44 protein-coding genes (1 of these 44 running past the window's edge) are annotated in these 57671 nt (G+C 46.2%); 17 read left to right on the top strand and 27 right to left on the bottom strand.

Annotated features, from left to right (window positions below):
- On the bottom strand, nucleotides 1-317 hold the start of the coding sequence (locus tag ACVBIK_RS03235; RefSeq protein WP_447169090.1) for a magnesium transporter. It extends 1102 nt beyond the left edge of the window; the window shows 317 of its 1419 coding nt (coding positions 1-317); it begins with the start codon at nucleotides 315-317; the stop codon falls past the left edge of the window.
- 295 nt (nucleotides 318-612) lie between these two features.
- Between ACVBIK_RS03235 and ACVBIK_RS03230 the strand changes: the two genes are divergently transcribed.
- Nucleotides 613-1086 (top strand): redoxin family protein, encoded by a 474-nt coding sequence (locus ACVBIK_RS03230; RefSeq protein ID WP_447159008.1) that lies wholly within the window; start codon nucleotides 613-615, stop codon nucleotides 1084-1086.
- A 50-nt stretch (nucleotides 1087-1136) separates the two neighbouring features.
- On the opposite strand, the gene ACVBIK_RS03225 is transcribed toward ACVBIK_RS03230, so the two are convergent.
- From ACVBIK_RS03225 to ompR, 3 genes are all read right to left on the bottom strand, one after another.
- Nucleotides 1137-3077, bottom strand: coding sequence for a methyl-accepting chemotaxis protein (locus ACVBIK_RS03225; protein WP_447169089.1), 1941 nt, complete (start codon nucleotides 3075-3077; stop codon nucleotides 1137-1139).
- A gap of 82 nt (nucleotides 3078-3159) precedes the next feature.
- On the bottom strand, nucleotides 3160-4482 hold the full coding sequence (gene envZ / locus ACVBIK_RS03220) for a two-component system sensor histidine kinase EnvZ (protein ID WP_447163059.1): 1323 nt from the start codon (nucleotides 4480-4482) through the stop codon (nucleotides 3160-3162).
- Nucleotides 4483-4528: 46 nt separating this feature from the next.
- Complete coding sequence (ompR, locus tag ACVBIK_RS03215) at nucleotides 4529-5254, bottom strand: osmolarity response regulator transcription factor OmpR (protein ID WP_447159005.1); 726 nt, start codon at nucleotides 5252-5254, stop codon at nucleotides 4529-4531.
- Nucleotides 5255-5606: 352 nt separating this feature from the next.
- On the opposite strand from ompR, the gene greB reads away from it, so the two are divergent.
- Together greB and ACVBIK_RS03205 are read left to right on the top strand one after the other, a co-directional pair.
- Complete coding sequence (gene greB / locus ACVBIK_RS03210; protein WP_447159004.1) at nucleotides 5607-6089, top strand: transcription elongation factor GreB; 483 nt, start codon at nucleotides 5607-5609, stop codon at nucleotides 6087-6089.
- A 160-nt stretch (nucleotides 6090-6249) separates the two neighbouring features.
- Nucleotides 6250-8601, top strand: coding sequence for a Tex family protein (locus ACVBIK_RS03205; protein WP_447169088.1), 2352 nt, complete (start codon nucleotides 6250-6252; stop codon nucleotides 8599-8601).
- A gap of 63 nt (nucleotides 8602-8664) precedes the next feature.
- On the opposite strand, the gene ACVBIK_RS03200 is transcribed toward ACVBIK_RS03205, so the two are convergent.
- Together ACVBIK_RS03200 and bioH are read right to left on the bottom strand one after the other, a co-directional pair.
- A complete protein-coding gene (locus ACVBIK_RS03200) occupies nucleotides 8665-9159 on the bottom strand; it encodes a hypothetical protein (RefSeq protein WP_447159002.1) in 495 nt (164 codons plus the stop codon).
- A gap of 76 nt (nucleotides 9160-9235) precedes the next feature.
- On the bottom strand, nucleotides 9236-10009 hold the full coding sequence (bioH, locus tag ACVBIK_RS03195) for a pimeloyl-ACP methyl ester esterase BioH (RefSeq protein WP_447159001.1): 774 nt from the start codon (nucleotides 10007-10009) through the stop codon (nucleotides 9236-9238).
- A 50-nt stretch (nucleotides 10010-10059) separates the two neighbouring features.
- Between bioH and ACVBIK_RS03190 the strand changes: the two genes are divergently transcribed.
- A complete protein-coding gene (locus ACVBIK_RS03190; protein WP_447169087.1) occupies nucleotides 10060-10824 on the top strand; it encodes a ComF family protein in 765 nt (254 codons plus the stop codon).
- 28 nt (nucleotides 10825-10852) lie between these two features.
- Here the strand turns inward: ACVBIK_RS03190 and ACVBIK_RS03185 are convergent, their stop codons facing one another.
- Nucleotides 10853-13396, bottom strand: a complete 2544-nt coding sequence (locus ACVBIK_RS03185; protein ID WP_447169086.1) for a M14 family zinc carboxypeptidase — start codon at nucleotides 13394-13396, stop codon at nucleotides 10853-10855.
- 210 nt (nucleotides 13397-13606) lie between these two features.
- On the opposite strand from ACVBIK_RS03185, the gene nfuA reads away from it, so the two are divergent.
- Nucleotides 13607-14185, top strand: a complete 579-nt coding sequence (gene nfuA / locus ACVBIK_RS03180; protein WP_447158998.1) for a Fe-S biogenesis protein NfuA — start codon at nucleotides 13607-13609, stop codon at nucleotides 14183-14185.
- A 68-nt stretch (nucleotides 14186-14253) separates the two neighbouring features.
- Here nfuA and ACVBIK_RS03175 read toward each other — a convergent pair whose 3' ends face one another.
- Entirely contained in the window at nucleotides 14254-15585 is a 1332-nt protein-coding gene (locus ACVBIK_RS03175) for an MATE family efflux transporter (protein WP_447158997.1), read from the bottom strand.
- 18 nt (nucleotides 15586-15603) lie between these two features.
- On the opposite strand from ACVBIK_RS03175, the gene ACVBIK_RS03170 reads away from it, so the two are divergent.
- A complete protein-coding gene (locus ACVBIK_RS03170) occupies nucleotides 15604-16650 on the top strand; it encodes a polysaccharide deacetylase family protein (protein WP_447163054.1) in 1047 nt (348 codons plus the stop codon).
- A 244-nt stretch (nucleotides 16651-16894) separates the two neighbouring features.
- On the opposite strand, the gene ACVBIK_RS03165 is transcribed toward ACVBIK_RS03170, so the two are convergent.
- The 5 genes from ACVBIK_RS03165 to ACVBIK_RS03145 all read right to left on the bottom strand — a co-directional run bounded on the left by ACVBIK_RS03165 (nucleotide 16895) and on the right by ACVBIK_RS03145 (nucleotide 20979).
- Entirely contained in the window at nucleotides 16895-17524 is a 630-nt protein-coding gene (locus tag ACVBIK_RS03165) for an SCO family protein (protein WP_447158995.1), read from the bottom strand.
- Nucleotides 17525-17600: 76 nt separating this feature from the next.
- Nucleotides 17601-18506: a heme o synthase gene (gene cyoE, locus ACVBIK_RS03160; protein ID WP_447169085.1), complete on the bottom strand. Its 906-nt coding sequence runs from the start codon at nucleotides 18504-18506 to the stop codon at nucleotides 17601-17603.
- 65 nt (nucleotides 18507-18571) lie between these two features.
- Nucleotides 18572-19555: a COX15/CtaA family protein gene (locus ACVBIK_RS03155; protein WP_447158993.1), complete on the bottom strand. Its 984-nt coding sequence runs from the start codon at nucleotides 19553-19555 to the stop codon at nucleotides 18572-18574.
- A 13-nt stretch (nucleotides 19556-19568) separates the two neighbouring features.
- Nucleotides 19569-20114, bottom strand: coding sequence for a hypothetical protein (locus ACVBIK_RS03150; RefSeq protein ID WP_447158992.1), 546 nt, complete (start codon nucleotides 20112-20114; stop codon nucleotides 19569-19571).
- A gap of 127 nt (nucleotides 20115-20241) precedes the next feature.
- Nucleotides 20242-20979, bottom strand: coding sequence for an SURF1 family protein (locus ACVBIK_RS03145; protein WP_447169084.1), 738 nt, complete (start codon nucleotides 20977-20979; stop codon nucleotides 20242-20244).
- Here ACVBIK_RS03145 and ACVBIK_RS03140 point away from each other — a divergent pair.
- Nucleotides 20978-21196 carry a DUF2909 family protein gene (locus ACVBIK_RS03140; RefSeq protein ID WP_447158990.1) on the top strand — a complete coding sequence of 73 codons (219 nt, stop codon included), beginning with the start codon at nucleotides 20978-20980 and terminating at the stop codon, nucleotides 21194-21196. The genes ACVBIK_RS03145 and ACVBIK_RS03140 overlap by 2 nt on opposite strands.
- Before the next feature lie 47 nt (nucleotides 21197-21243).
- On the opposite strand, the gene ACVBIK_RS03135 is transcribed toward ACVBIK_RS03140, so the two are convergent.
- The 10 genes from ACVBIK_RS03135 to ACVBIK_RS03090 all read right to left on the bottom strand — a co-directional run bounded on the left by ACVBIK_RS03135 (nucleotide 21244) and on the right by ACVBIK_RS03090 (nucleotide 37100).
- The gene (locus ACVBIK_RS03135; RefSeq protein WP_447163050.1) at nucleotides 21244-22125 is read right to left on the bottom strand and encodes a cytochrome c oxidase subunit 3; all 882 of its coding nucleotides are present in this window, start codon (nucleotides 22123-22125) and stop codon (nucleotides 21244-21246) included.
- Nucleotides 22126-22231: 106 nt separating this feature from the next.
- Entirely contained in the window at nucleotides 22232-22816 is a 585-nt protein-coding gene (locus ACVBIK_RS03130; protein ID WP_447163049.1) for a cytochrome c oxidase assembly protein, read from the bottom strand.
- A gap of 2 nt (nucleotides 22817-22818) precedes the next feature.
- Nucleotides 22819-24423, bottom strand: coding sequence for a cytochrome c oxidase subunit I (gene ctaD, locus ACVBIK_RS03125; RefSeq protein ID WP_447163048.1), 1605 nt, complete (start codon nucleotides 24421-24423; stop codon nucleotides 22819-22821).
- 9 nt (nucleotides 24424-24432) lie between these two features.
- A complete protein-coding gene (gene coxB / locus ACVBIK_RS03120) occupies nucleotides 24433-26019 on the bottom strand; it encodes a cytochrome c oxidase subunit II (RefSeq protein ID WP_447158986.1) in 1587 nt (528 codons plus the stop codon).
- Between the two features lie 477 nt (nucleotides 26020-26496).
- The gene (locus tag ACVBIK_RS03115) at nucleotides 26497-27021 is read right to left on the bottom strand and encodes a cell division inhibitor SulA (protein ID WP_447158985.1); all 525 of its coding nucleotides are present in this window, start codon (nucleotides 27019-27021) and stop codon (nucleotides 26497-26499) included.
- Nucleotides 27018-27638 (bottom strand): transcriptional repressor LexA, encoded by a 621-nt coding sequence (lexA, locus tag ACVBIK_RS03110; RefSeq protein WP_447158984.1) that lies wholly within the window; start codon nucleotides 27636-27638, stop codon nucleotides 27018-27020. Before lexA ends, ACVBIK_RS03115 begins: the two co-directional genes overlap by 4 nt.
- 508 nt (nucleotides 27639-28146) lie before the next feature.
- Nucleotides 28147-29880 (bottom strand): bifunctional UDP-sugar hydrolase/5'-nucleotidase UshA, encoded by a 1734-nt coding sequence (ushA, locus tag ACVBIK_RS03105; RefSeq protein ID WP_447169083.1) that lies wholly within the window; start codon nucleotides 29878-29880, stop codon nucleotides 28147-28149.
- Between the two features lie 167 nt (nucleotides 29881-30047).
- Nucleotides 30048-32687: an endonuclease gene (locus ACVBIK_RS03100; RefSeq protein WP_447169082.1), complete on the bottom strand. Its 2640-nt coding sequence runs from the start codon at nucleotides 32685-32687 to the stop codon at nucleotides 30048-30050.
- Between the two features lie 75 nt (nucleotides 32688-32762).
- Nucleotides 32763-36020: an ExeM/NucH family extracellular endonuclease gene (locus ACVBIK_RS03095; RefSeq protein ID WP_447163043.1), complete on the bottom strand. Its 3258-nt coding sequence runs from the start codon at nucleotides 36018-36020 to the stop codon at nucleotides 32763-32765.
- A 27-nt stretch (nucleotides 36021-36047) separates the two neighbouring features.
- Nucleotides 36048-37100 (bottom strand): porin, encoded by a 1053-nt coding sequence (locus ACVBIK_RS03090; protein ID WP_447158978.1) that lies wholly within the window; start codon nucleotides 37098-37100, stop codon nucleotides 36048-36050.
- 1093 nt (nucleotides 37101-38193) lie between these two features.
- On the opposite strand from ACVBIK_RS03090, the gene ACVBIK_RS03085 reads away from it, so the two are divergent.
- The 7 genes from ACVBIK_RS03085 to mtr all read left to right on the top strand — a co-directional run bounded on the left by ACVBIK_RS03085 (nucleotide 38194) and on the right by mtr (nucleotide 47513).
- Nucleotides 38194-39084, top strand: a complete 891-nt coding sequence (locus ACVBIK_RS03085; RefSeq protein WP_447169081.1) for an outer membrane lipoprotein-sorting protein — start codon at nucleotides 38194-38196, stop codon at nucleotides 39082-39084.
- Nucleotides 39084-40325, top strand: coding sequence for an ABC transporter permease (locus ACVBIK_RS03080; RefSeq protein ID WP_447169080.1), 1242 nt, complete (start codon nucleotides 39084-39086; stop codon nucleotides 40323-40325). Before ACVBIK_RS03085 ends, ACVBIK_RS03080 begins: the two co-directional genes overlap by 1 nt.
- A gap of 1 nt (nucleotide 40326) precedes the next feature.
- The gene (locus ACVBIK_RS03075; RefSeq protein WP_447169079.1) at nucleotides 40327-41553 is read left to right on the top strand and encodes an ABC transporter permease; all 1227 of its coding nucleotides are present in this window, start codon (nucleotides 40327-40329) and stop codon (nucleotides 41551-41553) included.
- Between the two features lie 32 nt (nucleotides 41554-41585).
- Nucleotides 41586-42269 (top strand): ABC transporter ATP-binding protein, encoded by a 684-nt coding sequence (locus tag ACVBIK_RS03070; protein WP_447158974.1) that lies wholly within the window; start codon nucleotides 41586-41588, stop codon nucleotides 42267-42269.
- A gap of 9 nt (nucleotides 42270-42278) precedes the next feature.
- On the top strand, nucleotides 42279-43580 hold the full coding sequence (locus tag ACVBIK_RS03065; protein ID WP_447169078.1) for a hypothetical protein: 1302 nt from the start codon (nucleotides 42279-42281) through the stop codon (nucleotides 43578-43580).
- A gap of 253 nt (nucleotides 43581-43833) precedes the next feature.
- A complete protein-coding gene (gene plsB / locus ACVBIK_RS03060; RefSeq protein ID WP_447158972.1) occupies nucleotides 43834-46257 on the top strand; it encodes a glycerol-3-phosphate 1-O-acyltransferase PlsB in 2424 nt (807 codons plus the stop codon).
- Nucleotides 46257-47513 carry a tryptophan permease gene (gene mtr / locus ACVBIK_RS03055; RefSeq protein ID WP_447158971.1) on the top strand — a complete coding sequence of 419 codons (1257 nt, stop codon included), beginning with the start codon at nucleotides 46257-46259 and terminating at the stop codon, nucleotides 47511-47513. The genes plsB and mtr overlap by 1 nt, the downstream gene beginning before the upstream one ends.
- Nucleotides 47514-47572: 59 nt before the next feature.
- On the opposite strand, the gene ACVBIK_RS03050 is transcribed toward mtr, so the two are convergent.
- Nucleotides 47573-48634 (bottom strand): AraC family transcriptional regulator ligand-binding domain-containing protein, encoded by a 1062-nt coding sequence (locus tag ACVBIK_RS03050; protein WP_447169077.1) that lies wholly within the window; start codon nucleotides 48632-48634, stop codon nucleotides 47573-47575.
- A gap of 94 nt (nucleotides 48635-48728) precedes the next feature.
- On the opposite strand from ACVBIK_RS03050, the gene ACVBIK_RS03045 reads away from it, so the two are divergent.
- The gene (locus ACVBIK_RS03045) at nucleotides 48729-49076 is read left to right on the top strand and encodes an MFS transporter (RefSeq protein WP_447169076.1); all 348 of its coding nucleotides are present in this window, start codon (nucleotides 48729-48731) and stop codon (nucleotides 49074-49076) included.
- Complete coding sequence (locus tag ACVBIK_RS03040; RefSeq protein WP_447169075.1) at nucleotides 49069-50292, top strand: HlyD family secretion protein; 1224 nt, start codon at nucleotides 49069-49071, stop codon at nucleotides 50290-50292. Before ACVBIK_RS03045 ends, ACVBIK_RS03040 begins: the two co-directional genes overlap by 8 nt.
- Nucleotides 50293-50371: 79 nt before the next feature.
- Here ACVBIK_RS03040 and ACVBIK_RS03035 read toward each other — a convergent pair whose 3' ends face one another.
- Nucleotides 50372-51094 carry a GGDEF domain-containing protein gene (locus ACVBIK_RS03035; protein ID WP_447169074.1) on the bottom strand — a complete coding sequence of 241 codons (723 nt, stop codon included), beginning with the start codon at nucleotides 51092-51094 and terminating at the stop codon, nucleotides 50372-50374.
- 628 nt (nucleotides 51095-51722) lie between these two features.
- On the opposite strand from ACVBIK_RS03035, the gene ACVBIK_RS03030 reads away from it, so the two are divergent.
- Nucleotides 51723-52505 (top strand): VOC family protein, encoded by a 783-nt coding sequence (locus ACVBIK_RS03030; RefSeq protein WP_447169073.1) that lies wholly within the window; start codon nucleotides 51723-51725, stop codon nucleotides 52503-52505.
- A gap of 113 nt (nucleotides 52506-52618) precedes the next feature.
- Here ACVBIK_RS03030 and ACVBIK_RS03025 read toward each other — a convergent pair whose 3' ends face one another.
- Both ACVBIK_RS03025 and ACVBIK_RS03020 read right to left on the bottom strand, forming a co-directional pair.
- Nucleotides 52619-55768 carry an efflux RND transporter permease subunit gene (locus ACVBIK_RS03025; protein ID WP_447158966.1) on the bottom strand — a complete coding sequence of 1050 codons (3150 nt, stop codon included), beginning with the start codon at nucleotides 55766-55768 and terminating at the stop codon, nucleotides 52619-52621.
- Between the two features lie 13 nt (nucleotides 55769-55781).
- A partial coding sequence (locus tag ACVBIK_RS03020) for an efflux RND transporter periplasmic adaptor subunit (protein WP_447169072.1) occupies nucleotides 55782-57671 on the bottom strand: 1890 nt, incomplete at its 5' end.

Raw genomic sequence — 57671 nt, 5'->3', positions numbered from 1 at the left:
GGCATCTCATCCAAAATGCCATTACGTGGATCAGCACGCATCAAGTCTAATACGCCAATACGCTCACTCGTTTCAACTTGCAACCAGCGCTCGTAACGTTCATCTAGCGGTAATGACTCTAGCAACAAAGCCACAGTACCGGGCTCGGCTTCTTCTAGCATGTCATGGAATAGTTCAGCCTGCTGCTCGCCCTCTGCATTGGTCAGTTGCTCAACCGATTGGCTCACTTCGACCATGGCTAACTCAGGCGTTTCATAGTCTGTTTCGCTTTGATGTTGGCTGTTATCGATAGGGTGTTCATCTTTTGGCAATGACATGGTTAACCGACCTTAAAGTGAGGCTATAAAAAACTGCGCAACTATATTGATTAACGTGTTAACTCGCAATGGTTTTGTGAGTCGTTATTGTGTGTAATTCGTGGGAATAATAACATTTTGCAGCTTTGATGTGGTAGAGGTTGATAGTTCCGATTTGGCAGGAAGCGCTAACAATACATACATGCTGTTTGGGGGGGGGTCGTTATTGAGAGGATAAACCTTACACTTTATCGGTATTTGTGCTGCCAAAATTGGCATAGGATATCCTTTACTATAAACATTGAAGGGCTCTCCCATGATTGAACAAGGACAAACACTGCCAGCGGGTACATTGGCACAACTGACCAAAGATGGCATGGTTAACCATGACGTTGCAGCGCTATTTACCGGTAAAAAAGTGATACTGTTTGCCGTGCCTGGCGCGTTTACGCCAACGTGTTCAGAGGCTCACCTGCCGGGTTTTGTGGTATTTGCCGACCAATTAAAAGCCAAAGGCGTCGATTTGATTGCTTGCGTATCGGTTAATGATGCCTTTGTGATGAAGGCGTGGGGCGAAGCGCAAAATGCCTCAGAATTAATGATGCTGGCCGATGGCGATGCTAGCTTTACTAAGGCACTCGGGCTAGAAATGGACACTGCTGGTTTTGGTGGTGTGCGTTCACAACGTTATGCCATGGTTGTCGATAATGGTGTGGTGACAACGCTTAATGTTGAAGCGCCTAAGTCGTTTGAGGTCAGCACGGCTGAAGCGATTTTGGCTGCACTATAACGGCATTTTATATTTGCTAGATTAAGGGAGCCTTTGGCTCCCTTATGATGTTAAGCCACCCTAATCCCAAGATTGAGCTCGATATTTTCTACGCTCTGTTGCACCTCTTTGGCTATCTCGTCAGATTGCTTTGATGCCGCTTTTGCATGATTCCTTAAGCTAATAATGGCAGCGGTAAAGTCATCTAAATAGCACACCTGCTGGTGGCTATGTTTGGCGCCTTGCTGAGCCGTAATCGCCATTTCACTCGCTTGTGTTTGCACGCTTTGTGCGACTTGCCATAGGCTTTGAGCGCGAGCTCTTTGGCTCTCGCTGGCATCTTCGATACCTTTGACTCTTATACCTAATTCGCTATTGGCTTGAGTGAGTTGGTTAAGTATGTCCATGATCTCTTTTAGTGACACTTGAGTACGCTGAGATAAGTTGCGCACCTCTTCCGCTACAACGGCAAAGCCTCTACCTTGTTCGCCAGCTCTAGCGGCTTCTATGGCTGCGTTAAGCGCCAATAAGTTAGTTTGCTCTGCAATATTGCCGATAACATCGATGATCTGTGATACATCGGTGACGGAGGTTGATAACCCCGTTAGTGCGTGATGACAGTGTTTGACCGCTGCTTGGGTTTCGTCTGTTGCATCCAAAACAGCTTGGGCTTCCTGTTGGCTTTGCTGCATCTGTAGTTGGGTTTGCAGTGCACTTTGCTCAACTCTCTCTGACGTATCGCTGACATCTTTAGCTAAGATACGAATTTGTTCCGTTTGCTGCTGAGCGGTTAGTACGACTCGCTGGGTCTGCTCCGTGCTGGCAGATATATGGCCAATACGATTAACGAGCTGGGATAATGAATTAGAGACTTGGGTCATCTGCTGGCGTTGCTGTTCATCTTCTTTTTCAAAGCGCTCAAGCAATTGATTAAAGTAGTTGGCTATCTGACCTGTTTCACAGCGTCTTTGGATGGCAATTCGTTCACGGCTATTTGATTTGGTGAGTTTATGGAAGGCTCTACTGAGGTGCTTTAGCGGATTAACCACTCGTTGCTGCAACACGATGAGGTAACTGACCGCAAAGATTATCAGGATAGATACCATGGAATAGATAGCAAACATCAGTTCCTGTTTGAGCTGTTGAGTTTGCTCTTGCTGCTCGATACCTAAAGCTAACAATTGCTGCTCTATGGCATTAATATCTTGGCTTAATAAGTGTTGTGAACGCTGGTTTTCAATCAGTAGCTCGTGGGTATTATTAATTTCTTTGTTATAACGACTGCTGAGACTGAGAAGTTCGGCTCTGGCATCTTCACCGATCTCTATCATTTCAGGCTCATCTTCACCGAGGGCAAATTCATCTAACTGCTGCGCCTGGTAGATCCCGATTAAAGTGAGTAAGTCTAGCTGGGCGTGCCAGTCTGTTAACTCAGTAATATGACTTTCAAGAATCGATTTTAATTGTTTATCTTTACCGACAAGGTAGCTATCACTAATCTGCGAAAGGTTATAAACCAGAGGCGGTAATAGCCGGGTTAAGTTTAGGTATTGATCCGCAAGTGCAGGGTGCTCATCTAAGCCCATAATGGCGTAATCTGCTAAACGACTGTTGTAATCGAGCATTTCTGATTCAGCGTGGGCTAATAGTTGCCGAGGGTTACCAGCCAGCTTGCCTGCGGCGCGATAGTCGCTATCTAGGGCATGAATAAAAGCGGTGACAATCTGTTGGAGTGGCTCGGTATTGAGGTCGTGCAGTGTAGCAATTTGCGTCTGCATCTGTTCGAGTTCGCCCTTAGCATTTTTAAGTTTACTGCTATCGCCACTGGCAAGGTAAGTATCTATCTCTCGCCTTATGTCGACTAAAAATCCTTGCTGGATCAGTTGAACTTGTAGGGTTTGTTGCTCGATAAACTGACGTCTATCGTTGCTCCAAAGTATGACCGATGCCAATAGTGCCGCAATCAATAGTAAAGTTATAGAGGCTGCAAGGGAGAGGGTTGAGATTTTCATTTTTCACGCCAACTGCAAGAGGTGGCGCTAGAATATGGCATTTGGGTTACAAAAAAATTACACAGGAACGGTTAATTAAAAGCTATTCAATTGGCAACCAAACTTGGGCATGTAATCCGCCCTCGCTACGATTGGTGAGGATCACCTTGCCCTGATGCCTATCTACGATACGTTTGATAATCGCGAGTCCTAAACCTGAGCCGACACTACCTCTGGCTGTATCACCTTGAGTAAAAGGTTGGAACAGTTTGGGGATCTGCTCTTCATCGATACCGGGGCCGTTATCTTCGACACTAAAGCCGATGTATTTACCGTTAAATTGCGAGCTAATTTTGACCCAACCGTTGCCGTAGCGGTAGGCATTTTCGACTAGGTTGCTCAGTACGCGTTTGACGGCAATACCTTGCATCGGCACGTTAGGGCATTCAGTGAGCTCTGAATCAATATTGCCTTCACGGTTAGATTCAGCTTGAATCACATCTTGAATTAGGTCGTTGATCTGCTCAAGCTCTCGGGTACCTTCTTGGTCTTGACGAATATAAGAGATGAACTGATTGATGATGGCATCCATATCTTCTATATCGTTGACTATGCCATCTTTTAAGTATTGATCTTCTTCAACCATCATCTCGGATGCTAATCGAATACGGGTAAGGGGCGTGCGCAGATCATGGGAGATCCCGGCCATTAACAGGGCGCGGTCTTGCTCCAACTGCTTCATGCTATGAGACATCTGATTAAACGTGTTGGTCACCTCAACAATCTCAGTAGACCCGCTTAGTGGTAAAGGTGCGGGGTAATCACCTCGTGACACCGCAATCGCCGCTTTTTGCAATCTTCTCAGTGGACGGTTTTGTTGGCGGGCGAACCACCATCCTCCCGCCACACTTAAGGCGCCAATGACCATTAAATATAAGGTGAGTGGAGAAAGGTTTTTCTCATTGAGTCCGGTTAGTGGCACCCTGATCCAGATAGAGGGAGCTTGAGGCGGGCGGATCCAGATCTCAAACTCTTCCCCTTGAGCGATGCGCACTTCTGCTTCACCTCCAAGGTACTCAGACATCTGAGAAGATAAAAAACTGTAGTAAACAGCACGGTCAATGCCGGCTTCGCGGGCTTGTTTCTGGTTATAAAACTGCATGGTGTCGTCGCGCACTTTAGCATTGAGCGCATCGACTATAGTGAGGTGTTCGCGGCCGATATCAACGCCGTCAACAAACAGTAATTTAACTTGCCTCGCTATTAGTTGGTTTATCTGCTGATAGCTGGGTTTAATAAAGTAAACGGCAACAGAGATGTATGACACTAGCTGATTGGTTAGCAGTAAGCAGCCAATTAACATGACAGTTTGGCTGAAGGAGCTGCGTGGCAAAAAGCGTTGCCACCATCGTCTGTTTAAGGGCACTTAGATGTCGTCACTTAGATGTAGTCACTTAGATATCGTCGTCTAGCTATTTTCGTGATTGGCCGTCGGGCACAAACACATAGCCCAAGCCCCATACCGTTTGAATATAGCGTGGGTTAGCCGCGTCGTTTTCAATCAGTCGACGTAGGCGAGAAACCTGCACGTCAATCGAACGCTCTAGAGCGGAGTAATCACGACCACGGGCAAGGTTCATTAATTTGTCGCGCGATAGGGGCTCACGTGGATGGCTGACCAACACTTTAAGCACTGCAAACTCACCGCTTGTTAGGGCGATACTTTCTTCGCCGTGATGCATTTCGCGTGTGGCAAGATTTAGAGAGTATTCGCCAAAAGTGATCTCTTCTTCTTGCTGAGTGGGGGCACCTGGTACTTCTGGTGTTTGGCGGCGCATAACGGCTTTAATACGTGCCAGCAACTCTCTAGGGTTAAACGGCTTGGGTAGGTAGTCATCGGCGCCGAGTTCTAAGCCGATAATTCTATCTACTTCATCGCCTTTAGCTGTCAACATGACGATAGGGATCGGGTTACCCGTTTGGCGTAGTCGACGACATATAGACAGACCATCTTCGCCCGGAAGCATAAGATCCAGTACCAGTAGATGGAAGTTTTCGCGTTCTAATAAGCGGTCCATTTGCTCAGCATTGGCTGCGCTACGTACTTGATAACCTTGTTCCATCAAGTAGCGTTCTAATAAAGCGCGTAGTCTCATATCATCGTCGACGACGAGAATTTTTGAGGTTTCTTGTCCCATGCTTTCGGTCCTTTTTTCTCGGCTGCCAACCCTTCTTGGTAGGCAAATAGCTGATATTGAATGCGATTGTTCCTAATATAGCTGTTTTAATATGTTAATGACTAGCAGGCATTTTAACTTATAGGTTAATACTGCGAGTTAAATCCATTTCAGCTTAAATTAAGCTTTTGAATATTAATGAAAATATAATTTATCTGCGGTGTACCTGAAATTGTAAGCAAATTGATAGCAGCAACTTTTGTGGTTATATTTTCTATATGGCTATTTGATGCGGTATGGCTCAGCTTGACTGGATCTGTGCTATGATTTTTGTCCATCAATTTTGATTAATTCCTTTTAGAAAGTAGAACCTATGAGAACCGCTATCGTCACCCGTGAAGGTTTCGAGAAATTGCAAAAAGAGCTAAATTACCTTTGGCGTGAGCATCGACCTGAGATCACTAAAATTGTGAGCTGGGCTGCGAGCTTGGGCGATCGTAGTGAAAATGCTGATTATACCTTTAATAAAAGAAAACTGCGTGAAATTGACCGTAGGGTTCGATATTTACGTAAAACCTTAGAAAATGTACAGATTGTTGATTACTCTCCAGCACAAGAGGGTAAGGTATTCTTCGGTGCTTGGGTCGAAATTGAAAACGATGACGGCAATAAACTGCAGTTTAAGATCGTGGGCTATGATGAGATTTTTGGTCGTAAAGATTACATCTCAATCGACTCGCCTATGGCGCGTGGCTTATTAAAGAAAGAGGTCGATGACGAAGCTGTGATTAAGACGCCTAACGGTGAGCAGGTTTGGTATATCAATCGTATTTCTTATCAAGGCTTTGAGGCGTAACGTCTCTACCTTTCTGACAGATTAAGCGCAGTCAAACTCATTGGCTGCACTGTTTCATCATGCAAATAACATAATTGTCTTAGTATTAGCATTAACCAAATCCATGTGCTGTGGTATCTTTGGCTCAATACCCTTTATCAACTAGGCTCGACCTCTATTTATGCAAAATATTGCACAGCTCATCGCTGAGGAACTTAATGTTCGTCAGCAACAGGTTATCGATACCATTTCATTACTCGATGATGGCGCAACCGTGCCATTTATTGCCCGTTACCGTAAAGAAGCCACAGGTGGCTTAGATGACGCTCAACTGCGTACCCTATTTAGTCGTTTAGGCTATTTACGGGATCTTAATGATCGTCGTAACGTGATTTTGTCGAGTATTGAAGCGCAGAGTAAGTTAACACCTGAGCTGAAAGCCGCCATTATTGCTGCCGATAGTAAGACGCGCCTAGAAGATCTTTACCTTCCCTACAAGCCAAAGCGTCGCACTAAGGGGCTTATTGCTATTGAAGCGGGCATCGAACCGTTAGCCGACTTCTTATTAGCGAATCGCCAAGCCGATTGTGAAGCGGTTGCTAGCGAATATATCAACCCTGCTGCTGGTTTTAGCGACGCTAAGGCCGTACTTGATGGCGCACGTTTCATTTTGATGGAGCGTTTTGCTGAAGATGCTGAGCTGCTGCAAAAAATTCGTACTCAAGTTGAGCAAAATGCTGTTCTTGAAAGCAGCATGGTTAAAGGTAAAGAGAAAGAAGGCGCTAAGTTTAGAGATTATTTTGAACACTCTGAAAAGCTGACCAAGGTGCCATCACATCGTGCACTTGCGATGTTGCGTGGTCGCAATGAAGGCATGTTGAGCCTGAATGTGAATGCCGATCCGCATCAAGAGCCGAAGCGAGCGAGCTATTGTGAAGTGATCATTATTGAGCATTTCAAACTGGGACTCACAGATACTGCCGTTGATGCTTGGCTTAAAACCGTGGTTGCCGCGACGTGGAAAGTGAAGATTGCGCTACAGATGGAAACCGAGTTTCTTGGCCGTATGCGCGACAGCGCCGAACAAGAAGCCATTAAGGTATTTGCACGTAACTTAGGTGATCTACTGATGGCGGCACCAGCGGGTGCTAAAGCGACCCTAGGTTTAGACCCCGGTCTTCGCTCTGGCGTAAAAGTGGCGATTGTGAACGACACCGGCAAACTGGTGGCGCACACGACTATTTTCCCACACGCTCCTCAAAATCAGTGGGATAAGTCGGTAAGAACCTTAAGTAACCTCGTTAAAATGCACAAGGTTGAGTTAATTGCAGTGGGTAACGGCACTGCGTCGCGTGAAACCGATAAGCTGGCAGCAGACTTAATCAGTCAAGTTAAAGCTGACTTGCCGACATTGACCAAAATTATGGTCAGTGAAGCGGGCGCATCAGTGTATTCAGCCTCTGAACTAGCCTCTGAAGAGTTTCCAGATGTCGATGTGTCTATTCGCGGTGCAGTGTCTATTGCGCGGCGTTTACAAGATCCGTTGGCGGAACTGGTAAAGATTGAACCTAAAGCGATTGGTGTTGGTCAATATCAGCATGATGTGAGTCAGAGCCAGCTATCAAGCTCGCTAGAAGCGGTGGTTGAAGACTGTGTAAACGGTGTAGGTGTTGACGTTAATATGGCATCAGCAGCGCTACTTGCACAGGTTGCGGGGTTAAACAAAACCTTAGCGCGTAATATCGTGACTCATCGTGACGAGCAAGGCCGTTTTAACAACCGTAAAGCATTGCTTAAGGTGGCGCGTCTTGGGCCTAAAGCCTATGAGCAAGCTGCGGGTTTCCTACGTATTAGTGAAGGAGACAACCCACTTGATGGTTCATCTGTGCACCCTGAGGCCTACTCATTAGTTGAGTCAATTGCTGCCGCAAAAGCGGTCTCAGTTGCTGAATTAGTTGGTAACTCAGAGCTGCTCAAAGCACTGGAAGCAAAAGATTTTATCACTAGCGAATTTGGTCTACCTACAGTAACCGATATTCTCGCTGAGCTTGATAAGCCGGGTCGCGATCCTCGTGGTGAGTTTAAGACAGCGACCTTTAAAGAGGGCGTAGAAGAGATTAAAGATCTGAAGCTAGATATGATCTTAGAAGGTGTGGTGACAAACGTGACCAACTTTGGCGCCTTTGTTGATGTGGGTGTTCATCAAGATGGCCTAGTGCATATTTCTTCGATGACAGACACGTTTATTGATGATCCACATAAGGTGGTTAAAGCCGGTGATATCGTTAAAGTGAAGGTGATGGAAGTGGATGCTGAGCGTCGTCGTATTGCCTTGAGCATGCGTCTTGATGATAAGGCCGGCGATGCGCCTAAGAGTGCACCGCGACCAGCCCATAGTGCTGCAAATAAAGGCGCTAATAACAAAGGTGCTAATAAGCCCGGCGGCCAACAGAAGAGCCATAAACCTAAGCAGCAAGCCAATGCTGCCATGGGCAACGCGTTTGCCGATGCTTTCGCGAAGTTAAAAAAGTAAGCATTATAAACTTCTAATTAGTGAGAGACACAAAAAAACCGACAACTGAGTTTGTCGGTTTTTTTATGCCATTTCTAAAAAATTTGGCAGTATATCGGGCTCGGTTCGCTGATAGTAAAAAGCTTCAATACGTACACCAAAGGCCTGGTAAAACTGCAAGCTCTCGTTAGGCATAAGGTGGTTGGCTTCGCTGGTATGGGTTGGCGGCGGTTGTTGTCCCGGCAGTTTAATATCGCTGCGCTTGAGTGGAGCCCGCTGGCTAAGCAGTTGCTTTAAATTTAAGTTGGCTGCTTGTTTCTGTTTTTCTTGACCAGATTGCTCGTGTTGCTGGGATTGACCTTGCTGCTTTTGTTGCACCGACTCGCGAAGCCGGGCTTGGTTTTGTGCCTGATCTGCGGTGCGTTCATGCTGTGGATTAAAGGCGCGTTCTTCATGACCTTTAGTGGCTTGTTGCGGCGCTATAATCGGTGGGCGCTGTTGACCATCGGTGCGCGCAGCATCGGTTGCAGCATTAGATGTTGCAATCGGCACGTTGGGATAGTTGGTCACCACTAACATAATGTTTCCCACTGAAAGGTGTGGTTAAATCTTAATCGAATTCAGCGTAAAAATAAAGCGCTACGGCCAGAGTCGTTTATCTGTTAGTTAGTTTGTCTAGCCAAGGTTTGTAGCCATCGAGAAACTCGGCTTGATGGCTAATAAATGGTGCATGGGAAGCTTTGGCTAGTAGCATATCTTCGCTGGCTGAAACCTGTGGCATAGCCGTTATCATTCTGCGAGGTACTAGGCCGTCTAATCGTCCCCACACTCTTAGCCAAGGCTGCTCTATTTGGGATAGCTGCGAACGTAAGTCGACATTTTCAAGCATGTCTAAGCCTTGTGCTAATGCGCTCTGCTGAGCGGAAGGGCGAGCCTGTACTAACTCACGCAACTGCTTAATATCGCCCTTGGCTGTTTGACTGCCCATAGCTTGAATTGCTAAGAAACGCTCAACGGTTTTATCCAGATCTTGAGTCAGCTGGCTGGCAAACTGGCCTAATACCTCAGATGGGATCCCCGGCCAGTTTTCTCGGGCCATAAAACAAGGTGATGAGGCTATGGTGCACAGTGCTGATACACGTTGCGGCTGCTTAATTGCAGCCAGAGTGGCAACGAGCCCACCCAGTGACCAGCCGGTCCAAATGGCCTTCTCTGGTACTTGTTCCATAATGGCGTCAAGCCAATCTTCAATATCGCCCATAACGGCTTGGCTATGGCCAAATCCCGGCAGATCGACATAGTGGAATCTATAATTGTTTAATGCACTGTGAAGTGGAGTAAATACGGCGCTATTAACCCCCCAGCCATGGAGCATGACGACGTCAGGGCCTTGACCGATAGATTCAACATGTAGCTTTATTGGGCTCACTTAGGACCTCATAGTGTAACGATGCAACATTGAAAGGCTTTGCCTAATCCATGTTGTCTTTGGTTAACAGGGGAATATTGAAAAGGATTTCACCTATCAAGATAATATTCTGGAATAGAGTGCTTGCGGCTATTTTACCCAATCGCTGTTTGATGTGCCATCAACATATTGAGGCTGCTCAGCGCGGAATTTGTTCTGTGTGTTTACATGCTTGCCGCTATCAAGCGGATATCTGTTTGGGGTGTGGCAGTGAAATGCCACTGCAACCCCCTTTTTGTGGACGCTGTATGCTTGCTTCAAAATTAAAAGTGATTGCCCCCTGCAGCTACCATCAAGGGATGGGGCATTGGGTTGGGCAGATTAAGTATCAGGCTCAATTTGCAGTGATAGACGTGTTAGTCGACGCCTTAGTGCAGCGGATCTTATACCTAGAGTATTTAGGCTTTATTGAGCTACCACAAGTGTTGATTGCTGTGCCACTGCACCGAAAAAGGCTACAACAGCGTGGCTTTAATCAGGCATGGTTAATTGCGCGTGCACTGTCAAAGCGGCTTGATATTCCCCTTGTCGATAATATGCTGTTAAGGAGCAGAGACACACAGCCACAAGCTGGCCTAAGTGGCAAGTTACGCCGTAAGAACCTTAATAATGCTTTTGAGCTTTCAACTGAGTTTAATTGGCAGCGAGTCGCTTTGATTGATGATGTGGTGACAACCGGAACCACGGTTGATGAAATCGCGAGGTTATTGCAGCGTAAGCATACTCAGGTGCAAGTGTGGTGCCTCGCAAGAGCAGAAGCACCGGGCTTGAGTTAATCTTTATGAACACTTCTCTCTATACGCGCTAATGCAGCGCAGGAATAAAATAGAGCGCGTTAGCATAGACTTTTTGGCTGCCTAACCAGATATTTCTAAAGAGCAAATTATCAGCCATCCCCACAACAGCGCCTTGATTGCGAGACTCGATGATAATCGCGGGCGAGTTGCTAAAGCTGCTCTGATATTCTTGGGCTAAATAGCCGCTTAGCAGAGGAGCCGAGGTGTATTTTGCTGCCACGGTAAAGTCGTTAGTTGTTTGCGAAAAGCCTAGCACTTTGTTTTTCAGTACCGGAAGCCGATCGCCATTTAGGCCAAAGTTAATTGGATGGCTAGTATCAAGTTTTAACTCCAAGATAGCGCCGCCAATTTCTTGCTTCGCTTTGAATGTAGACTTTTTGTCGAAGGTTAAGCCGTCGGCATCGAATAGTTGTTTGTAAAAACGATCGCTACGTAAATTAGTTTTTAGCAGATTCGAATTACGAAGCCAATCTAGCGCACCTTTTTGTGCTATCACTACGCCCCCGTTTGAAGCAAATTGCCCCAGCTTACGAGCAAACCTTTCATTTAAGGTGAGGTAGTTACCATCGGCCATAATAATGTGGCTGTAGTCACTGAGTTTTACTGAGGCAAGGTTATTAATATCGACTAAGGTAGTGGCCACTCCTAAGGTATTATCTAGGTAATACCAAAGCTGACCCACTTCGGCAATTGAGGTGCCTTTGCCGCTGAGGATTAATGGCCGGATGGGCTTAATGACCTTAAAGTCAGGGCTACCAAGATCGATGCCTTTTTTTGCGGCGCTGGTGTTCACTGCCACAATGTTAACCTTAAGTTTTTGGGCGAATTTTCCCACCTTCTGGCTGATCTCGTTGGCTGATAAGTTGTCCTGCTTTAACGGAATTTGCAGTGTCCCTGCAGCAAAATCTATCTCTTGCTCGGCTACGACAAGGCTAAAGGGTTTGGCCGCAAATTTGACCATGACTCCCTGCTCTAGAAGTTGTTGAAGTAGCAAAGCCGCTTGGCTCTCGCGCCAATCAACTAGCAAAGCAACAGTAGTACTGTCGTCCCAACTATCGGGCTTAAACTCTGGTGCGTTTTGACTTAATACACTTAACTCGAGTTTGATATTACGGCGCAATGTTAGGTCGAAAGCATGCTGTAAGTTCCAAGTTGAAATGTCATAGAACGTCGGGTCGATAAACTCTGTTCTATCATCAAACATGGCTTGAAGTAGTGACGACTGCGCCTGATTTTGCGGGATAAAAATACTGCTGTTGACCTCGAACTCGATACCACCCTGGGTAAGCGGATTAGTGAGATAGTAATACTCTATCTGATGTTGAGTTAGCAGCTTAGCCAGTGCGTTAATTCGGCCTGGATCATGATTTGTGCTCAATAACAGTCCAGCCTGGCGAGGTTTTTTCTTCATCGCTTGTTGGTGTTTGTTTTTGAAAAAGTCAGCCTGGTATTGCTCAAGTTCAGACTTTAAGGCTAGCGCGCCTTTGAGGCTTGATATTGAAGTGGCATATTGATTTTCTATCGCCTCTTGCAAACTCACCAGACCATTTTTAGAGTCTTGCTGTTGCCCACGGGCACTGGCTTGTTCAAACAGCACCCCTATGGCGCCGTTAATGTCAGGGTAGGTTGAGCCTTTGCCATAGAAAAAATCATCGAATAATTGACGGCTGAAATAGCTCTGCTTTTTATCATCGAGAGCAGCTTGGTGATAAGCGGCCAATTTTGCGGTTAACTTTTGGTTTGCTGCTGGCGTTAATGGGTGGGTTCTATCTGGCACACCGGGCTGAAAAAAGTATGTGTTGTTATGGCCCATCTCATGAAAGTCGCCGACATAATGCGGCTGCCAACGATGGAACAAGGCAACACGTCCCTGTGATTCAGGATGACGTAGAAACAGCCAGTCACGGTTGAGATCGGCTAAATAGTGATTGCTGCGACCTGTCGGCCAACCTTGTTTGTGTTCTTTGTGGTTAGGGTCGCTCACCGCCACTTTGCCAGCATAACCGTTAGCCCAAGTTGAAAAACGGTCTAGGCCGTCGGGGTTTTGGCTTGGCGTAATTAGCACGACTGCCTTATCGAGTAGATCGGTAACCCACTTATCTTCGCTGGTGGCTAGCATATGACTCAGTTTAATCGCGCTATGAGCACCGCTAATTTCATCACCATGAATTGAATAGGCTAGCCATATAATCAGTGGCCCACTTTGCTTGCCTAGATATTTGATCTGCTGTCTTTGCGCTAAGATCTCATCGAGTTTGGCTTGGTTTTCTGGCGAGGTGATAACCGCGGTGAGCTGTTGTCTTGCTTCATGGCTTTGGCCAGTATGTTCGATGGAGACTCTGGGGTTTTGCTTAGCAATTTCTTTAAGGTAATAGTTAATTTGATCGTGGCGCAGTAAACGCTCTCCCAGTGGGTAACCTAAAAATGCTTCGGGACTGGTTGTGGTTACGCCATAAAGGGGGTTATCGGTTAAACGCGTCTTTTTTGCTTCAGCAAAAAAAGAGGGGAATATCAAAAAAGCGCATAAAAAAATGAAACCGATTCTAAGCATGGAGTTTTTCGTTATATTTATAATATTGTTGTTAAATTAACAGCTCCACGTCGACAAAACCACTCTATGGGAAGATAAAAAACTGTGATCTAATTAGTGTTTATTCTTAATCTGTGAGCCTTAGGGGCTACAAAGGATTGCAGAGTAAGAGTATTATAGGGCTAATTCTTACTAAAACACTCAGGTTTATCCCTGACGGAGCATGTTTTCATGATTACCATTTCCGAAGCAGCTCAGGCGCATTTTGTTAAATTGTTATCAGATCAGCCTGAAGGAACTCACATTCGAGTATTTGTTATCAGCCCAGGTACTGCGCAGGCTGAGTGTGGCGTATCATATTGTCCACCAGATGCTGTTGAAGCGGACGACACTGAACTAGAATTTAATGGCTTTAACGCCATGGTCGACGAGAAGAGCGCACCATTCCTAGAAGAAGCCACTATTGACTTCGTTACCGATCAGTTGGGCTCTCAGTTAACGCTGAAAGCACCAAACGCTAAGATGCGTAAAGTGTCAGATGACGCTTCATTATCAGAGCGTATCGAGTACGTGATCCACTCTGAAATCAACCCACAGCTAGCTAGCCACGGTGGTAACATCTCGCTAGTTGAAATCTCTGAAGAGGGCATTGCGGTGCTTCAGTTCGGTGGTGGTTGTAATGGTTGTTCTATGGTTGATGTAACGCTTAAAGATGGTATCGAGAAGCAATTGCTTGAAATGTTCCCTGGTGAGCTAACAGGCGTTAAAGACGTCACAGAGCATCAACATGGTGAGCACTCTTACCAGTAATACAGATGTCTTCTTAAAAAACGCGACTCTAGCGCTAAGCTAGGTCGCGTTTTTTTATGTCTGCTTACTTATACCAATGCCAATCTGAGCTTGAACCAGTAATGCAGCGACAGTGAGGCACTGCGAGCCAGCATAAAGCAGCTCATCGCAGCCCATAGTGCAAAGTTACCCTGCGGTTCTAGCAAATACCACACAGGGAAGAACACGCCAAAGGTCGATAGAATCATACTATTACGCATCACTTTACCCTTAGCCGCACCAATATACACACCATCAAACAAGTAGGAGCCGAAGGCGAGCAAAGGCAAGAATATCACCCAGATAAGATATTGCTCAGCGACCTCTTTGACCTCACTAATACTGGTCAGCAGCGCAATAATGTGCGAGCCGGCTAAGGCAAAAAACAGCGTAAAGCCTAATGCGGCGATAGCAGACCAAGCCCAGGCTAATGTCACCGACTCTTGCATTAAACGACTGTTTTTTTGACCATAGGCTCGGCCAACTTCAGCTTCAGCATAATAGGCAATACCATCGAGTGCATAAGAGATAAGCAGTAGCAGGTTGAGCAATACGGCGTTGGCAGCAACAGTATTATCACCTAAGCCTGCACCGTAAAATGTCATAAACGCAAATGATAGCTGTAGGCATAAACTACGCACAAATATGTCGGTGTTGAGGCCCATTAGTTTGCCGTAGCTTTGCAGTGACAATTGCTTGACCACGTGAAATAGCTTAAAGCCACCAAGCTTATTAAGCTGTCCGCGTACCATAGTCAGTGCGACGAGGAAACCTGAGATATCGGCAATGACAGATGCGAATGCTGCGCCTTTAACTCCCCAACCGAAAACGAGAACGAAGAGGATATCCAACACAATATTGGCTAGGTTGGCGATAATAAGCTGCCACATTGCAGCCTTAGGTTGTTGGCGTCCTAGCAGCCAGCCAAGCATGACTAAATTCATGAGGGCAAACGGGGTCGACCAGATCCGCACTTGAAAATATTCACGACAATAGCGTTCAACTTCAACGCTGGCGTCGGACATCGCCATGGCAAGGTTAAGGATGGGCCATTGCAGGGCAATGGCAGCAATACCAAATAGTAATGCTAAACTTGCGGCCTGAACCAGTAGCTTAAATTGTTGCTGGGTATCGTTTGCGCCGTAGGCTTGCGCCACTAATCCAGTGGTTGCCATGCGTAAAAAACCTAATAACCACAAAATTAAGGTTATAATCGTTGACCCAACTGCCACGCCGCCTAAATAATAGGCGTTACTAAGATGTCCAACAACGGCAGTATCGACGAGTCCAAGTAGCGGCACCGTGATATTCGAGAGGATCATGGGGAGCGCAAGGGCAAATAGCTGTCGGTTTTTTTGTGGGTTTAACAGTAAGGCAATCATTTTAGAGGTCTAATATTTATGGTTAAAAACGTGTTGCTAGCGCTACTTGCGCTGACAGGTTTTTCGGCTCACGCGGCGGTGATTCTACAATATCATCATGTATCAGATAGCACGCCTGCGATCACCAGTGTTACTCCTGCACAGTTCAAAGAGCAGATGCAGTACCTGGCGGAAAACAACTTTAATGTGGTACCACTTTCAACGGTGGTGGAGTCTATTAAGGCAAAAAAAACGCTGCCAGCAAAAACGATTGCGATCACCTTCGATGATGGTTATCGCAGCATTGCTAATACAGCGCACCCCATTTTAAAGCAATATAAATTCCCCTACACGCTTTTTGTCTCGGTTGAGCCGATCCTCAAAGAATATGGCGAAATGATGAGCTGGCAGCAGCTTATCACCTTGTCTAATGAGGGAGCTGAAATTGCCAACCACAGCTGGGGGCATGAGCACTTAATTCGTAAAGAAGCGGGTGAGAGTGATGCACAATGGTTGGCACGCATTGAAGCCAATATTCTGCGAACCGAAAAAGAAATCGCTAAAGCGACCGGACAAAATTTGAAAATGTTGGCTTACCCTTATGGTGAGTACAATCAACAGATTGAAGCGATGCTTGAGAAACATGGTTTTGTGGCATTTGGTCAGCAGTCGGGTGCAGCCGGTCCGTATTCACCGCTAACGGCACTACCGCGTTTTCCTGTTGCTGGCGTGTATGCCGACCTCAACAGTTTAAAGGTAAAACTACATAGCTTAAATATGCCGGTGATTTCGCAAACCAACAGCAATCCACAGTTGCAGCAAGGTCAGTGGCGACCTGAGATTAAAGTGACTTTGGACATGAGCGATATCAATGCATCACAGTTAATGTGCTTTATTCAGGGGCAGGGGGCTAAGAAGCCTAACTGGATCTCTGAAAATGAGTTCAGTATTCAGGCTGAGTTGGATCTGCCCGCAGGTCGTTCACGTTATAACTGTACGGCTCCGAGTAAGAGTAAAGGCAGTTATTACTGGTTCTCACAGCCTTGGATCCGACCTAAATCTAACGGTCAGTGGATAGCAGAATAGCTAATTAGATGATAACAAAGCCCCTGCAAAGGAAATGTCGCTAAGTTAAGCCAAAAGTTAAGCTTAAATTTGATGACTAAACACAAAGCAAAGAACCCAGCATAAGCTGGGTTCTTTGCTTTAAAAGCGATATACCACGAAGCGCTTACTTAGCTCACAACACTGACAACACCGAAGCCACGATGAAAAGAAAAGTGTGTGCAGGTTTGTATTGTGCGTTTTTTAACTCAAATCTTGAGCTGAGTTAACTGGAGTACTTATCAATAATTGCATTGACGTCATGAATTAAATCGCGATTTTTTATCTGAGGTAATTGTCCGGGGATCTCTGATTTTGGCTTGATAATCGCAACCTTCTCACCTTTAGGTGACACTAGGGCAAATGAGGCGCTATGGTCAACTTGGTAATTATCTCCTTCCCCTACCATGGCATAAACAAAACCTAGACTACGGGTGACTGGCAGCAGTTGCTTATGTTCGCCGGTGATAGCCACAAATTCTGGATTAAAGAAGCGCATGTAATTTTCCAATGTGCTACTCGAGTCCCTTTGTGGGTCAACAGATAGAAAGATAACCTGTAGATCTTTATCTTGCGCCAGGCTTGGGTACGCCGAGGTCAATTTACCCATGGTCGTCGGGCAAACGTCGGGGCAAGAGGTATATCCGATGAAAAACAGGCTCCATTTTCCATTTAAGTCAGCGTTGGTGAATGTATTACCACGCTGGTCTGTGAGTGAAAATGGGGCTAACGGTTGCGGCGATGGATACTCGAAGCTAGTTTGCAGCGCTAACGGTTTAGCCTGGTTTAGTTGAATTCCTGCGTAGGCACCTGCAGCGACCATTAAAATAGCTGTAATAATCCATGTGAGCTTCATCTTTTTTCTCCTAGCGCATTAATACCTAATAACAGCTGTAAATATTTCTTATCGTCAAATGGTTATGCAAACAGGCTTATACCCACAAGTAGTGATCAACCAGCAAGGCGATAAACAGTAGCATCAGATGATAGATTGAAAACTTAAATAGCTGCATCGCCATGCCGGGTGCTTCGTGAAACTTAAGTTGCCAAGCTTTATAGATAAAAGCAGCGCTCAGCAATGTTGAACTCACCAAATAAACCGGACCACACATGCCTACTAATACGGGTAATAAGCAGGCGATGGCTAACAAAATTGTATAGAGGAAAATACAGGTTTTTGTGAATTCGACACCATGAGTCACAGGTAACATAGGGATATCGACCTTGGCATATTCGGCTTTACGATGAATGGCTAGCGCCCAAAAATGCGGTGGAGTCCAAGCAAAAATGATGATGACAAGCAGCAGTGCATTACCGTGAAATTCGCCGGTAACCGCAGTCCAGCCAAGTAATGGTGGCATGGCTCCCGCTAAGCCGCCAACCACAATGTTTTGTGGCGTCGCACGCTTTAAGTAGGCGGTATAAACCACGGCATAACCTATCAAACTTGCAAAGGTGAGCCATGCTGTTAATGGGTTAACTAGGGCGTACAGTACGACAAAACCAAGGATCCCAAGGCCAAATGAAAACGTCAGTGCTTTTGCTATCGATACTCGGCCTTTAGGCAGCGGGCGGTTATAGGTACGAGCCATTAAGCCATCAATACGACGATCGATAAGATGATTAAAGGCTGCAGCGGAACCTGCCATCATGCCTATCCCTGCCATGCCCGCAATTAAGGGCACGATGGGCACAGCGCCTGGTACGGCTAAGCACATGCCGACGAGTACGGTGAGCAACATGAGCGCCACGACTTTAGGTTTGGTCATTTCGTAATAAGCGCGCCATTGAATAAGCGGCGTCGAGTGGTCTTGCTGAAGTGCGATTGGTTTTTGCATTAGTGAAACCTCTCGATATTGTGTTGCGAAATGAAAAGGGCATTATTGGTTGTCATAAAAGGCCCCTATGCTTTGCGCCATAAGGCGTAATTAATAAAAACTAACGTCAGTAGTAATAGTGCAGCGCCGCCATTATGAGAAACCGCGATGCCCAGTGGTAGGTGCAGAACGACGTTGCTGATCCCCAGTGCGACTTGCACAATGACCAAAGCGACTAATAGCCATGCGGTATTACGCATGATGTTTGAGTTAGCGGTGCGAATAAGCTTGAAGGCTAAATACAGCAGCATGACCGCGGTAATCACAGCGCCGATACGATGGGCAACATGAATGGTCATTCTGGCTGAATAGTCTAAAACACCATATTCATAACTGGCGTGTTCACCTTGAAATGGCGAGAAGGCTTGAGCAAAGCTCAGATTATCAACCCAGTTTCCCTCACAAAATGGCAAGGTGGTGCAGGCCAGCGCGGCATAATTTGATGAAGTCCAGCCACCTAAAATAATTTGCAGTAACAAAACTCCAATGCAGATGGCGGCAAAGCCTGCCATCTTTCGTGCAGGAGCATCACCACCAGGGATCCTAAGCGGTTTACTGCGTAGATAAAGTAATAACAGCAGCGAGAACAGTGCAAACCCGCCCAATAGATGTGCCATAACGATAATCGGCATCAGTTTCATCGTCACTGTCCACATGCCGAGCGCAGCTTGGAAGATGATAAGCGCTGCAATAAACATAGGCAGTTTCTTAGGCGCATCCTTAGTCTTAAGGCTGAGGATTAAGATGAGTAATACCAATAAACCCAAGGCACCGGCAATGTAACGGTGGATCATCTCAAGCCATGCTTTATCTGCTTCAACTGTATGTTCTGGAAAGGCTTGTTGCACCTGGTTTAGCTCATGAGTTTGGGTAGGGACTTTGAGCATGCCATAGCAGCCGGGCCAGTCTGGGCAGCCAAGACCAGCATCCGATAGTCGAGTATATGCTCCCATCAGAATCACGCATAAAGTAAACACTAATGTGACTTTCAATAGCGACTTAATCTGCATATCAAACGTCTCCTTAGCCAATCCGTGATAGTTTGAGTAACTTACGTAGGTCAGCCACTAAGGCTTTGCCTTGCATTATTTGTGCTTGATGATCTTCAGCTACTGGGTAGCTCATCACTAAGCTACCTAAGGGATCGACTATCACTAATTCTTGCTGATCAAGCAGCTGGCTAAGTGCTTTAGAGGGGGTTGCGGTTACAAAATCAAAGGCGTCGAGTACAGTCGTATCACTGTGCTCATTAACCAAAATAATGGTATGAACACGGTCTTGATGTCGACCCAGTGCGGTATGACTTTGCTGCAGAATATAGAGCCTATCTTCGCAGACGGCATTACAGTGGCTAGGAAGTAGGTAGAGCAACTGCCATTCATGGGGCAGTGGATTCACCATAGCTAGATTCTGATAGCTGGTATCGGTATCGAGCAATTGCCCCTTATTGGTGGCTCCGCCTTGGTACAGGTCAAAGCTGAGCACCAGTTTTGCCGCTATCACAGGCAGGACAAAAGCCAGTAATAACAGTATCAGTGTTTTTTTGCCGCTTTTTTGGGGGGAGTTCATTCCATCTCCTCTTTATCTTACTAAAATCCATCAAATTTGATGATTAAAATTAAGTCTTCCCATTACGGCTAGGAGCTTAATTTCTAACCTACATCGTCTAACCTTCGTTAGCAATAGAGCAATATGATTACTTGTTATATCGTTGTTTTAACATGCGAAAAAATAAATAGCCCATGATCAATATAAATACGCCTGCCATTGCAAACCACTGTACGGCATAACCTTGATGCTTCTGCGACGATAACGGGATTGGTTGCCACGGATGAGGGTATGGGTTGTCAAGATTACTCGGCTGTAATACGACGCCGGAGAGCGATTGATTAAGTTGTTCAGACAGCTGTGGGATATTGAGATTTTGGATGCGTTTGGGCCAACCAGCTTCAGCCATCAGATCAAAGCTCATCGGGTTAAACTGCTTTTGGTAAACCCGCCCCTCTAGCATTATAGGATTGGTAATCGCTGTTAAGTTTGGTAGCTTAGAGCGATCCATACTCGCTGAGATAAAGCCGAGTTCAACTAACAACCATGGCTCTGATGCACTGACCTGCAAAGCTTGTAAGGCAATGTAGCCTACTCTACCCTCATAGACTTGATTATCGAGCAAGAAAACATTGGTTGAGATGGGAGCCACCGCCGTTTTTAGCTTAAACCCTGTTAAAGGCTCATCTTTAGGGAGGCTGAGCAGTTGCGAATAGCTTAATACAGAAGCTGCTTGTCTATCTGTTAGTTGTTGCTGCCAGAGAGCCTTATATTGAGCTCTTTCAAGCTGCCAAAAACCTAACTTGACCAAAATAGAAAACACAATCACAGTAGAAAGCACAATAAATAACCAAGCAAGATTCACCTTAACGCGAGGAAGCGCCATGTCTGCTTTGTTTGTCTTTAAATTAGTTTTCGTACTGCTACTGCTATTCATACTGGTTAATTTAGGTCGAGCCCTATTTATTATGGTGAAAGGAGAAAAGAGTATCCCCATGAGTCAATTCTTAGGTCGCCGAGTCCTCTTTTCTGTACTCGTGGTGCTGTTACTGCTGGTGGCATTAGGGACGGGAGTCATAACACCTAACTCCAGACCCTACTGATGACATTATTGTTTATGTGATCGTATTAATATCGGCAATATGAGTGGTTAAAGCACATAAACAAAGAAAAACAAGCACAGCCAAACCACATCGACAAAGTGCCAATACCAAGCCCCTGCTTGAAAAGCAAAGTGCTTATCTGGGGTAAAGTGCCCTTTAAGCACTCGTAAAAACAACACCATAAGGAATACCGTTCCTAGGGTAACGTGCATGCCATGGAAGCCGGTTAGCAAGAAAAAGGTGTTACCGTAAATGCCTGAATTTAATGTCAGCCCCATTTCTTGATAGGCATGGACATACTCTTCCACTTGCAAGAATAAGAACGCTACCCCAAGTAAAATGGTTATTGCTAGCCAAACGGTTAACGCGGTACGCTTATTTTTTTCTAACCCTACGTGAGCAAAATGCAATGTTATCGAAGAGGTCAAAAGAATTAAGGTGTTGTAGAGCGGTAGTCCTGTCCAGTCCATCGCTTGGGTCAGGCTGCCATCTGGCGTTGTCAGTAAGGGCCAAGCAGCTTCAAACATTGGCCATAATACTTCATGGGTCATCTCATTATTTGAGGCGCCGCCAAGCCAAGGTATTGCGATAATTCGGGCATAAAATAAGGCGCCAAAAAAAGCAGCAAAGAACATGACTTCAGAAAAGATAAACCAGCTCATTCCTTGCCTAAAGGATCGATCCATCTGTTTGGAGTAGAGCCCTGCCATAGATTCGGCGATAACGGTTCTAAACCAGCCAAAAATCATGAAAATGATAACCGCAATACCAGCTAGCAAAATATAGCCACCACTGCCGCCTTCTGTTTTTAATTCAGATACATAGCTTCCAGCACCAAAGGCGATAAGAAATAAACCTATCGCGCCAATAATGGGCCACGCACTTTGCTCTGGTACGTAGTAGTTTTCGTGTTTATGTTCAGTTGTCATTTAGCCGCTCCTTGCCCTGTAACGGCTTTAGCCCCAGTTTTAGTGACTGTGTTAATCACAGCGACGTTTTTATTGCAGGAGTAGTTTTCATCTATATGTTCAGTTGTCATTGTGCAGCTCCTTGCTCCACGACATTACTTGTGGCACTTACTACATAGCCCTTGTCGGTGATGTTGTAGAGGGTATAAGAGAGGGTCAGGGTCGAGATTGAATCCGGCAATTGGGGATCCACAAAAAAGATGAGTGGTAGCTCGGCTGCAGCGTTAGCCTGCAATACCTGCTGATTGAAACAGAAGCATTCCGTCTTATTAAAGTATGCCGCCCCCTGTCCGGGAGAAACAGACGGAATAGCCTGCCCCACAATATGCTCTGCCGATAAATTCGTAGCGACAAAATGAGTACGAATAAGCTCACCGGGATGCACTTGCATGGTATTAACCTGAGGTTTAAATGTCCAAGGCATGTCGCTTTGCACTTGAGACACAAACTCAACCGTTATGGTTCTGTTTTTATCCACTGCGACAGGCTGATAAACACTGGCGGTACTTGCGGGTTTACCGTTAATACCCAATGCGTCGCACAGCACGTCATATAAAGGAACAAGCGCAAAACCAAACCCAAACATGCCCACAGCGCCAATAATTAGCATGGCGAGCAATTTGCGATTGGCGTTACGCTTCATCTCAGTCATCTTTATTTCACCTCTGGCGGGGTGGTAAATGAGTGATATGGCGCAGGGCTAGGAATGGTCCATTCTAATCCTTCGGCGCCTTCCCATGGTTTGGCTGGAGCCTTTTCACCACCACGAATACACTTAATCACTACGGCTAAAAAGATCAGCTGCGAAAGGCCAAATGCGAAGCCGCCGATCGATACAATCTGGTTCACATCAGCGAACTGGATAGCATAATCAGGAATACGCCTTGGCATTCCGGCTAAGCCTAAGAAGTGCATTGGAAAAAACAGCACGTTGACTGAAATTACCGAACACCAGAAGTGCCAGCGCCCTAAGGTTTCGCTGTACATATGGCCGGTCCATTTGGGTAGCCAATAATAGGCCGCTGCCATGATGGAGAATATTGCTCCAGTCACCAATACATAATGAAAATGCGCCACCACAAAGTAGGTATCATGGTATTGGAAGTCAGCAGGAGTGATCGCCAGCATTAGTCCCGAAAAGCCCCCTATGGTGAACAAGATAATAAAGGCCACCGCAAATAACATGGGAGTTTCAAAGGTAATAGAACCTCGCCACATGGTCGCAACCCAGTTAAATACTTTTACGCCTGTCGGCACTGCAATCAGCATGGTGCAATACATAAAGAACAATTCAGCAAATACCGGCATACCCGTAGTAAACATGTGATGCGCCCACACCAGGAACGACAAAACGGCGATACTCGCAGTGGCGTAAACCATCGATGAGTAACCAAATAAGCGCTTACGGCTAAAGGCTGGCACAATTGCCGAGATGATACCGAATGACGGCAAGATCATGATGTACACCTCAGGGTGGCCAAAGAACCAGAAAAGATGCTGGAACATGACAGGATCCCCGCCGCCGGCGGCATCAAAAAAGCTAGTGCCGAAGTATTTATCGGTGAGTACCATAGTCACTGTGCCAGCGAGCACAGGCATGACCGCAATAAGTAAAAAGGCGGTAATTAACCAGGTCCAAACAAATAACGGCAGCTTCATCCAAGTCATACCGGGGGCACGCATATTGACGATAGTGACGACCACATTAATCGCGCCCATGATTGAGCTAATCCCCATGATATGAACTGCAAATACAAATAGAGCGGTACTGTCAGGGCTATAGGTTGTCGATAGTGGTGCGTAGAATGTCCAGCCGAAATTGGGGCCGCCACCTTCCATAAAAAGTGAGCTTAACAAAATGGCAAATGCGAAAGGTAGGATCCAAAAGCTCCAGTTATTCATTCGCGGTAGCGCCATATCGGGAGCACCAATCATCATCGGAATTAGCCAGTTAGCTAGGCCTGTAAAGGCCGGCATCACAGCGCCAAATACCATCACTAAACCGTGAACAGTGGTCATCTGGTTAAAGAAGTTGGGTTCGACTAATTGCAATCCGGGCTGAAATAGCTCTGCGCGGATCACCATTGCCATCGCGCCACCGGTTAAAAACATAATAAAACTGAACCAAAGATAGAGGGTGCCAATATCTTTATGGTTAGTGGTTAACAGCCAGCGCATAATACCTTTTGGCGCGCCATGGTGGTGGTCATCATGGCTCACGTCGTTAGCGGCTGGTGAGTCTTGTGTAATTGTGCTCATGTTAATCCCTTACTTTCCGTGACCATCAACATCAGAAGCCTGAACGGCATCACCAGAGTTATTACCCCAGGCATTGCGCTCATAAGTCACCACTGCAGCAAGCTGTTGTGGTGTAAGTAGCGCGCTAAATGACTGCATTGCCGTACCAGGTTTACCATTGATAACAATATCAAGGTGAGCGGCTACAGGGCCTTTGATGATTGGGCTACCCACTAATGATGGGAACGCTGGAGGTAGGCCTGTCCCCGCTGCTTGATGACAAGCCGCGCAGCTAGTCATATAGACTTTTTCCCCCATGGTCAGGAGTTCATTCATGGCTAGGTCACCTAATGGTGCCGTTGTTAGTTCTTTAGTTACCTCGTCATCAGCTTTGGTTTCTGAGGTTGTATCTTGATTAACCTCAGCTTGTGTTGCAGGTGAGGTCGCAGGTATTGCACTTGGAGTCGCTGGGGTTGTATCTACCGATGTTGCTGGCGTGGTCGTATCTGAGCTTACGTCGGCTGCTTGAACAGTGTCGCCTGAGTTATTGCCCCAGGCATTGCGCTCATAAGTCACTACGGCAGCAATTTCAGTTGCAGTTAACTGGCTAGAAAACGCCTGCATAGCAGTGCCCGATTTACCATTTAATACAATATCGATATGCAGCTGAGCAGGCCCTTTAATAAGCGGGCTGCCAATAAGAGAAGGGAATACGCCAGGTAGGCCAGCACCATTAGGCTGGTGGCAGGCAGCGCAGCGTGCAAGGTAGACTTGCTCGCCTTGCGCCATTAATTCTTCCATTGTTAGCGTTTGCGATAGGGCAGCCTTTGCTGCCACTTCGGCATTGCTGGCGGCTTGTTGTTGTGCAATCAGCCAAGCATCAAAATCTTCTTCTGATAAAGCTTCAACAACAATAGGCATAAAGCCATGGTCTTTACCGCAGAGCTCGGCACATTGGCCACGATAAGTGCCCGGTTTGTCGATGCGGGTCCAGGCTTCATTAATAAATCCTGGATTAGCATCTTTTTTAACGGCAAATGCGGGTACCCACCAGGAGTGAATAACATCATCTGAAGTCATTAAGAAACGTACTTTACGATTAATCGGTAGTACCAGTGGCTTATCTACCTCTAAAAGGTAGTTTTTACCTTTTGCTTCTTCGCCATCTATCTGCGCTCTGGGGGTAGAAAGCAGACTGAAAAATTCAACATCTTTGTTGAAATAGCTGTAATGCCATTTCCATTGTGAGCCGGTAATCTTGATGGTGAGGTCAGCATTACTTGGATCTTCCATAGCAATCAATGTCTTGGTTGCGGGAATAGCCATAAGTATAAGAATAATAAAAGGTACAACAGTCCAAAGGATCTCGACTTTAGTACTTTCATGAAAGTTGGCGGCGACTGCGCCTTTTGATTTGCGGTGGTTGATCATAGCGTAAATCATGATGCTAAAAACCACGATGCCAATAGCACAGCAGATGTAGAGAATAATCATATGGAGGTTGTAAACCCGCCCACTGATATCCGTAACACCCTCTGTCATATTAAGCGGCATTTCTGATGCAACAAGTACGGGCGAAAATAGCAACGCCAGCACACAATACAACAATTGCTTCACTAGACTTCTCCTCTGTCCACAAGACAAAGAAGAGTCACACAGTAAGTCTCTGCTCTATGTAAACTCTTCAGTTCCCAAAAAAGCAACGATGACTTCAAAGTGCGCGAGTGGCTTGCCTATCGAGTCGCAATTAATGGGATCGCGACACAGGCTATTGTATTCAGTGCTATTCACTGCTGGTGTAACCACGTTGGCACATACGGCTGAAATATATCAGGCCAATCTCAGTCTAAGCTTCAAATTCAGGACTAATCCCAGAGCAAAGACCGACAACTAAATCGCTCGGATATAACAAAATATCGTTGTTATGACTTCCTACACTACTTGGTGTTTAAATATTGATCAAGATCACTTTTTCAATTATTGATAATAAAAAAGCCCTCGAATGAGGGCTTTAGAAAATCGTTTGTACTAGAAGGCGCTTACTAAAACGCACCTCCTAGTCATCATGTATTAGAAAGCGAGGAGATGTTCTGCTTAATGAACAGCACCAAACAGGGAGGCTTGACCAAAAGCACTATCCTGCATATTGATTGAGCGACAAGATTGTTGCTTATTTGTGTTATCAATCGAATGTTCAATGACAATGCCGACAGCGCGAGCGCTTTTGGCAACGATTTGTAGGCGTCGATTGTCACGAGCATCTAAAGAGTTGGTCCAAGTAATCACCGCACTTGAGGTACCGCTTGTTAAGGCTTTTTCCATTGCCCAAAGTGTTTCCACTTCATCTTTAGCATGAACCAGTAAAATGCGGTCCATTCTTACACCCGCAGCTGCTAGCATCTGCTTGTAGCCAATATTCGGCGGGCTAATCAGTACAATCCAGCGACCCTGTTGGCTCAATTGTGAAAGCTGAGCACTGATCTGGTTCAGCTCATCACGCCCTTGAGTTTGGGTCACCATAGTCGTGATGTCATTACTCGTGCTGCTCACCATATTGGTCGATGGCATATCTTGCCACAGCCCAGGGTGACGAGGACTCGTTCCCATTAGTTTGTTCATTGCCAGTCTCCATTACGGATCACACCAACGGCTAAACCTTCAATGCTTAAGCTTTGGTTTGCTAGATCCACTTCAATTGGTGAATACTCTTCGTTCTCAGCATGTAAGAAAACTTTGTTACCCTTTTTCTCAAAACGCTTAACGGTAACATCATCTTCAACGCGTGCTACAACCACTTGGCCGTTACGTGCTTGCTGTATTTTGTGTACAGCCAGTAGATCACCTTCTAGTATGCCAATATTCTTCATACTGTCACCACGGACTCTGAGTAAGAAGTCTGCTGATGGCTTGAACATGGCGGGATCGACTTTATAGTGTTGCTCGACATGCTCTTGCGCAAGAATCGGTTCACCTGCAGCAACTTGGCCGATAAGGGGTAAACCTAAATCTGCATCTTCAGTGTCTTCTTGGGTTAACTTAATACCGCGAGACGTGCCCGGCATAATTTCAATGCAGCCTTTTTTAGCTAAGGCTTTTAAATGTTCTTCAGCAGCATTGGCTGACTTAAAACCTAAACGTCTAGCGATCTCGGCACGGGTAGGTGGCATGCCAGTATCAGCAATATTACGTTTAATTAGCTCTAAAATTTCAGCTTGGCGCGGTGTAAGTGGTCTCATGGTTAACCCTGTCTTTCTATACAGTAACTGTTAGTATATACAGTATTTTTTTGAGTGCAAGTAATAACCAGTTATATTGTTTTTTGTGGGATCCAGTTTCAAATGAAATAAATCCAGCGATGTGAAACTCGTTATTGGGTAGCGCCTGAAGGTACCTCTTTATCTCAAGCGTTCATTAGCTGACTTTGTTGCCTACTCATTTAGTATCTCGGGTGCGTTTGTTCCATAGACAAATAAGTCCGCGCAATTGAGCCTCTTGCGCCCGCTGTTGGTTCAACTTTATTTCCTTGCACTTTTACCTGACAGCTACCAAAGCTCGAACGAGAAGAAGGGAGTGGTAAGCAACAAGGCATTTGCTCTACTTTATACTTGCTGACGACCTTGGTATGTACAAAAAGGCTAGGTATAGTTTGCCGAACACATACCTTAAAAAACAGAGCCCAATCAAAGGTTGGGCTCTGTTTCGAGATCTAAGGTGCCAGCTGATTAACCTTATTAACTGCTAAGATTAACCGCCGCAGCCATCAGAACTTCTGGAGTTGATATAGCGAACATCTTTCGCTCTGTCATAATTGGCAGGATCGAGCGTGTCATGCTTTTTGATGAATTGATAAAGCATATCTGCATCAATAAAGCCGGTATCTCTCGCCTTTTCCTTTAACTTGGGATACTTATTACCGCCCGCAGCGTTATAGCTAGGGAGGGTAAATCGATATTTATCTGTTAGCTTGAAGGGCTTATCACCAACAGTTCTGATATCGACATCTTTAGCTTTACAGTCAACGGTCATCTTGATACCGCTAAAATGGGCAAAGCCTCCAGAGCCTCGAGTCTTAAGCGCAACCCTAGACAAATACTTCTTTAGTTCGGCTCCATTCATCTCGGTTACAGTCACGCTGTTGGAAAAAGGCTGCACCTTAAGCACATCACGATATCGAATGGGCCCTTTCTTTATGGTGGCTCGAATACCACCTGAGTTTATGATCCCAAAATCTGCGGGGATAGGAAGCTGAGTTTGAGCGTGCGCAATCATCACCCCCAGAGGCGTAGCTTGGTAACGAACAATCTTACGCTTACCAATGAAGTCCGCCTTTGCAACACCAATCTGTTCTCTCAACTTCAGCTGCCCCTTACGCTGATAGGGCCGAAGCAGTTCGAGGGTTTCCTTATCCTTAGGCGTTAGCATATGAGGCGGATAGTAGGAACCAAACTTGGTTTCTGTATTCACTGGTACTAACTCGTAGTTTGCCAAGTGTAGCTTACCACCATAGTATTCAAAATCGGCGCGACCAACGAACTTTCCCCACTCGTAGGCTTGCATGATCCAAGTGCCATTTTGACGATCAGGCCTACAAGGCTCATCTCGACCATAATCTTCTACGTACTCACCAGTGTCCCCTTCCATACACACAGGCAACTGTGAATGTCCGCCAATGATTGCTTGGATCTGGCCAGGCTTTAGGCTTTTGGCAAGAGCAACATCACCGGGCTCGTTACTTCCATGTTTACCATTTTCATAGTGACCCATATGGGTGAGACTAAAAACAAGATCCGGTTGATGCTTCTGCTCAAGCTCTGCCAAAATATTTTTTGCCTCAGCTTGTGCTGAAGTGAATTTTAGATCTTCAACGAATTCTGGATTACCTATCTCAGCGGTATGCTCGGTAGTCAGGCCGACTACGGCTAGCTTCAAGCCTTGAACCTCGAATAGCTTGTAGGGTTCGAAGTAGCGTTGCCATTCACCATCGACTTGGCGATAGATGTTGGCCGATAACCACGGGAACTTTGACCAGCCTCTCTGCTTATCCATCACCGTCGATGGATTATCAAACTCATGGTTACCCACGGCCATGGCGTCATATCCAAGGTGGTTCATGCCGATAAAATCTGGCTCGGCGTCTTGAAGATCAGACTCAGGTACGCCAGTGTTAATATCGCCACCTGAGAGCAGTAACGTTTCCCCACCTTGCTCGGTGACCTCTTTACGAATTTGGTCGAGAATGGTTTTTCGCGCGGCCATACCATACTCACCTCTAGAGCCTTGCCAAAAACGGCCGTGGTGATCATTGGTATGGAGCAAGGTGAAGCGCTTACAGTCATCACCAGCGGCTTGACAGGCGATAGATGCTGTCGTCTTAGGCGCCTCTTCCACCTTTTCCTTACCACAGCCGCTCAATGTTAACGTTAGAGCGATAGCTGAGCCGGTAAGAAGTAGGCTAGAAGGACGGAGTGAAGTATTCATAATAATCCTTCAATATTATTCAGATAAGCGTTGTCATTTGCCCTAATAGCTGATTTCTCATTCTGAGAGCAACGCGCACAAGGCGAGATGTAGACAACGTCTGTACAGTTAAAAAAAGCAGCACCCAGAGCGATCCCGGTGCTGCTTTTTATAGGCTTAACTGATGATTAGCCTTGGCGGCGACGCCACCACATTAGCGGTAGCAGCAAAGTAATAAAACCACCTAAACTACCCGCCCCATCAGGCTTAGTCCAACCAGGTTCTTCGGTGTTTTTCACCTCAATGCTAACAGACTGACTGAAGCTTTCTTCGTCAACCGTTGCCGTAAGCTCGAACACAAGCACTTGATCAATATCGACGCTAGGTGAAGTCACATCAAGTGTCAGACCTGAAGCGGTAAACACTGCCGTGTTTCCAGATACCTGCTTCCAGCTATAGCTAGTCCCTTCTGGAGCATCTGTAACCGTCGCTGTGATGGAAGTTTTATCACCTTCAGTCAGCTGCGTGTTGCCTGCAAACGTTACATCTAAAGTTAGAGGCACGTTAGTCACGATCAGGCTAACAGCTTTGGTTGTTTCCAACGTGCCGTCGCTGATGGTCACCGTAAAGTTCAAAGTCTCGTCGGCTTTAATCATTGGCGCAGTCAGAGACAATATAGCCATGTCGCCAACAACCGTCTTCTCTTCATCAACAATCTGCTCCCACTTGTAAGTAAGAGTAACACCTTCGCCAGCGTTGATTGCAGAGGCATCTATGGTGTATGCAGACCCTTCAGTGACACTCTCAGGAGTAACAATATCACCTTCGACTACCAAACCTGGGTTTGGATCGTCACCACAGGTTGCACCATACACTTGCTGCACTAACTCAGGGCGGTCAATGAAGGGGTTACGGTTGCCCTGGTATTTGTATACCTGGTTGTTACGGTTCTGCTCGTAGGTATCAACAGCATCTAACTTGTTCCATGCATACAGAGTACAAAGCGTGCCGATGAGCGGTTCGCTATCCTCGGCAGTAGTCGTTAGCCGATCGACTGCGACTAGATCAGGCATATTCGTTGTAGCGGTATCAGTACCCTGATATCGAGTATCCATATACATGATCATACGAGCGACATCGCCTTTCACCTCATCACGAGGTTCCCAGCAGTCGGTAGCTTTGTCGAGGTAGTTACCAGTACCCATACCGTTGAACATCACCTCTTCACCAGTATCCATACACGCACCAAAGTCATTGTTGCTTCGTGCTGTGTTGATGCCAGGATCTGAAGGACGCAGGTGATGAGCATCGGTGTAGCCCCACTGCGAGTCGCTAGGGAAACCATGGCTCTTGGCCCAAACGTGCTCACGATTCCACTTGCCCGCACCGCTACCACTAGTCTGGTTGTCGTACTTAGAAATAGAAGCACCGGTGTAGATTTCAATAACATTTTTATCGTTATCAGGATCTTGGTCAGCGTGGGTTAGTGTGCTCCAAACCTGCTTATAGGTCAGATACTTGTGATCTTTGGCTATAATGATCGACAGAGCATTCTTAAGCTCATCTGCATGGGCAAAATCACCACTTAATACATCTGAGTAATAGATCTCACCATTGAACGTAGTAGGGTCGGCAACCGGAGTTAGCGTCTCGCAGTTGGTGCAAGGGCCTGTTTCTGGCTCTGGTTCTGGAGGCGTTACTGAACCGTCACAGGCACTCTCACCAGCACAACCAAGGCCGTCAGAGGTATCGACATCGAATACAGCCCACTGATTGTTAGCACTAGGGAAGTCAGCTTCGGCAACAGTATCTCCTGCAGTGACACTGGCTTTACGACGCAGCGTCTTATTCGCAGTGGAGAAATTTGCGTCGTTTGGATCAGTCCAAGCAGAGCCAGGGTCTTCACCGAGCTTACCGAAGCGATCGATAACCACATCATCTTTGGTCAATACTAGGGCATCGTCACCGTTGAAGTAGGTCACGGTAGAAGCGTTGCCTATTTTAAACTCATCGGCGGAACCAGCGTTGTGGAACACAAGGCTCTTGCCCGGATCCAGAGTGCCAGTTAAGGTCTCTGTATTACCAGGCTCTGTCTTACCATTGCCAAATAGAGTCAACTTGTAAACATTGGCATCCAAATCGATGGCTGTGCCACCTACGTTGGAGATTTCAATAGCTTTGTTGTTGCTGCTGCCTTCGATGTATTCGGTAAGCAACAGTAAGCCTGGAGTGGCTTCAGAGCTACAAGCGCTTTCACCGGTGCAGCCCAGACCATCAGAAGTGTCAGTATCAAACACTGCCCACTGGTCACCACTTGGGAAGGCCGCGGCAGCATCGGTATCACCTGTGGTAACACTGGCTTTGCGACGCAGAGTCTTATTAGCACTGGAGAAATCGGCGTTATTTGGATCAGTCCAAGCAGAGCCAGGATCTTCGCCCAACTTGCCAAAGCGATCGATCACTGCATCATCCTTGGTCAACACAACGGCATCATCGCCATTAAACCAGGTAATCTCTGATGCTGTGCCGACCTTAAAGTCATCAGCAGCACTAGAGTTGTGGTAAACAATGCTTTTACCCGCATCCAATGTGCCACTCAGCGTTTCAGTCTTTCCAACTGTAGTTTTGCCGTTGAAGTAAAGGTTTAGCTTGTAAGTGTTGGCATCCAGATCGATGCTGCTACTACCTACATTGGAGATCTCCAGCGCTTTGTTATTGCTGCTACCCTCAACGTACTCAGTAATAACCAAATTTGCATTGGCGGCTGTGGACAGGGTGCCCAAAACCATAGCAGTGGCCGCAGCAACTGCATTCATTTTAATTCTCATAATCGTATCTCTTTTTGAATCCTTGATGGGAAGCGCACTGCCCGAAAGCAGGCGCTTCATTGTCGAGAGCAACGCTTATTTGCGAAGACGACGGCGCATAGCTGCCAGCCCGAATAGGGATAACAAGCTGATGAAACCAGTGCTACCAGCACTACCGTCACCACCAGTGTTATCGCTTTCTTCTTCTACAATGTCAGCAATCAAGGAGTCGCGGTTAGATACCTTCGCTAGGAAAGATTGCTCAGACCCAGCTACAAGTTTTCCGTCACGCTGTAGGCTTACGGAAACGTTGTAGATAGCAGATGGCGCACCAAAGACCTCGAAATTTACCAAAGCTGTTGTGTCATTAGAAAGCACCACATTAGGCAGAACCATTTGGCTCAAATCTAAACGCTGTTCATCATCATCAGGACTCATACTGACGGTTGCGACATCGCCAACTTGAGTCGAAATACCCGCAGGGATCTGGTAAGGAACCTTGATTAGCTTTCTTAGTTTTGGCAGGTTCAGAGGTACGTTAGGATCCGTATCACCAGGCTTATAGCTAAGGGTAATCAGTGCAGGATCGTGATCCGACGCGCGATAGATGTCCTCTTTGTAGAACTTATGCGTTCCAGTACCGTCGATGGTACCTTTAAAGCGGTTTTGGTAGTCATACAGACCGGTCTCTGCAGCATTAACATGCCAGTCAGTGGCATCAATCACGCGGTCTTTCAGAGACGGTGAGATCAAGATGTGATCAAGCGAGCCTATTTCGTCACTGAAAGAGTAACTCCAAGGCGTCTCTCCTTTCTCCTTGAGCTTTTCACCGACGATATCTATGTAGCCATAAGTTTTAGTGATGGTGACTGGTGAGCCATCTTCGTTAAACTGAGGCTTAGGTCCAAGGAAAGTGTGGCTAGCGGTAACGATCGTCTTGTTGCGTGGGTTCTCGGTAAGAACTAATACAGGATCTTCTTTACCGTAGGCGTTCAAATCACCAAGGATGATCTTATCGCCAAGAACGTCTTCCATCTCTTCACCTAGGTGCACGGCACCGGCTACGCGGAACTCTGCACAAGACCCTTGGTAGTCCAGATCTGGGGCTGTACGGTTGTTCCAGGTTGTAGCATTGCCAAACTCAACACCTTGCCATTCTTCCCAACAAGTAGAGCCTTTTGACTTAAGGTGATTTACAGCTAGCGTTAAGCGCTTGCCTGTTTGGTTAACAATAAAGGTTACAACCAGGGCGTCACGGTGGTAGTTCTGACCGTTCTCTAGAATTTCCTTATTCTGATCTTTGATCACCTCACCTAAGTCGTTCACTATGGTAGGCGCTTTCTGTTGAGGCATTGGGATAACGCGAGTGCGCTCAATGCTCATCTTGCTTGGGCGATATATGATACCTGTAGCAATGGCGTCAGAACCAATGGCGTCAAGGTTATCCAGCATTTGATTGCCATTGTTGTCAAAACCAACAAATACATAACGGTTTTCGGTGGAGTTAGGACCATTGTAATCCTGGGGTCTCTCATCCACATATTGGATATTGACCTGGTTCACAATCTCAGCAATGGCACTCGCATCGCCAAAACCGTTGTTTTCAATCTCCATCAGGGCCATTACATCGGCATCCTGAGCACGAATAATTTCTACCAGCTTGGTTCGCTGGTTAATGTATTCATCGTAGCTATCTGCGCCTCGGCTCTGACCAAAGTTGTTGTTGTCGCCACCGAAAGGAGAGTTAAAAAAGTTAAACAGGTTCTGACTAGAAATGCGGATAGCAAAATCATCTTCTGCCACAGTGTCTTGCAGATCAGGTGTCTCTGTACGTGGTAAGTTGTGAATAAAGTTATCACTAGTCAACTGGTTGGTTATAGTCAGGCTGTAGTCCTGATCATACTTATCAGTCCCTGGGATCAACTCAGTTTCGTATTGGCTGATCACACCCTGCGCGTTAACGAGACTATCGTCGATACGGATGTAGTTGGTGTGTGGGTCACTGTTAAAACCAGCGTAATAAGGCAACTCGGTGCCATTGGACTTAGTGGCACTTTCAATAACTAAACGATAGTCATTGTTTTGCTCATAAGCTGCTTTAGATTCAGGGCTTCCTGCAACATACAAGTGGTTGGGCTGCAAGTTAGGACGCTTATAAGCTGCCACTATGTTGTTGCGACCGTTAGGAGACGACAGGTAGTTGTAGCTAAAGCTGCGAGTGATACGCATATCCTCTTTGGCTTCATCGCTAGGAGTACTAGGGTCCAGATCTGTAGGCAGATTGACCAGCATACCTTCGTAACGCTCCAACGTCTTATCGAAAGAGCCGTTATCAGAGCTAATTACCTGAATATCGGTAGGCTCAGTTAGGATGTCAGTATCAGTAACGTTCCAGCTAAATGCCGTATCAGCTGACATTTGAGTCTGGCCTTGGTACTCCGCCACTTTACTGCCGATACAAATGGTTTGACCCACTTTGAGATCACCGGCAGCACTAGAGCTAACGAAGATACCATCGGAAGTCTCAGGGTTGTTGTCAGAGGCAAGATTGCGAAGATAGAAACCCTCATTAGGGATAGACACCTTAGCTGAGATGATGCCCTCTACGGCAACTTTTTCAGCTGATTCGGTTTCACCATCAGCAATCAGAGGCGAGGTAAAACCTGTGCCTTGCACTTCACTAGGAGACTTAATTTCATTCATATCCGTTGGACAAGTGAAGATATCCATGATGTCATCAGCATCCGCTGCTGGCAGCTCGGATTTACCTAAATCGTCAGTCCTCATCGGCAAAATGTTTTGCCATTGAGTCGCGTCGAAGGTACCAGATTGAGTGGGATTGTTACCATCAGCATCTTTTTTACGACGCAGAGTTGTGTTCGGAGCCCACTTGCTCGTGTCGTTTTCAGCTCCGACACGATCGATAACAATATCGCCATTTTTTAGGAAGAAACCGTCATCACTGGTCATGAACAGGTTGTTGTACTTATTACTGGCATCATATGTGGAGATAACAACGCTGCCACCTTGAGTCGCAATGGCATTACGAAACTCTTCGGAAGCTCGACTGTTGACAAGCACTAGAGAGGCACCAGGAGCAAGCGTCTGGCCTGTCAATAGCGGCTTAGCATCAGCGTTAAGTAACTCGTTGTCGTACTTGCCGCTAGAACGTTGGTATGCAGTAATGTCAGCGGTAAAGGTAAAGGCATCAGAGCCTGTATTAGTGATCTCAACCGAGCCCACATTGGCATCGGAACTTTGGGTCATTTCGGTGATCAGCAGGTCTTCAACGCCAGCGAAGGCGCCCATGCTGATGGTGCTGGCAATGGCCAGCGATAGGAAACTTTTCTTCATAGTAGACTCTATACAATTGGATTCGGACTAAAAGTACATACGCGCGTAGGCGTAGGCTGCTTCAGGGGCTTCGCCAACTCGGCCTTCTACAGACAGCACGATGTCGCGGGCAGGGCGATAGTTGAAACCTAAGCTGGCCCACTGACGCTCTTTTCCGTACTCAGGTGGCAGCTCAGAGTAGTCGTAGTTAGGACTGATCAGATCCCAGCCTTCGTATTCTTCGTGATTTACGGAGCCGATGAATTCCCAATGTTCATTCAGGTCATACTTGGCACTTACCGTTGCCCCCTTGTTGCGGAAGGTCTGATAATCTAGGTGTACGTCACCACTCTTACGTGTAGATAAGTCTTCATCTTCTAGAAAGCCATTGAAACCAATAGAGAACTCTGGCATTAGTTTAAGGCGAACACCCAAACCTATCTGTTGCTGCTCACCATATTTACTGACGCCATTGGAGCCGCCGCGCGTTTCTAAGCCAACCACGACAGATAGCAGATCTGACATCCAGCCTGCATATCCGTTAATGATGTCACCTTGTAGGGCACCACTTTTGTGTTCACCGTCATATGAGTAGGAAGCACCGACAATAAGATGTTCGAACTTGGCTTGGTACTTAACGGTATTCTCTTGGTCACCGGCTTCACCGGTTTCAATGGACTTGTTAAAGGTGAAATCACCGAAGTGGTCGTAATCGTCGAATGCAGTATCGGTCAAGCCGAGCTCGATCCACTGCTGTTCGGTTAATAGATAGCCTACGTACAACTTGTCGATGGCCAACTCGAACTCACCGTCGCCGCCAAGCCAGTTACGGCGTTGGTAGTCCAGTTCAAGACGATAAGTGAATTGTTCACGTTGACCCGCTACGCCCAAAGTTGCGAAGCTATCATCTACATAGCCCTTGGTATCGTAGAACTCATCGTGGTTATAATCTGCATGAGTATCAAAATGCCCACCTACGCCCACTTCGCCATATAAGCGAACGTGGTCACCTTGACTGTCACCATCTAACATTACAGCGTTCACTGAACCAGCACTAAACATAGTGACGATAGCGATTGCAATTGTTGATTTATTTAACATTGCTGTTACTTCCGATTAGTAATTTGTCAGCCTTTGATTGAAGGCCAAGCTCAAAATTAAAAATGTTTATTCGTAATATCTAAAACTGTTAACTGCTCAGGTAGGTGGAGAATTCGATGGCGAAACCGCCGACAGCTTTATTACATATTTCATATATCAACCCCATTCTTGTAATAATGTTGCTAACTTTCGTTAACGCGTGTCGCGATTGTTGCAGAGTTTTGTAACAAAAAAAAGAAGGGTTAGTCACATTTGGAGTGTATAAGTATTTGTTAAACAAAGAAAAATAGAGTTTCATTGGGCACGCTTGAGAACAGGGTTGTTGTATAGTGTGCTTTGGTCTCTGCAAATCAGTAACTTAGGTGAGAACAGGGTGTGGTGTTTTTTTGTGTGAAATGAGGTGAAAATTAATGAGACTTTTTTATGAAAAACTAAATTTTAATTATTAACCTGCTACTACAGAGGGATGCAGGTTTCGGAGTAATCCGATCTCCGATTCAGGGATAAAACGGTTATCAAGGGACCATCACCAAACGTCTACAGTGGGAGGAATACTACACTCGCTGGCTTAAGAAGCAGTATGCGCCAGAGCGAAAAGCTCTTCATCGATTACTGCGGCCCAACAGCTCCCATTGTTAATTCAGATACGGATGAAGTGAGAACAGTGCCGATCATCCTAGTGACACTAGGGGGCTAATTTCACCTATGTAGATCCCAGCAGAAGCCAGCGGCTTGAATGCTAATTGCAGGCTCACGTTAATGTCTTCGAGTTCTTTTGCCTATAGTTTCACCTTATCCGGGATAGTACGAATATGCTGTCCGGATTTATGCGCTTAACTTATTTATTTTGCATTAGAGGGAGTTCCAAACTTAAAAAATCCAGCAGGGGTAACTGTTACATCGCGAAAGAATGGGATTGTGGTGTTGAAAGCCCAAGGGTTTATTACACAGTGAGTGTTTCAGTTTGAAACAACTTACTTTTTGGCACAAAAATCACATGTAACCCTGCTTCATTATTACTTAACCTAGCAAAAGCATTCGGTTTTTTGAACTACACTGTTATTACTCTAATTAATTAATCGAGCGCAAAGTTATGAGTGATACTTGTAACAACATCATGGCCTTAATTCGCTTGAAGTGGATGGTATTGGGGCTAGCGGTTGGTGTGATGTTATCTACTGTTCTGACGGCCTCAGCTCTTGCCTCTTCTCTTATTTATGATCAGCTTAACCCTGCCAAAAGCACTGCTCTGCTTTCTAATCAAGACGCTAGTCAACTCTCCGTTCAACTCTCTAATCAAGACGCCGCACAACAGATGATTCAAAAAGCGATGGAGAATTGGCGTGGGCTGACATCTTCGAGTGAATTAACCATGGTGATCCATCGGCCTGACTGGCAGCGCTCGATGACGGTACAAGCCTGGACAGAGGGTGATAAACAATCTTTAGTTCGGGTCATTGAGCCTAAAGTTGATGCGGGCAATGCTTTTCTTATCAATGATAAACAGATGTGGAGTTACTCGCCCAAAATTAATCGAGTTATCAAGGTTCCATCATCCATGATGAATCAAAGCTGGATGGGCAGTGATTTTTCAAACAAAGATGTCAGTCGCACCACTGAGCTACTCGATGATTATTCCCATCAGTTATTGCAGACAGAAGAGGTTGATGGGCATCAAGTGTACACCATTGAATCGATCCCTCATGAATCCGCTCCTGTGGTGTGGGGCAAGCAGGTGACTCGACTCCGTGATGACTGGGTGATGCTGCGTCAAGAGTATTGGGACCAAGACAATCAACTGGTTAAGGCTATGGATTGTGGCGATATAAAGCCTGTTGGCGCGAGACATGTCGCGATGCGTTGTCGTATGGCGCAGGTTGAAAAAAGCGGTGAGTGGACTGAAATACGCAACAAAAATGTTCAGTTTGATATTACGTTACCCGGCTATATGTTCACCCTGTCTAACTTAAGAAATCCACGTTGATGAGTACGCAAATTTTGTTGGCTTGGCGAAGCCTGTGGCAGCATAAACGTCGTACATGGCTCACCATTGGTGCGATGATTTTTTGTAATACCTTGCTGGTATTGATGATCACCATACAGGCTGGTACTTATCCGATGATGATTGAAAATACTTTGCGTATTTTTTCGAGCCAATTGCAGATTAATCAGCAGGGATACCTTGATAGTCCAGAACTGCGTAAACGTATTATTGATAGCAATGAGTTGATTACAAAAATTGAGCAGAAGTTTCCTGCGCTCGACGTTATCCCACGTAGTCACGGTTTTTTGTTGGCGGCCAGTGATCAGCGTAGTGTTGGCATGTTAGTTAATGGCGTGATGCCGGATAAGGAGCGCTTAGCTTCGATTATTCCTCAGCAAATTATTAGTGGCTATTACCTTATGGCCACAGATCAGCGGCAAATCGTATTGGGTGAGCGTCTGGCCAAAAACTTACAGGTCAAAGTCGGTGATGAATTAACGGTTATGGGCTCTACCATGGAGGGCGGATTTGCCGCGGATGTGTTGGCAGTCGTCGGTGTTTTTAAAACCGGGATTAATGAGGTAGACCGCAGTAGCGCACAAATCTCAATGGCCACTTTTCAACGAATATTTGCCATGCCTAATCAAGTGTCGATTGTGAGTATCAACGCTCCCTCTATGTCAAAGGTGAGCTTGTATCAAGAACAATTGCAAAGCTTGTTGGCGACTCTGGTACACACGGAGGCTAAGTTAACCGTTCATAACTGGCAGCAGCTTAATCCCGTTATAAAGCAAGGGATTGAGGCGGACTTATCGAGCGCTATCATCATGTATGCCGTGTTGGTGTTATTGGTGATACTAGGGGTGATGAATACTCAGCTCATGGCGGTATTAGAACGTACAAAAGAGTTTGGCATCATGCTAGCGATAGGCTCAAAACCGAGCAGGCTATTTACCCAGGTGATTATTGAAACATTGATGATGGGGATGATAGGAATGTTACTCGGTGCGCTGCTTGGCGGGCTGATTGCGGCATACTTTAGTCTGGTCGGTATAACCCTTCCGGGCATGGGAGATATTGGGGCGCAATTTGGCATTGGGGATCGTATTTATCCGTTGTTATCGCCGCTTTCGGTGCTGGCAGGGCCCGTCGTTGTGTGTATTGGTTCTGTGCTGGTTGCTATATATCCGGCGTTTAAAACCCTAGGGCTGGAACCCATTAGTGCGATGCAGAGTAAATAACATGGTTAATTCTGTTCTATTTGTCTTGGCGTGGCGCAACCTTTGGCGCAATGGCAGGCGTACCCTTATTTTGCTGTTGGCGATTAGCTTTGGTGTGTGGTCGATGATAGTGGTTTCGGCTTTTTTGCGTGGCATGGTTGATGGCATGAACCAGACGTCATTAAATAACCTGCCCGGCGAAATTCAAATTCACCAAGTCGATTTTCTTAATGATCAAAATGTCATTAATCATATTGTAGAACCCTCTGGAGCGTTATTAAATCAGCTCAATCTACAATGGATTAGCCAATGGGCTGCTAGAGTACGCTCCCCTGTGATTATTGCCAGTGAACGGGTCACCTTGGGCTCTGAGGTGATTGCGTTTGAACCGCAGCAAGAGCTTTTTACCGTTAATGAACTTGATTTAGTGGCGGGAAGAATGCTTAAAGATGGCGAGGATAACGGCATTGTCATCGGTGAGAAAATGGCTGTGCGGCTTAAAACCGAGCTTAATAAGCGGGTGGTGATTACCTTACAAGATATTGATAATGACATTGCAGAGTCGGGAGTACGCATTGTTGGGATCTACAGTAAACCGACAGAGCAAGAAGAGCTTGCCACTATCTATGCAGGCAAGGGCTTTATGCAGAACTTGCTAAATATGCCTGATAAAGTCACCGAAATCGCAGTTTTTACCGATGGTAAACAGCCTTTACAGCAAGTGGCCGAGCGTCTTAAAGGCGTGGTCGATAACCAGTATGAAGTTGAAACTTGGCGTGAACTTAACGGTTACCTTGCAGCAATATCCGATTTGATGAATAGCTATATCCTTATTTTTATTGTCATCGTATTTACTGTGTTGGGTTTTGGCTTAGCCAACACCTTGTTGATGTCGATATTTGAACGTCAGCAAGAGATAGGCTTAATTATGGCGTTAGGATTACAGTCCAAGGCTGTGATTTTTATGATTGTTATAGAGGCGCTGCTGTTGTTGATTATAGGTTTAGTGATTGGAGATACATTAGCACTGGCCACGACCCGTGCGTTGTCAGCGGGGATCGACCTATCTTCTATCGCCGATGGATTGGCGATGGCAGGTATGGATACGACGTTATATCCAGTGATTTATCGCCAAGATGTTATTGCGGCTAATATTATTGTCATTGTGCTTGGGATTATCACCAGTTTGTGGCCTGCAATTAAAGCGGCCAATGTGAATCCTATTGAATCGATTAATACCGCTGCTTAGTGATAGTGAATGGGGCAATAAGAAGGTAATCCATGAGTAATATCGTTTGTAAGGATCTGGTCAAAACATTCCAGCAGGGTGATCAAACAATCTATGGGTTAAATCATGTTTCGTTAACGATTCAACAAGGTGAGATGACGGTGTTGTCTGGCCCGTCCGGTTCTGGAAAAACCACTTTGCTCAATGCCATTGGTGGTCTTGATGAGCCCAATAGCGGGACGATTTATGTGGGTGATGTTGAGATTACCGGATTGACAAAGGCGGAGCGTGCGGATGTACGTTTGCAGCGGATTGGCTTTGTTTTTCAGGCTTATAACCTTATTCCTGTGTTAACCGTACAGGAAAACGTAGAATTTGTTATGCAGTTACAAGGTGTCGCAGCAAGAGATCGCAAACTGCGCAGTCAGGACATTCTTGAAGAGGTGGGCTTAACGGGGCTTGAGAGTCGCCGGCCTGCGCAACTTTCTGGTGGTCAGCAGCAAAGGGTGGCAGTCGCGCGCGCAATTGCCTCCAAGCCTGTATTGATCTTAGCTGACGAGCCAACGGCTAATTTGGATACTAAAACATCGGCGCAGTTATTGGAGTTATTCACCCAACTGAATCAGCAGCACGGGATTACTTTTTTGATAGCCACCCATGATGCGCAGGTATTTGATTATTGCCGACGTCATATCCATATGGTTGATGGCCAAATAGTCACCGACTCAGCCAGTTGAGCAGGGCTTATGGCGAACATAGATGACAGCAGGCGGATATTTAACATCGTTTTTTGGCAAAAGCTCACTGCTGTTATCTTTCTTGTGGGGCTTGGCGATTGCTTGCTTCCTCTGGCCGCTGCAGAAATTGAACATCATGGGCACCTTAAGTATGAGCTAGACGGCTATGCTTTTACTCACAAAAGTGTTTATCAGCAACTCTATGGCCAGACTCAGGTCAATCAAACCGCGCAGTTTCGTTATCACCTTGGCAGCAAATGGCAATCTGGCTGGTTAGTCGAAGCCGATTATCAGTTGCTTGCCGGCTATGGAGAGCGCCGCTACCAAACTTCCACATGGGGGAATAACTATCTCAGTCTTAGTTCGATTATTAATGATGATCAACGACTCTTCAATCTCACCGCTCCCCTCGCTGAGCATCGCGATTTTGCGATGGTTCAACGTTTAGATAGGGCCTTGGTGGGTTATCAAACCAATAACAATGTGGTTAAGTTTGGCCGTCAGGCGATTACCTGGGGTAATGGTCAGTTTTTTAATCCTATGGATTTTGTAAACCCATTCGACCCGACCGCACTTGATAAGGAGTATAAAACTGGCGATGACATCTTGTATGGCCAGCATTTGCTGCAAGATGGCAGCGACTTGCAGGCGGCCTATGTGATTCGTCGAAATAATCGTTCTGAGGTCACTTTTGATGTCGCGACTGCCGCCGTTAAATATCACGGCTTTATTAATTATGTTCATGAGTATGACCTTTTGTTAGCCGAACACTATGAGGATACCGTTGCGGCTTTCGCTAGCGCCATCAGCTTAGGGGGGGCGATTTGGGCAACGGATATTGTTGCCACCTGGGGCGATGAGAGTTATCTCTCTTTAGTCAGTAATGTGAGTTATTCTTGGGTTGGATTTGATAACAATATGACTGGAACCGTAGAGTATTTCTACAATGGTCTTGGCATTAGTGATGGAGATTACAGCCCAGAGTCACTTAGGTTGCATCCTGAGCTGGTGGCCAGAGTTCAGCGGGGTGAACTGTATAATTTGGCGCAAGATTACCTTGCGAGCCGGCTTTATATCGAGATGAGTCCCCTTTGGTCTGTATCGCAAAACCTGTTTTATAATATGTCAGACAACTCAGCTTTATATCAGTTACTGAGTCAACATAGTGTCAGCGATGATGTGCGTTTTACCTCGGCGCTTTCTTTGCCTATCGGCGCTAATGGTACTGAGTATGGTGGGCTTAAATTAGCGACTGGTCAGTATTTTAGCTTCGAGTTATCCCTTTACGCGCAGCTTGCTTGGTATTTTTAAAGCCGACGTTCGGCCTTAAGCTAACGATAAGTTAAATCGTATGTTATTCGGTCTTTGGTGTGTTCTGTGGTTAAACCAGAGTGAATACAATTTAATGCTTAATTATTAGTCTGTTATGCGGGGTTATTGCTGTAAGTCATTGTTCTATAAATATACAGCTTTGATTCGTCGCTGGGATAAGAGAATAGCGCAAACTATTTAAATATCTGGTATTCTAGCGGCTTATTAGAAGCGACTAACATTGCATATAAATATGTCCAAACAAGACTCTCTTTGGTTCAAATCTTTACGCTGGTTGCAGCGTAAACTCGTTCACACTGTCGTGGTGCCTCACGATCCATTTGACGATCTCAATCTCGATCCGAGCAAGCCCCTAGCCTATGTAATGAAAACTGAATCTGTCAGTGACATTGCAGCGCTTAGCGAAATGACGGCTAAACTCGGCTTACCAAGCCCTTATGAGGACTTGGAGGTCAATGGTATCCGATCGCCTAGAGTTGTTTGTCTAGAAGGAGGCAAGCCTCTTTTTGGTCAGCGTGAAGGCGGAGAGCAGTACATTGATAGCTTCAAAAGGTTACTCAGCGTTCATAAGCAGAACCGCGAGTTAGACATTCAATTAGTGCCAGTCAGTCTTTATTGGGGACGTACTCCAGGTAAAGAAGACGACACTATGCGCGCTGCGGTTCTTGAGCGTCAAAACCCGACCTGGTTACGCAAGTGCCTAATGATTTTATTTTTAGGCCGTCATAACTTTGTACAGTTTTCTAATGCCGTTTCATTACGTTATATGGCGGATGAGCACGGCACTGATAAACGTATTGCCCAAAAACTTGCTCGTGTCGCGCGAGCGCACTTCGAGCGTCAGCGTAAAGTGATGACGGGTCCTCAGCTGCCTAAGCGTCAGGCGCTATTCCACGCTTTACTTAAATCCGATTCGATTACTAAAGCGATTAAAGAGGAAGCGGCAAGTAAGAAAATCTCTGAAGCAGAAGCACGCGCTAAGGCGATGGAGTATCTAGATGAAGTGGCTGCAGATTACTCCGATAGCTTAGTGCGTATTGCCGAGCGCTTCTTAACCTGGCTGTGGAACAAGCTTTATAAAGGCATCAATATTAAGGGTGCTGAGCAGGTCAGGCAGTTGCATCACGATGGTCATGAGATTGTTTATGTGCCGTGTCATCGTAGTCATATGGACTACTTACTGCTGTCTTATATCCTCTATTATCAAGGTATGGTACCGCCGCATATTGCTGCCGGTATTAACCTTAACTTCTGGCCTGCAGGCCCTGCATTTCGCCGTGGCGGTGCCTTCTTTATTCGTCGTAGTTTCGGTGGTAATAAGCTCTACACTGCCGTGTTCCGTGAATATCTAGATCAGTTATTTGCTAAGGGTTACTCGGTAGAATATTTCACTGAAGGGGGTCGCTCGCGTACCGGTCGCTTGCTTGCACCTAAGACGGGCATGATCGCGATGACACTTAACAGTGTGCTGCGCGGTGTTGAGCGCCCTGTGACGCTAGTGCCTGTATACCTAGGCTATGACCATGTAATGGAAGTGGCGACTTATCACAAAGAATTGAGTGGTAAAAAGAAAAAGAAAGAATCCGTTTGGCAGATTTTTGGTGCTATTCGTAAGTTAGGTAATTTTGGTCAAGGTTATGTGAATTTCGGTAAGCCAATTACCTTACATAACTTCTTGAATGAACAGGCGCCTAGCTGGCGCGATGATATTGCTAAAGATCCAGATCAAAAGCCAACCTGGTTAACGCCTGTGGTGAATACTTTGGCAAATCAGGTAATGACCAATATTAACGATGCTGCAGCGGTGAGCTCAGTGACGTTAACCAGTATGGTGTTGCTCGCTTCTGAACAAAATGCCTTAGAGCGAACTCAGTTAGAGAAGCAGTTAGACTTGTATTTAACCTTGCTAAAAGAGCGACCATATACTGAATATACTTCAGTACCTCAAGGGACTGGTAATGACTTGGTGTCTCAAGGTTTAGAGCTTAAAAAGCTGCAGATTGAAAGCGATCCGCTAGGCGATATCATTTCAATCGATCAAAGCATTGCGATTACCATGACTTACTATCGCAACAACATCATTCACCTTATGGTTGTCCCTTCTTTAATCGCTGCCTGTTTGCTGCGTAAAGAGAGCTGTCGTCGTGAAGATGTCATCAGTATCGTTAATGACTTCTATCCGCTGCTTGAAGCTGAGCTGTTTATGGGGATTACAGATCCTACTCAGTACGCTAACCAGATCCTCGATATCTTCGTGGCTCAAGGCTTGGTTGTTGAAACGGAGAGTTTTGCTGTTGTGGATAGCAGTATCAACCAGTTGCTACTCTTGTCAGGCACTGTCAGTGAAACCATGCAACGTTATGCAATTTTGTTTAACTTACTTGAAGTTAAGCCGAATATGGAGCGTTCAGAGCTTGAGAAAGACAGTCACCGCTTGGCACAAAGATTAGGCGCACTTCACGGTATTACTGCACCAGAATTTTATGATAAGAAGTTATACGCTACGCTGAGCGTCAAATTAAAAGAGCTAGGGTACCTAGCTGATAGCGAAGGGTGTAGTGATATCAAACGTATAAAAGAGACGGCTAACTTGTTGTTACGTTCATCTGTACGACAAACTATCGTAGATAGTGTGCATGCGGAGCAGATTGCTTAATGGCAAATCATATGAATGCAGCTAAAAATAAGGCTGCAGGTAAGTCGCTGCTAGGTGGAGCCATGATCATTGCTGGCACCACGGTTGGCGCTGGTATGTTCTCGTTACCAGTTGTTGGCGCGGGCATGTGGTTTGGTTATTCGATGCTGATGCTAGTCGGGATCTGGTTTTGCATGCTGGTGTCGGGCTTGATGTTGCTCGAAACTAACCTGCACTTTGAACCTGGAGCGAGTTTCGATACGTTAACTAAAACCACCTTAGGCCAGTTTTGGCGTATCGTTAACGGCCTGTCGATAGCATTTGTCCTCTATATTTTGACTTATGCTTATATCAGCGGTGGCGGTTCCATTGTGAACCATAGCCTTGCAGGGCTCGGCATTAATTTGCCGCAAAGTGTTGCAGGTTTAGTGTTTGCCGCAGTATTGGCAAGCATCGTGATTATCAGTACCAAAGCGGTCGATAGGATCACCACTGTGATGCTGGGCGGGATGATTATTACCTTCTTCCTTGCGGTAGGTAATCTGCTGATCGATATCGATACCACAAAGCTGTTTATGCCTGATGGCGAGCAAAGTTACGCGCCGTATCTACTCGCTGCGCTGCCTTTTGGACTAGCGAGTTTTGGTTATCACGGTAACGTACCCAGTCTAGTTAAGTATTACGGTAAAGAGCCAAAAACAATTATTAAGGCACTGTTTATTGGTACCTTTATTGCGCTTGTTATTTATAGTTGCTGGTTAATGGCGACCATGGGTAATATCCCGCGTAGCCAATTTATCGACATTATCGCTCAGGGCGGCAATATGGGCGTGCTGGTTGGTGCCTTATCTGAAGTGATGGCCAGTAGTTGGTTAAACACCATGTTGAGCCTATTTGCTAATTTGGCCGTTGCGTCATCTTTCTTAGGGGTAACCTTAGGTTTATTTGATTACTTAGCCGATCTTTTTGGCTTTGATGAGTCACGTAGTGGGCGCTTAAAAACTGCGGCGATAACCTTTATTCCACCAACAATCATGGGTATTTTATTCCCGAACGGTTTCTTGGTTGCGATTGGTTTTGCAGCGCTGGCAGCCACTATTTGGGCGGCGATAGTGCCGGCTATGATGGCCTATAAGTCACGTAAGATGTTTGCGGGCAGTGACAGCTTTACCGTCCCAGGCGGTACACCTTTAATCATACTGGTGATTATATTTGGTTTGGTGACAGGTGCTTGTCACTTACTGGCTATGGCTGGAGTGTTACCCGTTTACGGCTAGATTTATTGCTATTGAATCGACCTATATCAAAGGCCTCTGTTACAGAGGCTTTTTGCTTTTTAGCTTTTCTTCTTGAGATTTAGCTTATGCAGATACTGGGTAGGTGTTTGACGGCGAAAACGAGCGAATGACCGGCTAAAACTATGGGTGTTGGCATAACCGAGTCGGCTCGCTATCTCAGCAATATCCATGCCTTCCAGCATATATTTTATCGCCTGATTACACAGAATATAGCCAGATAGATAGGTAAAAGTGAAGCCGAGTTTTTGCAATCGTCTTTGCATTTGTTGGCGCGAAATATTGAAAAGGTTGGCCACCGTATCCACGCTGGGTAAGCCATAATAACGTGAATAATTGACCATCTCGTAGAGAACCTTAGGCGTGTCTGTAGGCTGAGGCATATTTAAATAGTTTTCTAGCTGATACAGCGGAATCGACGCCGTAGGAGGTTCAGGTATATAGCTGTAGTCGTCGGTAAACATTAACAGCTGATCAATGCCTAGCCAGATCTCAGTTTGTGGCGCGTTCCAAGTGACTGGGCAACCAAATAGCGCCTCAATCTCAGCATGTTGAATTGGAGAGCCACTCAGGCGCACTTTACGTGGGCTATAATTATCGCCAACATAGTTTTTGATGGCGTTAAACAGGGTCAAAGCCACTCGTAGAGAGTCGTGAGATCGGGCTTTACCTTTGACAAAAGGATTGCAGTAACACCACTTTAAAATTTTCCCCGACTGCTGAGCGTAATAGCTCGCACCAGACTGAAAGCAACAAACTCCATGGTTGATACGCCGAAATGAGATCGCAAGATCGGGGGCGCTTAAAAACCAATTCCCGGGAACTTCTAACCCTTCTAAAGTCAGGTGTTGCTGAATTTTCATCATAAAACCCGCTTCAGCAGTCAGGCTCTCTATTTGTTCAAACCACTTCGACACTTGCGTAAAAGGGATCAGCGTCATTCTGTCTTGAAGCAGCAGCGCCGGGATCCCTAAATCGGCTGGCGTCACGCCATAATGAGCCTCAACGCCCTTTAACACCGAAGCGATATAGCAAGAGCGGATAAAGGCCGTATTAAGCAACATAGTGAATACCCAAGGAGACTGATGACCTAATTGAATCATAAAGTGACGTAAAATGATATATAAGTGTACTTCATCTTGTGGTGAGGCAAAGAAAAGGCAAACTACGCAGCCAAAACACTTTTTGAGGTTTTTTATGAGCTTGTTCAGCATGCCATTCGTTGATTCAGGAGTTGATACCGCGCTACATAGTGTTGCTGCAGTGGTCATGGTGCTTACGGTAGCGGCTGCTGCATTTGGATTTTGGAAAATTCATGACATGCCAATTAATAAAGCGCATAAGGAGCAACATCACCAAATAGGATTGATTACCGCGCTTACCTGGATAGGTTTTATTTGGAATTGGGTATGGGTTATTGCGGTCATCATCGCTTTTGTCGACGGTGAAAAAGCGCTGCGCCGAATTAGAGATGTGTGGCGCGAGAAAGAATCGGTGACAGAGCAGGTTGATATGACTGCCAAAGAGGAGCAAACGAATGCTTGAGGGATTAGCGGTATGGGCACTGTTTATTTATCTACTGCGCCTAGTCGGTATGCCATGGAACACCTACAGTAAGGCTTTTGCCTATTTAGGAGGGACGGGCTGGCTGATGTTTGTATGGGTGGGGTTACTCAATTATACCCCGATGGATCTCTCGGGTGGTTCTTTGGTGCAATCGCCCCATATTCAGTTGCGCCCAGCCAACTCGCAGATAAGAGGCAACGTTGACAATATCTATGTGCAGCCTAATCAGCAGGTAAAAGAGGGTCAGCTGGTCTATGACTTAGATGCTGAGCCGTACCAAATTGGGTTAAATATGGCGTTAGTCGCGAAAGAAAGCGCAAACGTAGGGCTTTCGCTGGCGAAAGAAGATGTCAAATTGGCATTAAAGCAACACGAGGTCGCCATTGCCGATGTCAGCATCACTAAAAATCAGCTTAAGGCAGCCACTAAAGATTTAGCGTGGAAGCAAAAAACTTTAGCGCGCTATATTGAGCAGAACCGAGTCGTACCAGATACCGTCACTAAGAGTTTGCTGGATGAGCAACAAACAGCGGTCGATCTGGCTCAGGCACAGGTAAATACTTACGCAACCCAAATTGAAAAGGCGCAGATGGCAGAGCATACAGCGCTGCTAAATATCGAAAAATCTCGTCTAGCAGTGCTGAGCCGTCAGTCAGATCTAGATAGTGAAAGTGAACATGTCGCTCAGGCGCAGTGGAATCTAGATAACACCAAGATCTATGCTCCAGCCGATGGTTACGTGACTAACTTTATTATGCGTGAGGGCCAGTACATTGGTGTCGCACCACGTATGCAGATGTACACTAATGAAAAGTATGTGTTGATGCGGGTAAATCATCAGGCTATTCGTAATGTTAAAGTTGGTCAGCTCGCTGAGTTTGCTTCAGCGGTTTACCCAGGCAAGATATTTAGCGCTGAAGTCGAGGGCATTGTAGAGGCGACAGGGGAAGCCCAAGGTCGTTTGGTTGCTTTAGATGACAATGTTAGGCAAACCACAGGGCAAAACCTAAATAATAAGCATCACTTTGTCAGACTCAAACTGACCGAAACAGGAGATTACGATATCCCCGTTGGTTCGGTGGGTTTGGCGTGGATCTCTGGTACGAAACCGATAGAGTTCTTAGCCTTTTTAGATGTTATCCGCGGTATCGTGATAAGAATGAAGTCACAAATCTACTACTTCTACTCTATTTAACTTGCATATCAATTCGGTTTAACCCCAAGTCATCGGCTTGGGGTTATGCTGATATCGAAAATATATGGTTAAGCAAAGTTTAAGCAAATACCTGATTACGACCATTATTTTTCGCTTTATAAAGTGCAGTATCAGCTTGCTTTAAGGTGAGCTCAAATGAGGTGTCGCCACACTGCTGGGCAACCCCAATAGAGACGGTTATATTCACTACAGGATGTTGATTGTTATTGGTTTCCCTATCTGATTTTGTCTTGGTCTTACGTTTATGATTCCGCAGTACAATATTGTAGTGACTGATTTTTTGCTTGATAGCTTCTAAATGAGGCAATACGAGTTCGATATCTTTATTGGCAAAAACAATGGTGAACTCCTCTCCGCCATAGCGAAAGACTTTACCGCCTCCTTTTACCTGGCTCAGTTTCATTGCGACCAAGCGCAATACTTGATCACCGACATCATGGCCATAGGTGTCATTAAATTTTTTAAAGTGATCAATATCGACCATGGCGAGGCTGTAATGTTTACTCAGTGATGCCGCCATCGTATTAAGTGCTCGACGGGAGCCCACCCCGGTTAACTCATCCCGATAAACCAAATCATAACTCCTAACCAGGAGGGAGATTAAGTATGTGATGGCCAATATGGATAGCAGGATGGACAGCGGGAGTTCATTGGGTAAGTAGAAGTGAAACAACCAGATAAATAGCGTGACCATAATGGCCGAATCGACGCCAGTCGCACGCCAAACGGTGAAAACAGAAAGCACTAGGCATGCGATCCCGATGGGGAGATAGGCAGACATAAGTATGTTAACCAGTGGCTTAGTACTGAAAGATCCTAGAGAAGTGATAATGGCACTCCATGCCAGGGTTAAAATAAAACATAGTCCAACCCCTAGAACTACTTTAAAAAAATCTAATGAAAATAGTGGTTTGTCCTTAATTATAGCGAAAAACGTAATAATTAAAGTACCAACAAGGAGGGTTTGTTGTCGATTAAGCAGCGCAAGTTCGGGGCTCCATGAGGCGTTTGACTCAATAGAGTAGTAAATCAATAGCAGTAAAGACAGATAGCTGAGACGGCAACAATTAAACTGCAGTGCTAGCAGCGCAGAAATACACAGCAAATAATAGGGCAGTTCGTTGGCTCTGGGTAACCACTCTTGCCATACGAAGGCTAATTGCTGTGTGACCACTATATAGAGAAAAGTGATGACAATTGGGACGAGGAGATAGCGCAAGCTCCGCTCTAATACTAGCACTGCCAATCCTCCATGATAATGACGGGATCTAGATTATAGTTGATCCATTAAAACTTGAGTTTCATTCCCCTATGTAATGTCGTCGTTACTCGCTAATTAGTGCCGCTAGTTGGACAGCCTGGCAAAATCGGTCTTAACTCAAAGGATTGAGCTAAGAAGGACAAAAGTGATGAACGTTGACCAGTATTTTCAAGGGCAGCCCTGTTGGGTTGAGTTAGCCTCTTTGGATATCAATAGCAGCAAGTCGTTTTATAGCGGTCTATTTGGCTGGGAAATTATCGATATGCCCATTCCACAAGGTACTTATAGCATGTTGGCAATCGATGGCGATGATATTGGCGCCATGTACCAGTTGCCCGAAGAGATGATTGCTAACGGTGATACAACACAATGGACTGTGTACTTTGCGGTTGAAAATCTCGACTCTACCCTCGTTGATGTTGCTGGGGCGGGTGGCACCTTGATTATTGGTCCCCATGATGTGGGCGAAGCCGGGCGTATGGCAATCATTCAAGATCCAGAAGGTGCAAGGTTTGCTATTTGGCAAGCTAAAAATCATATCGGCGCCAAGCGAGCGGCAGAGCCTAATACCTTGTGCTGGGTCGAGCTTGCTTGTCGCGATCCTGAGCTAGCTAAAAAGTTTTATCCGCATATTTTTGGCTGGGGTTCCAGAACGGCAAATATGGAAGGCATGGACTATACCGAGTGGCAAGTCGGCGCCCAAGATGTGGGCGGCATGATGGCGATGACAGCACAGTGGGGGGATATGCCCGCCCATTGGATGTTGTACTTCACCGTTGATAGCTGTGATGACAAAGCCGCCAAAGTCGAGCAACTCGGCGGTAAAGTCTGCGTGGCACCAACCGATATTGCTAATGTGGGTCGTTTTGCTGTGATTAACGATCCAAGCGGTGGTTTTTTTTCGATTATTGAACTGCGAATGGGAAATTAGCATTAATAACTAAAATAACTAACAGCAATCAGCAATCAGCAGTTAGCAGCAACTAAAAGTAACAGGGTAGCAATTTGCTACCCTGTTTATGTATGGCTCCCTAACTCTTTAACTTATTCGTTAGTTTGGTCTTTAGCTAAAGAGCGGCCGTACACCAGTAAGTAGATCGCAGGGATAACAAACAGCGACAGCAAGGGGGCAGTAACCATACCGCCAACCATAGGCGCGGCAATTTTTTGCATCACTTCATTCCCCGTACCACTGCCCCACATGATGGGCAGCAATCCAAAGAAGATTGTGGCTACTGTCATCGCTTTAGGGCGAATACGCATGACCGCACCATGAATAAGCGCCTCGCATAAGTCACTGCGCTTATTGTATTGCCCAGCCTCTTTACGATCCTTGATGCTGTTATTTAAATACACCTGCATCACCACGCCAAACTCGGCAGCAACACCAGCAAGCGCGATCATTCCCACCGATACAGCGACAGAGAAGTTAAAGTTCAAAAAGTACAATAACCACGCACTACCTACGAGTGAGAACGGAAGGCTTAACATGATCACCGAAGCTTGAGTAAATGAGCTAAAGGTCATCATCAATAACATAAATATGACCGCTAACATCAGCGGCACCACGAGTTGCATCTTGGCTTCAACGCGTTGCATATATTCATATTGGCCAGCAAAGCTATAGCTATAACGCGGTGGTAAGCTTATCTGCTCATCCAGTGCGGCCCTTGCTGTTGTTATGTATTCGCCGATAGAGATATCTTTCAAATCGACAAATACCCAGCTAATTAAGCGGCCGTTTTCACTGGCAAGCATAGGCGCACCGTCGCTAATGGTGATACTAGCAAGGTTGCCCAGTGGTAAGTACTTACCTGTTTTGGTTAATACAGGCAGGTCTTCGAGCTTTTCAATGCTATCGCGTAGCTCCCTTGGATAGCGGATATTGATAGGGTAGCGCTCTTGGCCTTGAATCGATTGACCGACTTGCATACCGCCAATGGCCATCTGCACTACGTCTTGAATGTCTTTTAAGGTCATTCCGTAACGCGCTGCATTTTTTAGATCGGGCTCTATATCAATATAACGACCACCACTGGTGCGCTGAGCAAATGCCGATGCAGTGCCAGGCAATTGACTGACTACCGCTTCAATCTCAGTACCAATGCGCTGCAGCTCATCGATATCTGCGCCAGATATCTTTATGCCCACAGGCGTTCGCACACCGGTTGAAAGCATATCGATACGGGTCTTGATTGGCTGTACCCAGGCATTGGTCATTCCCGGCACTTTCACCGTTTTTTGGAGTTCAGCAATGATCCCTTCAAGGGTCATACCATCACGCCAAGTATCACGAGGATTAAGCATGATGGTGGTTTCAAGCATGGTTAAAGGGGCTGGATCCGTTGCTGTCATGGCGCGTCCCACTTTACCAAATACTCGCTTCACTTCGGGGACGGTCTTAATCAGTCTATCGGTTTGCTGCAAGATCTCTGCTGCCTTACCAGCACTGACACTGGGTAGGGTTGTTGGCATGTAGAGCAAATCACCCTCTTCAAGCTCTGGCATAAACTCACTGCCCATTTTACTCATCGGATAGGCAGCGCTTGCTAAGGCGAGCATCGCTAGCAAAATGGTGACTTTAGGAAAGCGTAACACCAAGCGTAACGCGGGCTCATAAATCGCAATGAGGAATCGACTGATCGGGTTTTTACGTTCATCGGGAATTTTTCCGCGAACGAAATAGCCCATCAATACCGGAATTAAGGTAATCGCCAATATCGCACTCGCAGCCATAGCAAACGTCTTAGTAAAGGCTAGCGGGTGGAATAAGCGACCTTCTTGCGCTTCCAGGGCAAATACCGGAACAAAGCTTAAGGTAATGATCAGTAGACTAAAAAACAGTGCCGGGCCAACCTCCACCGAGGCTTTGCGCACTAACTCCCAGTGAGCCTCACCTGTGGGCGTTGCACCGTTATGCTTTTCTCGATAGTGCTCCAGATGTTTATGAGTGTTTTCGACCATGACGATGGCAGCATCTACCACGGCGCCGATAGCGATGGCGATACCGCCTAAACTCATGATGTTGGCGTTAACGCCAATAATATTCATTACGATAAAGCTGATTAGAATCGATATGGGTAGTGAGATTATCGCCACTAAGGTCGAGCGAGCATGCAGTAAGAAGATCAAGCAGATGACACCGACAACGAGCATCTCCTCTAGCACCTTGTGCATGAGGTTATCGACCGAGTTGAGAATGAGTTCAGAACGATCGTAAGTGATCACTAACTCAACGCCATCGGGGAGTCCGTTCTCTACTTCTTTGAGCTTGTTTTTAACATTATTGATGGTCGCGAGGGCATTTTCGCCGTAACGCATTACCACAATGCCCCCCACGACTTCGCCTTCACCGTTAAGCTCGGCAATACCGCGACGTGCAGCAGGACCGGTGCGCAGCTGCGCCACGTCTTTCATCAGTACGGGTGTGCCTGATTCTGACACGATCCCTAGTGGGATCTCCTCAAAATCTGCCAAGGTTTGGCGGTAACCCGATGAGGTGATCATATATTCGGCTTCAGCCATTTCGATAACAGAGCCACCAGTGGAGCTATTGGAGTTATCGAGGGCATTTTTTACCGTCATTAAATCAATTTGATACAGGGCTAATTTATGTGGGTCGACAATGATCTGATAGGACTGCTCCATGCCACCAATCGTGGCCACTTCTGATACGCCAGCCACGCTTTGCAGCTCTAACTTTAAAAACCAATCCTGCAAGGATCGCAGCTGGGCTAAGTCGTGTTTGCCTTTACGGTCAACCAAGGCGTATTGGAACACCCAGCCGACACCTGAAGCATCGGGCCCTAAGGTTGGTGTAACGCTATCTGGCAGCTGTCCTTGGGTCTGTGATAGGTATTCTAAAACCCGCGAGCGCGCCCAATAGATGTCGGTACCATCTTCAAAAATGATATAGACGTAGGAGTCACCAAACATGGAAAAGCCGCGAACGGTTTTCGCGCCCGGTACCGCCAGCATGGCTGTCGATAACGGGTAAGTGATCTGATCTTCAACGAGCTGTGGTGCTTGTCCCGGATAAGATGTTTTTACGATAACCTGCACATCAGACAAGTCAGGTAATGCATCTAGCGGTGTTATGCGCATCGCTTGATAACCGATTAAGGCTATCACCGCAGTAAGCACTAACACCATCGCCCGCTGTTTAATCGAGGCGCTAATAATTCTTTCTAACATAGATAGCCTCCGATTAATGGTTTGCGTGTGGATCGCTAGCAGCCTTGCTATCGCTGCCACTGTTGCTGCCACTTAAGCGCTGTAAACTCCCTTGGATACTGGCTTCAGAATCCAATAAGAATTGACCAGAGACAATCACTTTATCACCAGCCTGTAGACCTTCGATAATCTCAGCCTTGCCTTGGGCTATCATGCCCACTTTGACCGGAACTGAGGCGAAGCGGTTATCATCACGTTGCACTACCACGCGGTTTTCACGACCGGTGAGGATGAGTGCTTCAGTTGGGATCGACAGCACTTCTCGCTTTGGGCCACCAAAGAGTTTTACGTCCACTAAGGTACCCGGTTTGAGTAATTTGTTTGGGTTGTCTAACTCTATTCTGACTCGCATCGCCCGCGAGACGGGGTCGAGTTCGGGATAGATGTAGTCAATGTTTGACTCGATATCGAAAAGTCCTTGAGCGGCAGAGGTGACCTCCACAGGTCGGCCTTGTTCTAACCAGCTTTGCTCATTTTCAAATACATCGGCGATGACCCATACACTGCTTAAGTCGACGATTTCAAACAAGGTATCACCGGGCTGAACATACATGCCATGGCGAACGGTTAACTTGCTAATAAAGCCATCTTGCTCTGCATAAAATGGCACGCGATAGATGGTTTTACGGGTGCGTTCTAGCTGTTTAATCGTATTGGAACTTACGCCTAATAACTCCAGGCGTAAACGGGCCTTACGCAGTAGATCTTGGCCTCGACTCTTATCGTGTTTAAGGTAGTCGACCGCTTGCATATAATCGTCTTGAGCATTGATTAATTCCGGAGAATATAGCTCGTACAGTAACTGCCCCTTTTTAACTCGCTGACCGACATTGTGCACCATCAAGGTTTCAATCCAGCCGTTAACGCGGGTGTGGCTATGGCCGATGGCGTTTTCGTTGTACTCAACTGTGCCAATGGTTTTGACCAGTTTCCAAAGTGTGCCCTTAGTGACTTTCTCACTGCGCATACCGAGTGCTTGTTGCATACCACCAGATACGCCAACAACTACCTCTTCAGCGACGCCGCCGACGGTGATTTTTTCAAGATCCATACCGCATATTGGGCAAGTGCCCGGCACATCAGAAACCACATGGGGATGCATGGGGCAAACATATTTGATGTTGCCATCGTTGTTAGTTTGCGCCGCAGGCATAAGTGTTGGCTTGGGATGGTTAAGTATTTTTTCTGCGTTAGATTGCGGAGTCGACTCGGCTGGCTGCGCAGCATGGTTATGACCCGCATGCTCATCGATTTGAGTTTCTTCTTCCTCTTCCTTCACCAAGAACATTTTACATTCTGGGCAGCGACCGGGCTCATGGCTGGTCACGTCAGGGTGCATAGGGCAGTAATAGTTTGCGACTGCAGCCTTAGCATGTTGGCTACCGTCAGCTAAGTGGTCACTTTGCTCTTCATCTTTAACGAGGAACATTTTGCATTCTGGGCAGCGACCGGGCTCATGGCTGGTCACGTCAGGGTGCATAGGGCAGTAATAGTTTGCGACTGCGGCCTTAGCATGTTGGCTACCGTCAGCTAAGTGGTCACTTTGCTCTTCATCTTTAACGAGGAACATTTTGCATTCTGGGCAGCGACCGGGCTCATGGCTGGTCACGTCAGGGTGCATAGGGCAGTAATAGTTTGCGACTGCGGCCTTAGCATGTTGGCTACCGTCAGCTAAGTGGTCACTTTGCTCTTCATCTTTAACGAGGAACATTTTGCATTCTGGGCAGCGACCGGGCTCATGGCTGGTCACGTCAGGGTGCATAGGGCAGTAATAGTTTTCGACTGCAGCCTTAGCATGTTGGCTACCGTCAGCTAAGTGGTCACTTTGCTCTTCATCTTTAACGAGGAACATTTTGCATTCTGG

This window comes from Shewanella sp. 125m-1 (assembly GCF_052977065.1).
The sequence above is the reverse complement of the archived record's forward strand: the minus strand, read 5'-3'. Positions and strand labels throughout refer to the sequence as shown.

Bases quoted from the DNA above. Each gene is read 5' to 3' on its own strand.
- ACVBIK_RS03230 (WP_447159008.1), top strand. From the start codon at position 613: ATGATTGAACAAGGACAAACACTGCCAGCGGGTACATTGGCACAACTG.
- ACVBIK_RS03225 (WP_447169089.1), bottom strand. From the start codon at position 3,077: ATGAAAATCTCAACCCTCTCCCTTGCAGCCTCTATAACTTTACTATTG.
- ompR (WP_447159005.1), bottom strand. From the start codon at position 5,254: ATGGGACAAGAAACCTCAAAAATTCTCGTCGTCGACGATGATATGAGA.
- greB (WP_447159004.1), top strand. From the start codon at position 5,607: ATGAGAACCGCTATCGTCACCCGTGAAGGTTTCGAGAAATTGCAAAAA.
- ACVBIK_RS03205 (WP_447169088.1), top strand. From the start codon at position 6,250: ATGCAAAATATTGCACAGCTCATCGCTGAGGAACTTAATGTTCGTCAG.
- ACVBIK_RS03200 (WP_447159002.1), bottom strand. From the start codon at position 9,159: ATGTTAGTGGTGACCAACTATCCCAACGTGCCGATTGCAACATCTAAT.
- ACVBIK_RS03190 (WP_447169087.1), top strand. From the start codon at position 10,060: ATGTTGTCTTTGGTTAACAGGGGAATATTGAAAAGGATTTCACCTATC.
- ACVBIK_RS03185 (WP_447169086.1), bottom strand. From the start codon at position 13,396: ATGCTTAGAATCGGTTTCATTTTTTTATGCGCTTTTTTGATATTCCCC.
- nfuA (WP_447158998.1), top strand. From the start codon at position 13,607: ATGATTACCATTTCCGAAGCAGCTCAGGCGCATTTTGTTAAATTGTTA.
- ACVBIK_RS03175 (WP_447158997.1), bottom strand. From the start codon at position 15,585: ATGATTGCCTTACTGTTAAACCCACAAAAAAACCGACAGCTATTTGCC.
- ACVBIK_RS03170 (WP_447163054.1), top strand. From the start codon at position 15,604: ATGGTTAAAAACGTGTTGCTAGCGCTACTTGCGCTGACAGGTTTTTCG.
- ACVBIK_RS03165 (WP_447158995.1), bottom strand. From the start codon at position 17,524: ATGAAGCTCACATGGATTATTACAGCTATTTTAATGGTCGCTGCAGGT.
- cyoE (WP_447169085.1), bottom strand. From the start codon at position 18,506: ATGCAAAAACCAATCGCACTTCAGCAAGACCACTCGACGCCGCTTATT.
- ACVBIK_RS03155 (WP_447158993.1), bottom strand. From the start codon at position 19,555: ATGCAGATTAAGTCGCTATTGAAAGTCACATTAGTGTTTACTTTATGC.
- ACVBIK_RS03150 (WP_447158992.1), bottom strand. From the start codon at position 20,114: ATGAACTCCCCCCAAAAAAGCGGCAAAAAAACACTGATACTGTTATTA.
- ACVBIK_RS03140 (WP_447158990.1), top strand. From the start codon at position 20,978: ATGTCTGCTTTGTTTGTCTTTAAATTAGTTTTCGTACTGCTACTGCTA.
- ACVBIK_RS03145 (WP_447169084.1), bottom strand. From the start codon at position 20,979: ATGGCGCTTCCTCGCGTTAAGGTGAATCTTGCTTGGTTATTTATTGTG.
- ACVBIK_RS03135 (WP_447163050.1), bottom strand. From the start codon at position 22,125: ATGACAACTGAACATAAACACGAAAACTACTACGTACCAGAGCAAAGT.
- ACVBIK_RS03130 (WP_447163049.1), bottom strand. From the start codon at position 22,816: ATGACTGAGATGAAGCGTAACGCCAATCGCAAATTGCTCGCCATGCTA.
- ctaD (WP_447163048.1), bottom strand. From the start codon at position 24,423: ATGAGCACAATTACACAAGACTCACCAGCCGCTAACGACGTGAGCCAT.
- ACVBIK_RS03115 (WP_447158985.1), bottom strand. From the start codon at position 27,021: ATGAACAAACTAATGGGAACGAGTCCTCGTCACCCTGGGCTGTGGCAA.
- lexA (WP_447158984.1), bottom strand. From the start codon at position 27,638: ATGAGACCACTTACACCGCGCCAAGCTGAAATTTTAGAGCTAATTAAA.
- ushA (WP_447169083.1), bottom strand. From the start codon at position 29,880: ATGAATACTTCACTCCGTCCTTCTAGCCTACTTCTTACCGGCTCAGCT.
- ACVBIK_RS03100 (WP_447169082.1), bottom strand. From the start codon at position 32,687: ATGAGAATTAAAATGAATGCAGTTGCTGCGGCCACTGCTATGGTTTTG.
- ACVBIK_RS03095 (WP_447163043.1), bottom strand. From the start codon at position 36,020: ATGAAGAAAAGTTTCCTATCGCTGGCCATTGCCAGCACCATCAGCATG.
- ACVBIK_RS03090 (WP_447158978.1), bottom strand. From the start codon at position 37,100: ATGTTAAATAAATCAACAATTGCAATCGCTATCGTCACTATGTTTAGT.
- ACVBIK_RS03085 (WP_447169081.1), top strand. From the start codon at position 38,194: ATGAGTGATACTTGTAACAACATCATGGCCTTAATTCGCTTGAAGTGG.
- ACVBIK_RS03080 (WP_447169080.1), top strand. From the start codon at position 39,084: ATGAGTACGCAAATTTTGTTGGCTTGGCGAAGCCTGTGGCAGCATAAA.
- ACVBIK_RS03075 (WP_447169079.1), top strand. From the start codon at position 40,327: ATGGTTAATTCTGTTCTATTTGTCTTGGCGTGGCGCAACCTTTGGCGC.
- ACVBIK_RS03070 (WP_447158974.1), top strand. From the start codon at position 41,586: ATGAGTAATATCGTTTGTAAGGATCTGGTCAAAACATTCCAGCAGGGT.
- ACVBIK_RS03065 (WP_447169078.1), top strand. From the start codon at position 42,279: ATGGCGAACATAGATGACAGCAGGCGGATATTTAACATCGTTTTTTGG.
- plsB (WP_447158972.1), top strand. From the start codon at position 43,834: ATGTCCAAACAAGACTCTCTTTGGTTCAAATCTTTACGCTGGTTGCAG.
- mtr (WP_447158971.1), top strand. From the start codon at position 46,257: ATGGCAAATCATATGAATGCAGCTAAAAATAAGGCTGCAGGTAAGTCG.
- ACVBIK_RS03050 (WP_447169077.1), bottom strand. From the start codon at position 48,634: ATGATTCAATTAGGTCATCAGTCTCCTTGGGTATTCACTATGTTGCTT.
- ACVBIK_RS03045 (WP_447169076.1), top strand. From the start codon at position 48,729: ATGAGCTTGTTCAGCATGCCATTCGTTGATTCAGGAGTTGATACCGCG.
- ACVBIK_RS03040 (WP_447169075.1), top strand. From the start codon at position 49,069: ATGCTTGAGGGATTAGCGGTATGGGCACTGTTTATTTATCTACTGCGC.
- ACVBIK_RS03035 (WP_447169074.1), bottom strand. From the start codon at position 51,094: ATGTCTGCCTATCTCCCCATCGGGATCGCATGCCTAGTGCTTTCTGTT.
- ACVBIK_RS03030 (WP_447169073.1), top strand. From the start codon at position 51,723: ATGAACGTTGACCAGTATTTTCAAGGGCAGCCCTGTTGGGTTGAGTTA.
- ACVBIK_RS03025 (WP_447158966.1), bottom strand. From the start codon at position 55,768: ATGTTAGAAAGAATTATTAGCGCCTCGATTAAACAGCGGGCGATGGTG.